The sequence below is a fragment of the Actinoplanes sp. NPDC051475 genome (assembly GCF_040689425.1).
GTDB lineage: Bacteria > Actinomycetota > Actinomycetes > Mycobacteriales > Micromonosporaceae > Actinoplanes.
In genome coordinates this window covers 169659-225771 of record NZ_JBFAZZ010000011.1, presented here as the reverse complement: position 1 = coordinate 225771, position 56113 = coordinate 169659, and the positions used below count along the sequence as shown (strand labels likewise).

Here is a 56113-nt window from a genome sequence, read left to right as displayed (position 1 = left end):
TGCCGCCGACGGCGGAGTCCTTGAGAACGACGATGTAACTTCCGGGGATCGCCTCGGCGGTCCCGGCGAGCCGGACCTGCCCGGTGGCCGGGGCGGCCGCGGCCGGGCTCGCCGTCGCGGCGGTGGTGGTGGCCAGAGCGAGCAGACCGACGGCCAGCACCTGGCTGCGTCGGGGACGTCGAATCGCCATGCTTTTCCTCTCTCGCGCCTACTGCTCCGATGAAATGAACAGTAGGCGCAAGACGTCGATAACCCTCTATATCGAATACCCCATATCAGGAATCCCGGGCCGATGGCCCTCGTCACGGCCGTGACTAGGATCTTGAAACGAGGCCGGACCGCACTTCCGTCCGCCGCTTCCTGGCAATACTCTTCGGTAACACGGCTGTAACCCCCATAGACGGCAAAGAGGCGGCGCCGATGGCTCTCGAGGTTCCCTACCGCTCGATCCCGGACATGTTCCTGCAGCGCGTGCAGGCGACTCCGAACGGCCAGGCTTTCGCCGTTCCCACCGCGGACGACACCGGGATGAGCTGGCTGACCTGGGCCCAGGTCGGCGAGCGGGCCAAGGCGATCGCGGCCGGCCTGGCGGGCCTCGGCGTCGGGCTGGAGGACCGGGTCGCGATCCTGTCCAACACCCGGCTGGAGTGGGCGCTCATCGACCTCGGCATCAACTGCGCGGGCGGCGCGACCACGACGGTCTACCCGACGACCGAGCCCGAGGACGCGGCCTACATCGTCGCCGACTCCGGCTCGAAGATCCTGATCGCCGAGAACCCGAAGCAGGCGCTGAAGCTCGCCGGCGTGGAGACCTCGGTCACCCACGTGGTGCTCATCGACGGCCTCGCGGACGCGTCCGCCCAGCCGCCCCAGCTCACCCTCGCCGAGCTCGAGCAGCGCGGCCGGGCGGCGCTGGCGGAGACGCCGGATCTCGTCGAGCGGATCGCCGCGACCATCGGCCCGGACAACCTCGCCACGCTGATCTACACCTCGGGCACCACCGGGCGCCCCAAGGGCGTGCAGCTGCTGCACGGCGGCTGGTGCTGGGAGGGCGTCGCGCAGGCGGGGCTCGGCCTGTTCGAGTCCACCGACCTGCAGTACCTGTGGCTTCCGCTGTCGCATTCGTTCGGTAAGTCGCTGCTCTGCGGAATACTGCATGTGGGCGTGCCGACGTACATCGACGGCCGGGTCGACAAGCTGGTCGACATGCTGGCCGTGGTCAGGCCGACGCTGATGTGCGCGGCGCCGCGCATCTTCGAGAAGGTCTACAACAAGACCGTCACCACCGCCCTCAGCGCGGGCGGCCTCAAGGCGAAGATCTTCGGCTGGGCGGTCGCCACCGGCCGGCAGAAGGTTGCCTTCGAGCAGGCCGGCAAGCCGATGCCCGCCGCACTCAAGGCGAAGTACGCGGTCGCCGAGAAGCTCGTCTTCAGCAAGCTCCAGGACAGGCTGGGCGGCCGGCTGCGGGTGCTGGTGTCCGGTTCGGCGCCGCTGAGCCGCGACATCGCCGAGTTCTTCGCCGCGGCCAACCTGCCGATCAGGGAGGGCTACGGCCTCACCGAGAGCAGCGCCGCCAACTTCGTCAACAGCATGGGCCAGCTCAAGATCGGTACGGTCGGCAAGCCCCTCGGCGACCTCGAGTGCCGCATCGACACCGACGGCGAGATCCTGGTGCGCGGCAAGCCGGTCATGCGCGGCTACCACAACCTGCCCCAGGAGACCGCGGAGGCGTTCACCGAGGACGGCTTCCTGCGGACGGGCGACATCGGCGAGCTGGACGCGGACGGTTTCCTGAGGATCACGGACCGCAAGAAGGACCTGGTCAAGACGTCGGGCGGCAAGTACATCGCGCCGTCGGCGATCGAGGGCATGTTCAAGGCCGTGTGCCCGTACACGTCGCAGGCGGTCGTGGTCGGCCAGGCCCGCAACTTCGTCACGATGCTGATCAGCCTCGACGAGGACGCGATCGCGGCGTGGGCGGCCGGCGGCCCGCTGGACGGCAAGTCCTACGAGGAGATCGTCGCGGCGCCCGAGACCGAGAAGCTGGTCGCGGGCTACATCGAGGAGCTCAACGGCAAACTGAACCGCTGGGAGACGGTCAAGAAATTCGCCATCCTCCCCCGCGACCTCAGCATCGAGCAGGGCGAGGTCACCCCGTCGATGAAGATCAAGCGGCGCAGCGTCGAAGCCAACTTCGCGGAGCAGATCGACAAGATGTACGCGGGCTCGCTCGCCCAGATCTGACCCTCAGCGGTGCCCGGCTTGATCGTCCGGGCACCGCTTTTCTCCGATCAGTCCGGCAGTCGTACGCGTCTCACTGCCTACCTATACCGGCTGCTGGCCGTCCATCCTGGACCGGCTGTCTCGGCCGACGCGGCGGCGAGCCCGGCCGGTGCCGGCACGGTCCGGATCCGGCTGCTGCTCGCCGAGCTCGTCCTCAACCATCTCGTGCGCGAGCATCGGCCGGGTCGCGATCCCTGAGCGGCCTCGGCTGGTACCAGGTGCGGGCCGGCGACCACGGCGAGGCGCTGGTCCTGTCCCACATCGGCGACAGCCAGTTGGCGCTCGGCCGTACCCGGGACGCCCGGAACACCTGGACCGCGGCGCTGGAGATCCTCACCGCCCTGGGCCATGCCGACGCCGAGGGGCTGAAGGTCCGGCTCGCCTGGCTCGATGGAGCCCGGGACGCGGCCGCAGATCTCCCAACGGGGCTTCGGGAGCGTGCCAAACCGGTAGATTTACACAACGTCATTGGACGGGGTGATCCGGAGGGCGTCATGTGGGGGGAGCCGACGGGCAGCCGCCCGGCTCGACGGACGGTCCTGCGGCAGCTCGCCTCGGTGCCGCTCCTGACGCTGCCGACCCTCGGGCTGGGCGCCTGCGCCCGCGACGCGGACCCGAGTGATGATCCGTTCGGGGTCCGGAGGGACGCGCCGCTCGAGGTGGTCATCTTCAACGGCGGGTACGGCGACGAGTACGCCAAGGTGCATCAGTCGATGTACCGGACGAAGTTCCCGAAGGCCGACGTCACGCACGTGCCGACCAAGGACATTCAGGGACTGGTGCAGCCGCGGCTGATGGCCGGCAATCCACCGGACGTGGTGCTGAACGACGGGGCCCGGCAGTTCCAGTTGGGCTCCCTCGTCAACGACGGGCAGCTGGCGAGCCTCGACGGGTTGATGAATGCCCGCACGATCGACGATCCAGCCGTCAAGGTCCGCGAGATGCTCCTTCCGGGGACGATGGATTCCGGCACCTTCAACGCCACGGTGTACTCCCTCAACTACGCATACACCCTGTTCGGGCTGTACTACGACGCCGCGCTCTTCCGGTCCAAGGGTTGGACGGCGCCGACGACCTGGGACGAGTTCCGCGCCCTCGCGCCGAAGATCAAGGCGGCGGGCATCGCGCCGTGGACCCATGCCGGCGATTACCCGTACTACATGGGGTGGCCGCTCGCGGACTGGATCCAGAAGGTCGGCGGCACGGCGGCCGCGATGAAGATCGACAATCTCGAGCCGGGCGCCTGGCGGCAGGAGGCCGTCACCGCGGCGCTCAGCATGGTGATCGAGATGGTGGCCAAGGGATGGGTGCTGCGCGGCAGCGAGAACCTCAGTCACCTCGAGTCCCAGCAGGCCCTGATCGACGGCAAGGCGGCCCTGATGCCCTGCGGCACGTGGCTGGAGAACGAGATGAAGGGGTCGCTGCGGCCCGGCGTGGAGTTGACCCTGCTGCCGGTCTGGAGCGTCAGCGACGGCGACGCGCTGCCCCACGGCAGCGTGCGGGCCGGCGCCGTCGGGTCGTTCGTCGTCCCGGAGAAGGCCGCCAACAAGGCCGGCGCGCTGGAGTACCTGCGGATCATGGCTTCCGCGGCCGGCGCCGCCGCCTTCGCCCGGTCCACCCTGTCGCTGGCCAGCATCCGGGGTTCGGCGGACACCGTCACAGGTTCCACCGCGCTGACCTCGGCGCGCGAGGTCCTCGGCCGGGCCGGCACCAACATCCTCCAATGGCGACTCAACGACTGGTACGTGAATCTGGACAAGCAGTGGCAGGCCGCGGTGGACGACCTCATGCGCGGACGGATCAAGCGGCCGAGCGAGTTCACCACCCGGATGGAGTGGGCCGCGGACCAGATCGCGAAAGACCCGTCGGTGACCAAGTTCAGACGCCAGAAGTAGACGAGTCGGGAGTGAAGATCTCCTCGATGGTCAGGCCGAAGACGTCGGCGATGGTGAAGGCCAGGGGCAGGCTGGGGTCGTACCGTTCGGTCTCGATGGCGTTGATGGCCTGCCGGGAGACCTGGCAGCGGTCGGCGAGGTCGGCCTGACTCCACCGGCGGGCGGCGCGCAGTTCGCGTAGTCGGTTCTTCATGGTGCGTCCTTCAGCGGTGCAGGCGGGTGCGCAGGTCGGCGAGCCCGAGCCAGAGCCCCACACCGCCGATGAGGATCAGCTGGGCGAGCTGACGCAGCTCGATGACGCCCGCCGCATCGAGCAGGGTGGCCACCTGCAGCGCCACGAGGACCGCCGCGAACGCGACGGCCATGCTCTCCAGCTGGATCCTGCGCAGGTATTCGTCCGCGCGCCGGAACGCCCGCCAGAGCACCCAGACCACGGCGAGGGAGAACACCGCGGTGGCCGCGATCCACCAGGCCTTCTGGGCGGCGGTCTGATCGGGGTTGCTGCCCAGCGCCAGGGCGACCGCGCCCAGCGTCATCACGGGAATGCCGTCGATGAGGACCGCGCGGCGGGCCGCTCGTGTCACCTGGTCGTGCCGTGTCTCTTCAGCCATGGGAAGAAGGTAAGCGATCCCTTCCAAAATGTAAAGCGTCCTTGACTCGATGGAAGGCGAACCTTACGTTCGGATCATGTCGAACGAGAGCTCAACCCTGACCCGCCGATCCCTGCTCGGTGCCGCCGCGGCGGCGGCCGTCGCTTCCGTACCGATAGCCACCGCGGCATCGGCGGCCGCGAAGGTGCGACTCACCCTGCCGGCGCCCACCGGGCGCCATCCACTCGGTACGGTCTCGTTGCACCTCGTCGACCGGGCACGCGCCGACCCCTGGCAGGAGTCCCGGGCGGCCCGTGAACTGATGGTGCAGATCTGGTACCCGGCGCGCGCCGCCCACGGCCACCCGTACGCGCCGTGGATGTCGCCGGCCGCCGTACCGCTCTTCGAGCAGGACCAAGGCATCCCGGCCGGCACGCTGGTGCTGCCGACCACGCACGCCCGCGTGGGCGCACCGGTGGACCGCGGCCGGTGCGGCAGGCCCGTCGTCCTGTATTCGCCCGGGCTGCGCAGCGACCGCAGCCTCGGCACCCTTCTGATCGAGGAACTGGTCAGCCACGGCTACGTCGTCGTGGCCGTCGACCACACCTACGACGCGGACCATGTCGAGTTTCCCGGCGGCCGGGTGGAGAGCTTCGCCGTCACCGGCGACATCGACGACACTCTGATCGCCAAGGCGCTCGCCGTGCGTACCGCGGACACCCGGTTCGTCCTGGACCAGCTCACCGAGCTCAACGCCCGACGACCCTCCCTCGCCGGCGCGTTCGACCTGTCCCGCGTCGGCATGGCCGGGCACTCCCTGGGCGGCGCCACGGCCGCCGCGGCCATCCGCGCCGACCGGCGCGTGCGGGCGGGCGTCGACCTGGACGGCAGTCTGCTGGCACCCGTCACCGCGGGCACCGACCGGCCCTTCCTGCTCTTCGGCAGCGACCCCGGCCCGGGTCCGGACGACCCGAGCTGGGATCAGTTCTGGGCAACCCAGTACGGCTGGAAACGCGAACTGGCCCTCATCGGCTCCACCCACACCTCGTTCACCGATCTGGAGACACTCCTCCCCCAGGCCGGGCCCGCCCTCGGGCTCACGCCCAGCCAGGTGACGCAGGCGATCGGCACCCTCGCCCCGCACCTCGCCATCCACGCGCAACGCGACTACGTACGGGCGTTCTTCGACCTTCATCTGCGCCACCGCGACAACCACCTGCTCCGGCGGCCCTCACCTCGCTACCCGCAGATCCGGTTCCTCCGATGAGGCGACGCCACCGGGGCGCTACCGCAGCTGGTCGCGGCGCCGGGTCAGGTAGGCGGCCTCGGCGGTGTTGCCCGCCAGCTCGATGGCTTTCCCGTACGCCGCCCGCGACTGCTCACTGCGGCCCAGGCGGCGCAACAGGTCGGCGCGGGTCGCGTGGTAGGCGTGATACGCGGCCAACCTGTCCCCGAGACGGTCGACAATGGCCAGTGCGACGTCCGGGCCGTCGAGCTCGGCGACCGCGATGGCCCGGTTGAGGGCGACCACCGGCGAGGGGTCGAGGCGGATGAGCTGGTCGTAGAGGGCGACGATCTGCGACCAGTCGGTGTCGCGTACGTTGCGGGCCGAGGTGTGGACGGCGTTGATCGCCGCAAGGATCTGGTAGCGACCCGGAGCCACCCCGGCGGCCAGGCGCTCGCGCACCAGCCCGTGCCCCTCGGCGATCAGCGCCGCGTCCCAGGCCCCCCGGTCCTGATCGCCGAGCGGGACCAGTTCGCCGCTCATCGACACCCGGGCGGTGCGGCGGGCCTCGGTGAGCAGCATCAGCGCCAGCAGCCCGGCCACCTCGCCGTCGTCCGGCACGAGCGCACGGATCAGGCGGGTGAGCCGGATCGCCTCGGCGGTGAGGTCGTGCCGCACGGGATCGGTGCCGGGCCCGGTCGCCAGGTACCCCTCGTTGAAGACGAGGAACAGGACCGCGAGTACGCCGGACATGCGCGCCGGGAGGTCCTCCGCCGACGGCACGCGATAAGGGATGCGAGCCGACTTGATCTTGGCTTTGGCGCGGGTGATCCGCTGCCCCATGGCGGCCTCCTGCACCAGGAAGGCGCTGGCGATCTCGGGCACGGTCAGGCCGCCGACCATCCGCAACGTCAGCGCCACCCGGGTCTCCGTAGCGAGCGCCGGGTGACAGCAGGTGAAGATCAGCCGGAGCCGGTCGTCGTCGATGGCGCCCAGCGGCTCGGGCGGTTCGTCGTACATCATCCGAGCCTCCCTGTGCTTGTCGTCGCGCTTGCTCTCCCTGCGGATCCGGTCGATGGCCTTACGGTTCCCGGTGGTGGTCAGCCAGGCGCCGGGATTCGGGGGTACGCCGTCAGCCGGCCACCGTTCCACGGCGACCGCGAACGCCTCGGCCGCCGCCTCCTCGGCGATGTCGAGGTCACCGAAACGCCTGGTCAGGGCGGCGACCACCCGAGCCCACTCCTGGCGATGGGCCTGGGTGATCGCTGCCCGGACGTCGGCCCCGCTCACAGGAACGGCCGCACCTCGACCTTGCGATTGCAGGCCTTCGACCCGTCGGTGGCGAGCTTGAGCGCCACGTCGAGGTCGGGCGCCTCGATGATCCAGAAGCCGGCGAGGTACTCCTTCGACTCCAGGAACGGCCCGTCGGTGATCAGGCCTTCCCCGCCCCGGTTGTCGATGACGGTGGCCGCGCCGGGCCCGGCGAGGCCGCCGGCGAAGACCCAGTGCCCGTCGGCCTGGAGCCTTTCGTTGAACACGTCGATGGCGGCCATCTCGTCCGCGTTTGCCGCGTGGGTCTCGTCGGCGATCACGGAAACCAGGTACTGCATCTCGGCTCATCTCCTGTGGTCCGGGCCGCCCCTCGTGGGCAGCCGCTCACCCCGACAACGAACACCGCCGCCCCGATCCGACACCGCCCTTCCAGAATTCTTTCTGTCACGTCCAGGCCAGTCGTGACCGGTGCTGCCAGTACCGGGCGGGCGGCTCGGCGAGGGCGGTGAGGCGGGCGAGGTGATCCGGCCCGAGGGCAAGTGTCGTCGCTGTGACGTTGGACGTGAGCTGTGCGGTGGTAGCGGCCCCCGACAGGACGACGCCGGCCCACGGCTGGTGCAACGCCACGGCGAGTGCCACGACGTCCGGCTTGGTGGCGAGCTCCCGGGCGATGGCGGTGATGGCGGCGCCCGGTCCGCGGTCGCGTCCGGCGAGCCGGCCGTTGGCGAGGGCCTCCTTGACGATGACGAGGCAGCCGGCCCGGTGCGCCTCGGCGAGGGCCTGGCCCGCCGATTGTTCGAGCAGGTTCCACGTCGCCTGCACACTGCGGAAGAGCCGCGTGCCGTCGACGCGTACGTCCAGGGCGGCCCGGATGGTCGTACCCTGCTCGGGGCCGCTGGTGGACAGCCCGACGACGACGCCGTCGGCGGCCAGGTCGGCCAGGCGGCGGTGCAGGGCCTGGTCGGTGAGGGCGGTGCTGCCCGGGGTCACGGAGTGGATCTGGTAGATGTCCAGCCGGTCGAGCAGTGCCCTGGTCTCGGCCGACTGGCGCTCGAACGTGGCGAGGCTGTGATCCTTGCGCTCGTGGAGTTCCGCGTCGACCTTCCAGCCGGCGGTGTAGGTGTAACCCCACTTGCTGCCGATGACGACGTCGTCGATGTCGGGTCTGGCGGCCAGCCACTCGGCGAGGAACTCTTCGGCCCGGCCGTAGGACCGGGCCGCATCGACGTACCGCACGCCGGCCGCGTACGCAGCGTCGAGCAGGGCGTGGGCCCGGTCACGGAGCGCCTCGACGGTCCGCTCGGCCGGAAGGTCTCCGCCGTGCCCCAGGTTGATGTACCCGGGGCGCCCGACCGCGGCCAGGCCCAGGCCCATCCGGGCGGCACCGTCGAATGGGAACGTCATGACCGGCGATGATATCCGCCCTGTGTGAGGCTTCCGGGTATGGCGACTTTCGTTCTGATTCACGGCGGCGGGGGCAGTGCCTGGGACTGGCATCTTCTGGTTCCGGAGCTGGCGCGCCGCGGCCACGACGTGGTGGTACCGGAACTGCCGATCGGGGACAGCTCGGCAGGGTTCGCCGAGTTCCGTGAGACGGTCCTCGCTGCGATCGGCGGACGCACCGACCTGGTGGTCGTCGGACACTCGTACGGCGGGTTCACCGCGCCGCTGATCGCCGACCGGCTGCCCCTGCGGCTGATCGTCCTGCTCACTCCGATGATCCCGGAGCCCGGTGAGCGGCCCCGGGACTGGTGGGGCAACACCGGTTACCGCGGCGCGGAGGGCCTCAGCGAGGTGCAGCAGTTCTACAACGGCGTGCCGGCCGAGATCGTCGCGGAGGCCGCGGGGCACAGCCGGGACCAGACCAGCGCGGAAGGGGACGAGCCGTGGCCCCTGGACGCCTGGCCGGACGTGCCGACGAAGGTGCTCATCGGCCGCGAGGACCGGTTCTTCCCGCCGGACTTCCAGCGCCGGGTCGCCGCCGACCGGCTCGGCGTCACCCCGGACGAGATCGACGGCGGCCACTCAGTGGCGCTCAGTCATCCCGGGCCACTCGCCGACCGGCTGACCGCGTACCTGCCGATGTTAGGTTTCGCGGCATGATCGAGGACGTTCGCGGTGCCTTCCGCCAGTTGCACACGACCGGCACGTTCGTGGTGCCGAACCCGTGGGACGTGCCGTCGGCGCGGCTGCTCGAACAGGTCGGCTTCCCGGCCCTGGCCACGACGAGTTCCGGGTTCGCCGCTTCGCTCGGCCGCGGAGACCAGCACGTCACCCGCGAGGAACTGGTCGCCCACGTCGCCGCCCTCACCGCCGCCGTACGGGCGCCGGTCACGGTCGACGCCGAACGGGGATACGCCGAGGACCCGGAAGGCGTCGCCGAGACCGTACGGATGCTCGCCGACGCGGGCGCGAGCGGCGTGTCGATCGAGGACTACGACCCGGGCACCGGCCGCATCACACCCGTCGGCATCGCAATCGAGCGGATCGCCGCGGCCGCGAGCGTGTGCACCGGCCATGGCATGGTGCTCACCGGACGGGCGGAGAATCACCTCTACGGGATCGGTGACCTGGACGACACGATCGCGCGCCTGACCGCGTACAGGGACGCCGGCGCGGCTTGCGTCTACGCGCCCGGGCTGACCGACCTCGGTGACATCGCCCGGGTGGTCGACGAAGTCGGTGTCGCGGTCAACGTCCTGGCGTTGCGCAACGGCCCCGCCGTGCACGAACTCGCCGGCATCGGCGTGCGCCGGGTGTCCACCGGAGGCAGCCTGGCCTGGGCGGCCTACGGCGCGCTGGTGCGCGCTGCCGAGGAGCTGCGCGACAGCGGAACCAGCACCTACCTCGACGGGGCGCTGGCCCGTCCGCTACGCGACGCAGCCTTCGGCTGACCTGACAACGCCGGCAGAGCGTGCCGGGTGGGTCACTCGTCTTCGTCGTCCTCCCAGCGAGGCTCGGACGACACCTGCCACAGGCAAATCCGGTAACGCTCGACTCCGGCCAGCGCGTCCACGATGGCATCGAAATGACCCGGACCGTCCGGAGCAGCGCCTTCCTCTCGCAGCTGCCGGGCTCGGTTGCGGCCGTAGCCACACACCCGCACCCCGTACGTGCCAGGACCATCCGGGAGCTCTAAGCCGCGCTGAAACGTCTCCTCGAGCGACTGCGGGACACTGATGAACCCTCCGGGCACCTTGAGCTGTCCGTCCCGGAGCAGATCAGCGGAATCGTCGACTGCGGGCGGCTCGTCGTACACCTCGATGTGCACTCCGATGTGGACCAGATCGGATGCCACTTCGACCATGACCGCGTTAGCCGATGTCCCTCACAACCAGCGAACCTCAAACACCACCCTCAACCGACCGGTTCGATCAGGGAGGGGCCGGTTCCCAGAGCAGGAGCTGGCGGTGGTGGCCGAAGCCGTTGCGCAGGTAGAAGTCGACCGCGCGGCGGCCGGAGTGGACGGTCACGTGCACCAGGTCCCGGGTACGGGCCTCGGCCAGGATCGCGGCCATCAGCGCGGCGCCGACACCCCGGCTGCGGTGCTCCTGGCGGACCATGACCGACTGGACGTCGCCGTACCGCCGGTCCAGCGACCCGTTGCCGGGCACCCGTTCCGCGACGAGCAGCCAGGCGGAGCCGACCACGTACCCGTCGACCTCCGCGACGAACGGCAGGTGCGTCTCCGCATGGGCGGCCACCCAGTCGGCGTACGCCTCGAGCTTGTCCGGTTCGATGTCCCGGAGCTCCGCGAGCGCCGCCACGTCCGCCACGCCGGCCCTCCGCACGATCACCCGGCGGAGTCTAGGCCGAGGACGGGAGCCGTCCCGTCCCGGCCCTTCACGTTGCCGCCCGGCGCGGAAGATGCGGCGCGTCGGGTACCGCCCGAGTCTGAGCGGTACCCGACGCGGCGGGGCGGCGTCAGTACGGCAGGTCACCGTCGGTGAAGATGTGGAGGTTCACCAGCGTCTTCGTGGCGTTGTTGTTGGTCGCGCAGACGGTGTAGCTGCCGGAACCGGCGAAGGTGCCGAGCGAGGTGCGGCCCTCGTACGCGAAGCCGGCGATGGTGCCGGTCGGGGTGCCGTACACCAGGCCGCCGTTGCGGGTGACCTTGAACTTGGCGCCGGACGCGGTGGCCTGGCCGTCGGCGCGGACCTGATAGGTGGCGATGTCGCTGGCGGTGAGGCAGTGCTGCTCTCCGGGGCGGAGCGTGCCGCCCCAGCCTTCGGCGGAGGCGAGGGCCGCGTGCGGAGTGACGGCCAGGGCGATGCCGGCGATGCCGGCGGCGAACGCCGCGCGTCCGGCGTGGCGGGCGAGGAAGCTGCGGTTCGTGGTGCGGATCATGGTGGGCTCCTTGGCGTAGCTGGGTCTTTCTGACGCCGCTGACGCTATGGCCGCCGAACTTCCACAAGACAGACCGGTCCGCGCCCGACCCCCGCCCACTTTCCGCTCACCCCGCCCACCGTGACGCGTCGGGATTTCGACAGACGGCCGGGCGGGAAAGGGACGAGACTTGGGCCATGAGCACGCGGTTCGCCGACCAGGTGGCCAGCGCCCGCCGGCGGGACTTCGTCGGCCGCGCGGCCGAACTCGCCGGGTTCGCGCGGCTGCTGGCCGGCGACGGCGGCGCGCTGGTCTGGGTCTCCGGCCCCGGCGGGGTGGGCAAGACCTCGCTGCTCCACCAGTTCGCGGACCTCGCCGGGCGCTCGGGCCGCACGGTCGTGTGGCTGGACGAGCGCGTGCCCGAGGGCGACGGCCTCGTGGTGCTGGCCGACGAGGCGGTCGAGACGGACCTGCTGGCGGCGCTGCCGGCCGACGCCGTGGTCGCCGTGGCGAGCCGGGCCGGGCCGCCGGTGCAGTATCGGATCGACCCGGGCTGGTCGAGCGTGCTGCACACGATGCCCCTGGTCAACCTCGATGAGGTGGAGAGCGCGCTGCTGCTCACCCGGCGCGGCGTGCCCGCCGCGGCGCACGCCGACGCGATGGCCTTCACCCACGGCCACCCCCTGGCCCTGGCGCTGATCGCCGACGTCCGCGCCCAGCGACGCGAGCCCGCCGCTCCGGCCGGAGGACCTGAGGTGGTGGCCACGCTGCTCGCCGCGCTCCTCGACGCGGTGCCCAGCCCGGCGCACCGCCTGGCCCTCGACGCGGTGTCGCAGGTCGCCGTGACGACCGAGCCGCTGCTCGCCGAACTGCTGGACCTGCCGGACGCGCACGAGCTGTTCGAGTGGCTGCGCGGGCTGTCGGTGATGGCGGCGAGCTCGCACGGCCTGGTCCTGCACGACCTCGCCCGCGAGGTGCTGGCCCGGGATCTGCGCTGGCGGCATCCGGAGCTGCACGCCACCATCCACCACCGGGCCGGCGGCTCCTACCGGCGCCGGTTCGCCGGCGCCGCCCCCGACGAGCAGCGCCGGATCCTGCTGGACTTCGCGTTCCTGCACCGCGACAACCCGGTGATCGGGGCGTTCCTGCAACAGCGTCCGAGCGGTGACCTGCGGGTGGTGACCGCGGGCCCGCACCGGTGGCCTGCGCTGCGCGAGATGGTACGGCGCCACGAAGGCGCCGCCGAGGCGGACCTGTTCGACCACTGGTGCCGCGACCAGCCGGAGGCCGTGCACGCGGTGGTCGACGCGGAGGACACCGCGGTGGGCCTGGCCGTGCTCCTGACCCTGCACGCGCCGGACCCGCGCGACCCGGCGGCAGCGGCGGCGTGGCGGCGTGGCGCACCCGCCGCGGGTGAAGCGGTCTCGCTGCTGCGGTTCTGGCTCGACGCCGAGGAGTACCAGCAGCCCTCCCCCGTGCAGGCGCTCATCTCGCTGCACGCGGTGCGCCACTACCTGATCACGCCGGGCCTCGGCTACTCGCTGATCTACCACGCCGATCCGGGGCTGTGGGCCCCGATGTGCGAGTACGTGGGGTTCGCCCGGGTCGAGGACGCGGACTTCGTCGTGGACGGCCGCCGGTACGCCGGGTTCGGCCACGACTGGCGTCGCATGCCGCGGATGGCCTGGCTGAGCATGCTCATCTCCCGGGAGACGTCCGGCGAGCCGGCCGCACCGGAACCGTCGACGGTGTCCGGCCCGCTGGACCGGGCCGCCTTCACCGCCGCGGTCCGCGCGGCCCTGCGGGAATGGGGCCGGCTCGACCGGCTGGCGACGAGCCCGCTGCTGTCCGCCCGACTGCTCGCGCGCGCGTCCGGCGGGCGTACGGCCGAAGCGCTGCGCGCGGTCGTCGAGGAGGCCGCGGCGACGCTGGCCGACTCGCCCCGGGACCGGTCGGCGTACCGGGCGTTGCACCACACCTATCTGCAACCGGCCGGGACGCAGCAGGCGGCGGCCGACCTGTTGCGCCTGCCGATGAGCACCTACCGCCGGCACCTGGCCGCCGGAGTGGAACGGCTGACCGAGATCCTCTGGCAGCGGGAGTCCGCCGTCGAGCCATGACCCGGCTCAGCTCGCCCATACTCCGTCCCGCATCAGCGTGCGCCCGGGTATCTCGTCGGCCTCCCGCCACGCCTGGATCCGCTGCGGCGCCAGCACCAGGAAGACATAGCCCTCCCCCGCCGTACGCGGATCCCAGTCGGCCCTGCCGGCATAGCCCTCGGCCACCCAGCCCGGCGCCGTACCGACGGCCGCGACCGACTCCAGCCGCGCATCGATCATCACGACGTCGCGGGTCCCACCCAGCCCCAGCCGCGCGATCCCGGTAGCGGTGATGGCCCGGGCGGTACGGGAATTCCGGTCGGTCGCCAGGACGATGCGTTCCCTCAGCCACGCCAGGGTCAGCGGAACCAGGTAGGGCGCTCCGCCGTCCGCGGTCGCCACCCAGCAGTCGGCCACCGGGCCCTCGAGCTTGGCGAGCGTGTCCGCCTTGCGCTGGGCCCGGGAGCGCGGACTTGATTCTCCGGTCATGCGGCGATCATCCCGCCCGGCGCCCGCCGTGGCCACCGAGAAAGCCGCGAGGATCAGGCGATGACCGCCGGGGTCCGCCAGGCAGGCCGGGTAGCGCGGTCCAGGTCGTGCCGCACTGACGCGATGCGCCGGATGGCCTCCGTCAGGTCGTCGGCCGCCAGGGTGAACGGCAGCCGCACGAAGCGTTCGAGCGTACCGTCGAGCCCGAAGCGCGGGCCGGGCGCGAGCCGCACCCCCACGTCCTCGGCGGCGCGCGACAGCGCGCTGGAGATCGGCCCGTCGAGCTCCGCCCACAACGTCACGCCGCCACGCGGAACGGTGAACCGCCACTCCGGCAGGTGCTCGTGCAGCGCCTCGATGAGGGCGTCCCGGCGGAAGGCGAGCTGGGCGCGGCGGGCGGCCACGATGGCCGGAGCGTCCTGCAGGAGGTGGACCGCGACGAGCTGTTCGAGCACGGGGCTGGCCATGTCGACCCCCACCCGCAGGGCGGCCAGGCGCTGGACGAGCGGCGCCGACGCGCGGACCCAGCCGATCCGCAGGCCACCCCAGTAGGCCTTGCTCATGCCGCCGATCGACACCACCCGGGAGTGCCGGTCGAAGACCGCCACCGGCGGGGGCATCTCGTCGCTGTCGAGCGGCAGGTCCACGAAGGATTCGTCGACGACCAGCTCCGTGCCGGTCGAGTGGGCCGCGGCGACGAGGCGCTCGCGGAGGGCGGTCGGCATGAGGTGGCCGGTCGGGTTCTGGAATTCCGGGATCACGTACGCGAGCCGCGGCCGGGTCTGCCGCAGCGCCGCCAGCAGCAGCTCTCCGTCCCAGCCGCTGCCCGCGTCGAGGCCGTGAGTGCTGATCCGAGCGCGGCGCGCGGAGAGGGCGGCGAGCGCGTTCGGGTATGTCGGGGACTCCACCAGCACCGGCGCGCCGGCCGGGACGGACAGGCGGAGCACGAGATCGAGGGCCTGCTGGGTGCCGCTGGTGATGAGGATCTGCTCGGCGCTGGTGGCCACGCCCCGCGCCGTGTAGGCCTCGGCGACGGCCTCGCGCAGCTCCATCAGGCCGGTCGGGTGGTAGCCGGCGCTGCCGAGGAAGCGCGGCAGGTCGTCGGCGGCGGCGCGGGCGGCGGGCACCAGCTCGACCGGCGCGGCCGAGGCCGCCACGCCCATGTCGATCATGTCGATGTCGTCGCCGGGGGTCCAGAGCCCGGAGCTGGCCACCCGGTGGCCGTTCGGCAGGGTGGTCCAGCTTCCGGCGCCGCGGCGGCTGGTCAGGTGGCCGGTCTCGCGCAGGCTCCGGTACGCGGCGGTGACGGTCGTCCGGCTCACGCCCAGCGCCTCGGCCAGCTCGCGCTCGGCGGGCAGGCGTACGCCCAGCGGCAGCCGCCCGTCGCTGAGCAACCCGCGGATCGCCCCGGCCAGCGCGGCGTAGTCCGGGCTGCGATGCCGGCCCGGAAGCGAGTGCCACTGACCCAGCAGGCGGGCCAATTGGCCTCCCCGCACGGACGTCGTCATGGCCACCTCCGGGAAATTGGCTCTGTCAGCCGACCGAATTGGCCTTCAGAGTGGCACTCATGAGGTTCCAGAGCAACTCCGAAACACCCGGCCGCGGTCTCCCCCGCCGCGTCGGTCAGCTCTTCGCAGGTCTCGTCCTGTACGGCGTGAGCATGGCTTTCATGGTCGAGTCCCGCCTCGGCCTCACCTCCTGGGACGTCTTCCACCAGGGTGTGTCGAAGGCCACTGGCCTGAGTTTCGGCTGGGTGGTGATCCTCGCCGGCATCCCCATCCTGCTGCTGTGGATCCCGCTGCGGCAGAAGCCCGGCTTCGGCACCATCGCCAACCTCGTGGTGATCGGCCTCGTCGTGGACGCCGCCCTGGCCGTCCTGGCGCCCGGCGACTCGATGACCATGCGCGTCACCTACCTGGTGGTCGGCATCCTGCTCAACGGCGTCGCCACGGGCATGTACCTCGGCGCCCACTTCGGGCCCGGCCCCCGCGACGGGCTGATGACCGGCATCGTCAACCGCTTCCCGCGGCTGTCCGTTCGACTGGTCCGTACCACGATCGAGGTGGCGGTCCTGGCGACCGGCTTCCTGCTCGGCGGCACGGTGGGGCTCGGCACCGTCGCGTACGCGCTGGCGATCGGGCCGCTGGTGCAGCTGTTCCTGCCGGTGTTCTCGGCGGCACCCCACGCCCGTACGGTGCGGCTGACGCCGGCTCTCAGTACCTCCTAGGTGGACCCCACGGGTGATTTGTCCCGGCGCCGGGACACAGCTCGGTGATCATCACGACACATGTGCTTTCCGGTTTGCCGGACAGACGGCATCATTGCGGCATGGGGGCTGGCGGCTGGCATTGGAACGACGCTTGGATCTTCGTGTCCGCGGTCATCGCCGAGCGCCTCGAGCGCGACCGGGCGATGCACGCCGCCCTGCCCGTGACCGGCGCCAGCCTGGCCGACGTCCTGGCCGCCGCGGACTTCCTGCACCACAGCGTCCCGAGCCGCGCGGAGCTGGAGGAGTCGGTCCGGCGCCTGGCCGGTGCGGGCCTGCTCACCGTCGACGACGACCTGGTCGAGGTGGCCCCGGCCGGCGAGCAGCTCTGGCGCACCCGCCCGTTCAGCGGCCTGTCCTCGGCGGTGGTCACCCTGCAGACCCAGCTCAACCGCGCCGCCACGCCGGGTGACGCCGATTGGGAGCTGGACGACCAGACCTACAACGCGGCCGTCCGCGAATACTCCCTGCGCCTCGCCGACGGCCGCTGACCGGGCCCGCTCAGCGGACCGGGTGGCCCGCCGCCCGCAGGCTGTCCTTCACCTCGCCGATGGTCAGGTCTCCGAAGTGGAACACGCTGGCCGCCAGCACCGCGTCCGCGCCCGCCGCCACCGCCGGCGGGAAGTGCTCCACCGAGCCGGCACCGCCGCTGGCGATCACCGGGATGTCGACGACGGCCCGCACCGCCGCGATCAGCTCCAGGTCGAAGCCCGCCTTCGTCCCGTCGGCGTCCATCGAGTTGAGCAGGATCTCGCCCGCCCCCAGTTCCGCCACCCGCCGGGCCCAGTCGACCGCGTCGAGTCCGGCGGACTTGCGCCCGCCGTGAGTGGTGACCTCCCAGCCGCTGGGGTGCTCCCGCGCCGGCCCGGACGGCACCTGCCGCACGTCGAGCGACAGCACCAGGACCTGATTGCCGAAGCGGTCGGCGATCTCCGAGATGAGGCCGGGGCGGTGGATCGCCGCCGTGTTCACGCCGACCTTGTCCGCGCCCGCGCGCAGCAGGGTGTCGACGTTGTCGACCGTGCGGACGCCGCCGCCGACGGTCAGCGGGATGAAGACCGATTCGGCGGTACGGCGTACGACGTCGAGCATGGTGCCCCGGTCGTCGGAGGAGGCGGTCACGTCGAGGAACGTCAGCTCGTCAGCGCCCGCGGCGTCGTACGCGGCGGCGAGTTCCACCGGGTCCCCGGCGTCACGCAAGTCGACGAAGTTGACGCCCTTGACCACCCGTCCGGCGTCCACGTCCAGACACGGGATCACCCGTACCGCGACCGTCATGCCGACCTCAGGGCAGTGAGAGCCTCGGCGACCGTGAACGCGCCCGCGTAGAGCGCCTTGCCCGCGATCACGCCCTCGACGCCGACCGGTTCGAGGGTCGCCAACGCCCGCAGGTCCTCCAGGGTGGACACGCCGCCGCTGGCGATCACCGGCGCCGGCGTACGCGAGCACACCTCGCGCAGCAGGTCCAGGTTCGGACCCTTCATGGTGCCGTCCTTGGTGATGTCCGTGACCACGTAGCGGGCCGCGCCCGCCTTGTCGAGCCGCTCCAGCACCTCGAAGAGGTCGCCGCCGTCGCGGGTCCAGCCCCGGGCCGAGAGGGTACGGCCACGCACGTCCAGGCCGATGGCGACGCGGTCTCCGTACTCGCCGCAGATGCGGTCGCACCACTCCGGGTCCTCCAAGGCCGCAGTGCCGATATTGACCCGAGCGGCGCCGGTGGCCAGGGCCGCGCGCAGCGACTCGTCGTCGCGGATGCCGCCGGAGAGCTCGACCTTCACGTCGAGGCGGCCGACCACCTCGGCGAGCAGCGCGGCGTTGGAGCCCCGGCCGAACGCGGCGTCGAGGTCGACCAGGTGCACCCACTCCGCGCCGTCGTTCTGCCACGCCACGGCGGCCTCGAGCGGGTCGCCGTAGCTGGTCTCGGAACCGGCGGCGCCCTGGACGAGGCGCACCGCCTGGCCGTCCGCGACGTCGACGGCGGGCAGCAGGGTGAGGGTCACGGCAGGACTCCGTTTCGGCAGGGTTAGCGGCGGCCGAGGATCACGACGACCAGGGCCGGCAGGACGAGAACGATCAACGCGATGAGGACGAACCGCAGGGCGAGCTCCGGCACCAGGAACCAGATCAGCGCGGAGGCGACCAGCGGGATCACGACGATGCCGGCGCGCTGTGCCCGGCCGCGCCGGTACAGGCGGCCGGACCCGCGACGCTGCGGGGTGAGGCGGCGGAGCAGGGCGCGGCGGGTCTGCCGGCGGGCCACCCGGCGAGCGCGGGAGGCCTTCTCCTTCTCCAGGACGGCCAGGCGCTCCGCCCGCCGCCGGGCCCTCTCCTTGCTCACCGTGCGGTGAGCCCGGCGACCCAGTTGCGCAGGAGCGCGTACCCGGCGTCCGCGGACTTCTCCGGGTGGAACTGGGCGGCCGACAGCGATCCCCGCTCCACCACGGCCGCGAAGGGCGCGTCGTGGGCGGCCGTCGTCACCGTCGCACCGGCGGACTCGAGGGCGGCCAGATCCGACGCCGCATACGAATGCACGAAGTAGAACCGGGTGTCCTCAGGCAGGCCGTCCAGCAGGACCGAGCCCTCCGGCGCCGTGACCGTGTTCCAGCCCATGTGCGGGATCCGCCGCGCGGCCAGCTTGGTCACGGCCCCGGGGAGCAGGCCCAGGCCGCGGGTCTCGACGCCGTGCTCGACACCGGTCTCGAAGAGGATCTGCATCCCGACGCAGATGCCGAGCACCGGGCGACCGGCCGCCACCCGCCCGGCGATGACCGGGCCGGCACCCAGCTTCTCGATACCCGCCATGCAGGCCGCGTAGGCGCCGACGCCCGGGACGACCAGGCCGTCCGCGGCCGCTGCGGCATCGAGGTCGTCGGTCACGGTCACGTCCACGCCGGTACGCGCGACCGCCCGCTCCGCCGACCGCAGATTGCCCGACCCGTAGTCGAGGATCACGACGCGGGTCATGTGGCGTCCCCCGGGATGAGCCACAGCACGCCACCGGCCAGCGCGAGCAGCGCCAGGACGGCGACGAGACCGATGGAGAACTTGGTGGCGCCCTGCCGGGCCAGGGAGATCACGCCGCCGACGAGGATGCCGGCGAGGGCGAGCAGCAGGATCGGCGCGACGCTCACAGCACGCCCTTCGTGGACGGCAGCGCCCCGGCGTTGCGCGGGTCGATCTCGACGGCCTCGCGCAGCGCCCGGGAGAACGCCTTGAACTGCGCCTCGACGACGTGGTGGGCGTCCGGGCGGCCGCCGTCGCGGGCGGCGCGCAGCACGCTGACGTGCAGGGTCACCTTGGCGGCGTGGCCGAACGACTCGAAGATGTGCCGGGTCATGCTCGTCGGGTAGACCGGTCCGATGTACGGCGCCAGCTCGGGCTCGTCGTGCACCACGTACGGCCGGCCGGACAGGTCCACCGCGGCCCGGCAGAGCACCTCGTCCATGGGGATGGTCGCGGAGCCGTACCGCCGGATCCCGGCCTTGTCGCCGAGCGCCCGCGCGAAGGCCTCGCCCAGCGCGATGGCCGTGTCCTCCATGGTGTGGTGCGCATCGATCTCAAGGTCGCCCTCGGTGCGCACGGTGAGGTCGAAACCGCCGTGCTTGGCGAGCTGGTTCAGCATGTGGTCGTAGAACCCGACGCCGGTGGAGAGGTCGCCCTGGCCCGTGCCGTCGAGGTCGATCTCGACGAGGACCTTGGTCTCCTTGGTGACGCGCTCGATGCGCGCGGTGCGGCTCACGACAGAATCTCCTCGGCGGCGGTCAGGAACGCGGAAGTCTCGGCTTCGGTGCCCGCGGTGACCCGCAGCCAGCCGGTCAGGCCGACGTCGCGGATCAGCACCCCGCGGTCGAGGAAGGCCTGCCAGGCGGCCTTCTGGTCGCCGCCGGTGGCGAACAGCACGAAGTTGGCGTCGCTGTCGGCCACCTCGGCACCCCGGGCGCGCAGCGTCGCCACGATCCGGTCGCGCTGCTCCTTGATCGCGTCGACCGTGGCGAGCAGCGCGTCCCGCTCGGCCAGCGCCGCGCGGGCGGCGGCCTGGGTCAGCGCCGACAGGTGGTACGGCAGGCGGACCAGCTGCACCGCGTCGACCACGGCCGGGTCCGCGGCGAGGTAGCCCAGCCGGCCGCCGGCGAAGCCGAACGCCTTGCTCATGGTGCGGGTCACGACCAGCCGCGGGTGGCCGGGGAGCAGGGCGAGGGCGCTCGGGGTGCCCGGGCGGGCGAACTCCGCATAGGCCTCGTCCACGATCACCATGCCGCGCGCCGCCTCGAGCACCGCGGTGACGACGCCGGGCTCGAGGGCGGTGCCGGTCGGGTTGTTGGGCGAGCAGAGGAAGACCAGGTCGGGGTCGTGCTCCTCGAGCTGGGCCAGCGCCGACGCCGGGGTGAGGCCGAAGTCGGGATCGCGCAGCGCGCCGACCCACCGGGTGCCGGTGCCGGCGGCGAGCAGCGGATGCATCGAGTACGACGGTCCGAACCCGAGCGCCGTACGCCCCGGGCCGGCGAACGCCTGCAACAGCTGCTGCTGGACCTCGTTGGAGCCGTTGGCCGCCCACACGTTCGCCGTGGTCAGCTCGTGCCCGAGGTAGCCGGCGAGGTCGGCGCGCAGGGCCACGGCGTCCCGGTCGGGATAGCGGTTGAGGTCGCGCAGCTCCGCCTGCACCGCCTTGCCGATCGCGTCGACGACGGCGTCCGGCACCGGGTACGAGTTCTCGTTCGTGTTGAGCCGCACCGCCACCTCGAGCTGCGGCGCACCGTACGCGGACTTGCCCCGCAGATCGTCGCGCAGGGGCAGGTCGTCGAGCGTGGTCATGAGGCGAACCGCGCCGTCACGGCCTGCCCGTGGGCCGGGAGGTCCTCGGCGTTGGCGAGCGCCACCACGTGCGGGGCGACGTCGCGCAGGGCGGCCTCGTCGTACTCCACGACGTGGATGCCGCGCAGGAACGACTGCACGGACAGCCCGGACGAGTGCCGGGCGCAGCCCGCGGTGGGCAGCACGTGGTTGGAACCGGCCGCATAGTCGCCCAGCGACACCGGCGAGTACGCCCCCACGAAGATCGCTCCGGCGTTGCGCACCCGCATCGCCCACTCGCGCGCGTCCCGCGTCTGGATCTCGAGGTGCTCGGCCGCGTACGCGTCCACGACCGCCAGCCCCTGCGCCAGGTCGTCGACCAGCACCACGCCGGACTGCGTGCCGCCCAGCGCCTCGCGTACCCGGGTCTCGTGCTTGGTGGCCGGCACCTGGACCGCGAGCTGCGCGTCGACCGCGTCGGCCAGCTCGGGCGAGTCGGTGACCAGGACGCTGGCGGCGAGCGGGTCGTGCTCGGCCTGGCTGATCAGGTCCGCGGCGACGTGCACCGGCGAGGCGGTGTCGTCGGCCAGGATGGCGATCTCGGTGGGCCCGGCCTCCGCGTCGATGCCGACCGTGCCCTGCAGCAGGCGCTTGGCCGCGGTGACCCAAATGTTGCCGGGCCCGGTGATGACGTCCACCGGCGCGCAGCGGTCGTTCTCGTCGGCGCCGTCGGAGCCGTAGCCGAGCATGGCGATCGCCTGGGCGCCGCCGGCCGCGTACACCTCGTCGACGCCGAGCAGGGCGCAGGCGGCGAGGACGCGGGCGTCGGGCAGGCCGCCGTTCTCCTGCTGGGGCGGGCTGGCCACCACCAGCGAGGCGACGCCGGCCGCCTGGGCGGGCACGACGTTCATCACCACGGTGGACGGATAGACGGCTAGGCCGCCGGGGACGTAGAGGCCGACGCGGGACACCGGCACCCACCGCTCGGTGACGCTGCCGCCGGGAACCACCTGGGTGGTCACGTCGGTGCGGCGCTGGTCGGCGTGGACCTTGCGGGCGCGCTCGATGGCCACGAGCAGGGCCGCACGCACGTCCGGGTCGAGGGACTTCTCGGCCTCCGCGATGGCCTGGGCGGGCACCCGCAGGCGCTCGATGCGGACGCCGTCGAAGCGTTCGGTGGCCTCCCGGATCGCGGTGAAACCATGCTCCCGGACCGCCGCCACGACGGGGCGGATCTTCTCGACGGCCTGGGAGACGTCGAGCTGGGCACGGGGCAGCAGACCGCGCGGGTCCCGGCGGGAGCCGCGCAGGTCGATCCGGTTCAGCACGCCGCCAAGTCTAGGCCGCGGGCCGGTCCCGCCCCGGGCGCCGTACCAGGCAGTGGGAACCACCACTATGCGGCTTTTGCCGATCGTCGGGCAAAGATCACCGTCGCGGGGCGCGCGCGGACGGCGACCATGCCGATACGCTCGCACCGTGGGCGCGATTCTCCCGGTCTTCCCGCTGGGCACGGTGCTCTTTCCCGGCCTGGTGCTGCCCCTGCACATCTTCGAGGAGCGATACCGCACCCTGGTGCGCGACCTGGTCGCCACGACCGCCGACGAGCCGCACGAGTTCGGCGTGGTGACGCTGCGCCACGGATCGGAGGTCCTGTCCGGCGAGGGCGACGACGAGCGACCCGACGGGCCGCCGGTCGCCGCGGAACAGCTCTACGACGTCGGCTGCACCGCGGAGCTGCGGCAGGTCACCGAGCTGCCGGACGGCCGCTTCGACATCGTCACGGTCGGGCGGCGGCGGTTCCGGGTGCTGAGCATCGCCGCGGACACCCATCCGTATCTGACCGCCGAGGTCGAGTGGCTGCCCGACGAGGAGCCGGACGAGCAGACGGCGCGGGTGCTGGCCCCTCGGGTGCTGGCGGCCTTCCGCACCTACCTGGACCTGCTGCGGCCCGACTCGGAGGTGCTCGACCAGGTGCCGGACGACCCGACCGTGCTGTCCCACCTGGTCGCGGCGACGGCGCAGCTGACCATCGACGAGCGGCAGGAACTCCTGGCCGCGCCGGACACCGCCGTCCGGCTGCGCGCCGAGCTGCGGCTGCTCAACCGCGAGGCGGGTCTGCTGGCCAAGGTGCGGGCGGTGCCGGTGCCGCTGTCGGATCTGGCGCGCCCGGTGAGCCCGAACTGATCGGCCCCTCCGCACCGGGGTGCGGGCCGGCGTAGGAATCGTCCGGGTCGAGGCGCGGACCGGGGTAGGAACCGTCCGCGCCGAGGTCGTGGCCGTAGCCCGGTTTCGCGCCCGGCCGGTCCAGCTCGGGATCGTTGGACCAGCCGGCGAGCAGCGTCGTGACGATCACGGCGGCGAAGGCGGCGACCAGCAGCGCGCCGTGGGCGTGCAGGTCCGGCGGCCGGCTGAAGGTCTCGCCCGCGGCCGAGCTGTGCTGCCAGTCCCGCCACTCGCCGAGCCCGATCATCCGCCCGGTCATCCACATCGTCAGTGCCGACGCCAAACCGCCGAGGGTCACCCCCAGCAGCACCGCCGGGCCGCGGTCACGGCGCAGCACCAGCCAGGCGACGATCGCGGCGAGCAGGCCGAAGGCGAATCCGATGATGGTGAACCAGCCGTCGGCCGCGATGTACTCCTCCGGCGACGGGTCGCTGACCACGATGCCGTTCTGCCCCGCGTTGATCACCGGCACCGACGGCGACAGCCAGGCCCACAGCAGGCCGAGCGGTCCACCGGCCACGGCCATCGCCACGATGATCATCGCGGCGGCGGCCACGCTACGGCGCAACGGCCGCGGCGGCCGCGGCGGCTCCCAGCCGGAAGCCTCCGGCGGCCCGTACGGGAAAACGGGTTCCTGACCGGTCACCATCAGGCGACCGCCGAGGGGCCGAGGATCATCTTGAGGTCGGCGCGCAGCGCGGGGGTCGGCGCGACCTTGAACCCGCCCAGGCGCATGACCGTCTTGCGGCTGCCGTTGAGCAGGTGGACGTGCACCTCGCTGTCGCCGGGATGGCTGACCAGAATCTCCTTGAGCTCGGAGACGAGCGGCGGGGTGCACCGGGTGATCGGCATGGTCAGCGTGATCGGCTTCGAGTCCGGGTTGTGGCTCACGTCCGGCATCGACATGTCCATCGCCATGATGCGCGGGGTGTCGTCGCGGCGGTCGACCCGCCCCTTGACCACCACGATCGCGTCCTCGGCGATGTACTGGCCGATCACCTCGTACGTGTTGGGGAAGAACAGCGTCTCCACGCCGCCGGCGAGGTCCTCCAGGGTGGCCGACGCCCAGGCCCGGCCCTGCTTGGTGATCCGCCGCTGGACGCCGGTGAGGATGCCGGCGAGGGTGACCACCTGGCCGTCGGGGACCGAGCCCTCCTCGTTGAGTGCGGCGATCGTGGTGTCGGCGGCGTTCGCGAGCATCTGCTCCAGGCCCGCGAGCGGGTGGTCGGAGACGTAGAGGCCGAGCATCTCGCGCTCGAAGGCGAGCTTGTCGCGCTTGTCCCACTCGCCGTCGGTGATCGTCGGCATCGCCACCGTCGCCGAGCTGCCGCCGGCCTCGTCGCCGAACGCGCCGAACAGGTCGAACTGGCCCGCGGCCTCGTTGCGCTTGACGTCCGCGTACGCGTCGATCGCCTCGGCGTGCACCGCGAGCAGGCCCTTGCGGCTGTGCCCCATCGAGTCGAAGGCGCCGGCCTTGATCAGGGATTCCACCGTCTTCTTGTTGCAGGCGACCGCGTCGACCTTGGACAGGAAGTCGTAGAAGTCCTGATACTTGCTCTTCTCCTCGCGGCAGCGGACGACCGCCTCCACCACGTTGTGCCCGACGTTGCGGATCGCGGCGAGACCGAACCGGATGTCCCGGCCGACCGGGGTGAACGGGCCGGCGGACTCGTTCACGTCCGGCGGCAGGACCTGGATGCCCATGCGCCGGCACTCGGCCAGGTACATCGCCATCTTGTCCTTGTCGTCGCCGACGCTCGTGAGCAGCCCGGCCATGTACTCCGCCGGGTAGTGCGCCTTGAGATACGCCGTCCAGTAGGACACCAGGCCGTACGCGGCCGAGTGCGCCTTGTTGAACGCGTACCCGGCGAAGGGCACGAGGACGTCCCACACCGCCTGGATGGCCTCGTCGCTGTAGCCGCGCTCGCGGCAGCCGTCCCGGAAGGGGATGAACTCCTTGTCGAGGATCTCCTTCTTCTTCTTACCCATCGCCCGGCGCAGCAGGTCGGCCTGGCCGAGGCTGTAGCCGGCGAGGATCTGCGCGGCGCGCTGCACCTGCTCCTGATAGACGATCAGGCCGTACGTCGGCTCCAGGATCTCCCGCAGCGGCTCTTCCAGCTGCGGGTGGATCGGGGTGATCTCCTGGAGCTTGTTCTTGCGCAGCGCGTAGTTGGTGTGCGACTCGACGCCCATCGGGCCGGGCCGGTAGAGCGCCAGGACCGCCGAGATGTCCTCGAAGTTGTCCGGTTTCATGAGCCGCAGCAGCGACCGCATCGGGCCGCCGTCGAGCTGGAAGACGCCCAGCGTGTCACCGCGGGTGAGCAGCTCGTATGCGGCCTTGTCGTCCAGCGGCAGGCCCAGCAGGTCCAGTTCTTTGCCGTGGTTGAGCTCGATGTTCTTCACGGCGTCGTCGATGATCGTCAGGTTGCGCAGGCCGAGGAAGTCCATCTTCAGCAGCCCGAGCGTCTCGCAGGTCGGGTAGTCGAACTGCGTGATGATCACGCCGTCGGTGGCGCGGCGCATCAGCGGGATGTGGTCGATGATCGGCTCGGCGCTCATGATCACGCCGGCGGCGTGCACGCCGGTCTGCCGGATCAGGCCCTCGATGCCGCGCGCGGTGTCGATCACCTTCTTGACGTCCGGGTCCTGCTCGTACAGGGTCCGGACCTCGCCGGCCTCGCCGTACCGCTTGTGCTCCTTGTCGAAGATGCCGGAGAGCGGGATGCCCTTGCCCATCACGTCCGGCGGCAGGGCCTTGGTGATCCGGTCACCCACCGCGAACGGGTAGCCGAGCACCCGGGCCGAGTCCTTGATCGCGGCCTTCGCCTTGATCGTGCCGAACGTCGCGATCTGCGCGACCTTGTCCTCGCCCCACTTGTCGGTGACGTAGCGGATGACCTCGCCGCGTCGGCGCTCGTCGAAGTCGATGTCGACATCGGGCATGGAGACCCGCTCGGGGTTGAGGAACCGCTCGAAGATCAGGCCGTGCGGCAGCGGGTCCAGGTCGGTGATCCCCATCGCGTACGCCACCAGCGACCCGGCCGCCGAGCCACGGCCCGGTCCGACCGCGATGCCGTTGTTCTTGGACCACTGGATGAAGTCGGCGACCACGAGGAAGTAGGACGGGAAGCCCATCTGGATGATGATGCCGAGCTCGTACTCCGCCTGCTTGATGTGCGTCTCGGGGATGCCGCCGGGGAAGCGCCGCTTGAGGCCCTCGAACGCCTCGTGCCGGAACCAGGACTCCTCGGTGTGCCCCTCCGGCACCGGGAAGCGGGGCATCAGGTTCTTGAAGGAGAACATGCCCTGGGTGTCGACCTTCTCGGCGACCAGCAGGGTGTTGCGGCAGCCCTCGAGCCAGGCATCGGAGGAGTCGACCGCGCGCATCTGGTCGGCGGACTTGATGAAGTAGCCGCCGCCGTCGAAGCGGAACCGGTTGGGGTCGGCGATGTTGCTGCCGGTCTGCACGCACAGCAGCACGTCGTGCGCCTCGGCCTGGGCCTCGTGGGTGTAATGCGAGTCGTTGGTGACCAGCGGCGGGATGCCGAGCCGGCGGCTGATGTCGAGCAGGCCGTCGCGGACCCGATTCTCGATCTCGAGGCCGTGGTCCATGATCTCGAGGAAGTAGTTGTCCTTGCCGAAGATCTCCTGGTACTGCGCGGCGACCTTGTACGCCTCGTCGTACTGCCCCAGGCGCAGCCGGGTCTGCACGGCGCCGGACGGGCAGCCCGTCGTCGCCATGATGCCCTCGGCGTGCTCGGCGATGATGTCCATGTCCATCCGCGGCCACTTGACGTAGTGGCCCTCCATGGACGCCCGGCTGCTCAGCCGGAACAGGTTCTTCAGCCCCTGGGCGTCGCGCGCCCACATCGTCTTGTGGGTGATCGCACCGTTACCGGAGATGTCGTCCGACTTCTGCTCCGGGCGGCCCCACTTGACGCGGGCCTTGTGCAGCCGCGACTCGGGAGCCACGTACGCCTCGATGCCGATCACCGGGGTGACGCCGGCCGCGGTCGCCTGCTGGTAGAAGTCGTACGCCCCGTGCATGTTGCCGTGGTCGGTGATCGCCACCGCCGGCATGCCGAGCCGGTTGGCCTCGGCGAACAGGTCCTTCAGCCGGGCCGCTCCGTCGAGCATCGAATACTCGGTGTGCACGTGGAGGTGCACGAACGAGTCAGACACCCAGGGCCCCCTTACTCCCGCGGCGGATCCGGCCTTGCGAGCCTAGTCCTTCGGCCGCGGTGCACCGCACGCGCGACACCGGCTATTCGACGAATGGCTCGATCATCACAGCGGCGGCGCGCAGCCACGCCTGCCTGGTCTCCGGCTGGAGCACCGAATACTCGATCGATGACCCGACCTCGAGCGCCGGATCGTACGGGACGACGGCCACCGCACGGGTCCGGGTGGCGAAGTGCTTGGCGAGGTCGTCGAGCAGCGGCAGCTTGCCGGGCGACGGGCAGGAGATCAGCGTCACGGCGTTGGCGACGAGATCCTCCATGCCGGTCTCGTTGAGCACGTCCAGCATCCAGTCGGCGGTAAACGCGGCGTCCTCGCGCGGGACGGTCGTGATGACCAGCTGGTCGACGCTGCGCATGACCGTCTGCCAGTTGACGCTCTCGACGTTGTTGCCGGTGTCCACACAGATCACGTCATGGGTACGCCGCAGCAGGTCCATCACCCGGCGCACCGTGCTCTGATCCAGCCGCTGGGCGAAGCGCGGATTCTCCTCGCCGGCCAGCACGTCGTACGACCCGTCGGAGGCGTGCCGCAGGTAGCCGTCGAAATACTGCATCAGGTCGTTTCCGTGCATGTTCTCGATCTCGAGCAGGTCGCCGACCAGGTGCCGGATCGTACGGGCGTGCCGGGCGCTGCCGGCCCGCAGGCCGAGGGTGCCGCGCAGCTCGTTGTCGTCCCAGGCCAGCACGCCGCGGCCGCGGACGCTGCCGATGGTGGCCGCGGCCAGCACGGTGGCGGTGGTCTTGTGCACACCGCCCTTGGGGTTGGCGAAGGCGAGCACCCGTGGCTTGCCCAGCTTGCGGCGCAGGATCCCGGCGGCCCGGTCCTCCGGCTCGGGCCGGGTCTGGCGCCACTCGATGCGGGCCGGGGCCGGCGAGGTCGGCGCCGGGGCGCCGGGCGGGGCCTGCGGGGGCACCGCCGGGGCCGGCAGCGGCGGCGGGAGCGTCACCGGCGGGGGGAGCGGGGCCGGCGGCGAGAGCGGGGCCGGCGGCGCGGCGGCGAGCGGGGCGGCCGGCGGGGGCAGCACGGAAGCCGAGCCGACCGAGGCCGCGCCCCGGCTGGGCGGGATCGTCGGGTCGTGGGTGACCCGGCCGATCGAGGTCGGCACCGCGCGGGTGGCGGGATTGAAGAAGCTGTGCGGCTCGGCGTCGGGACGGGCTTGGAAGCCCTCGCCGATCCGCGACTGGCGGCGCGCCTCGAGCGGGTTGACCGGGCGCGGCGGGTCGGGCGGCCGGGGATCCGCCGGGCGCTCCGCCGGCGGCCCGAGCGACTCGCTGGCGCCCAGCCGTTCGCCGAGGGTGGCGCGGCCGGGACGCCGGTCGAGCGGGTTGACCGGTGGCAGTCGCGACGGCTCGGGCTGGCCGTAGCCGTTCGCGGGCGGCTGCTCGCGCTGGCGCGGATCGAGCGGGTTGTACGGCCGGCCGACGGGACGGCTGGGCAGCGGTGTCGCGCCCGCCGCACGGCGGGGTTCGGCCTCCCGTTCGTGCTGCTCGGCCTCGTGGTCGTGGGCCTCGTCGGCCGCGCGGGACGCGTGCCGGGCACGGTCGAGCAGCGCCCGCCATCGCGGGGCTGGTTCCGCAGGCCGGCCCCAGCCGGTCTCGGTCCCGTCCACGGCTCGTCCTCCCAGCGCCTACTCGATCTCGGCGAGCGTCGTCGTCCTGCAACAGGCTACGGACGCCAACCCTATTCGGGCCACACCTGGCAACCGTAAATGCGCGCTCAGTTGATCACCCAGTGGCACAACGCTCACGTACGTGCATCCACTCGTCCATACGGCTCGGGAAGCTGTTCTGGTCGAGGCTGACGGGAAAATTAACGCCCGGGGGCGCCCCGGGATGCTCCCGCGACCGAGGACGGCACGTCAGGGCGGGGAGACAAGGGCGAGGCAGAGGGTACGGCAGCGCTCTCCTCCGGTGCCGTGGCAGAGGATCCGGGCTCCCGAGCAGACCCGGCGGATGAGGCCGACGTCACACCAGCCCCGGATGAGGGTAGTGGGGCGGAGTCCGCGGGGGCAACAGTGACGGGCTGCGATGGCACAGGCGACACGGAGGTGTCGTCGTCCGGGACGGTCGTGGTCTGTTCGGGCAGAACCGGCCGGAACTCCGTCCGGTCCAGCCGCCGCACCTCCGGGGCCGGGTCGACGACGCGAACCTCGGCGCGCCCGGCGATCCGCTCCAGCACCGCCGGGTCGGCCCGGACCACCGCAGCGAAGACGCAGGCGCAGTGCGCCCGGAAGGCGGCGGCCTCCGCGGCGGCGGTCTGCGCGGCGGTGTCGTACGCCCGCCGCAGCCGGATCTCGTTGACCCCGTCGCCCTCGAGTTCGGCGCTGAGTTTGCGGTAGTCGGCCTGCTCCTGGTCCCGGGCGAGCGCGGCGTTCAGCATCCCGCCGACCACGTCCTGCGGCATCCGGTAGACCGGGATCCGCACCACCGGGGTCCGCACGTTCGGCAGCGGGGCCCTCGCGTACACCTCGGCCACCGCCGCGCCTTCCAGTGGCGCGGCCAGCTTGTCGGGCGCGTAGTACGCGGCCAGGCTCACCAGCGCCCAGGTCTGCCCGGCCGTCGGGGTCCCCGAGGCCGGCAGCAGCGCGGCGAGCTCGTTCTGGCTGGAGCGCAGATAGCCGGAGACGGACTGGCCCTCGACCACGCCGACCCGCACCACGTCACCGGCCGGGCTCTGCCCGTCGGGGCCGCGGTCGGTGATCAGCACGACGGTGACCAGCAACGCCACGACCGACGCCAGGGTCAGCCCGGTCAGCAGCAGCCGGAGCGGCCCCGAGCCGGCGCGCAGCAGGGTGCGCGCCGCCGGTGGCATCATCCGGTCCCCGGGCCTCATGGGAGACTCCCTCTCCGGCGGCTGTGGTCAGGTCGCGTCGCGGAGTACGTCCAGTGCGTACCCCAAGTCGTCAGGGTAGTCGCTGACGAACCGGACCTCGTCCTGTGTCCGGGGGTGCACGAAGCCGAGTTCGCGGGCGTGCAGCCACTGGCGGCCCAGCTGGAGGCGGGCGGCGAGGGTCGGGTCGGCGCCGTACGTCAGGTCGCCCACGCAGGGGTGCCGCATGGCCGAGAAGTGCACCCGGATCTGGTGGGTGCGCCCCGTCTCGAGCTTCACGTCGATCAGGCTGGCCGACCGGAACGCCTCGAGCGTGTCGTAGTGGGTGACGCTCGGCTTGCCGCCGGACATGACCGCGTACTTGTAGTCGGCGGTGGGGTGGCGGTCGATCGGCGCGTCGATGGTGCCGCGCAGCGGGTCGAGGTGGCCCTGGACCACCGCGTGGTAGCGCTTGTCCACCTCGCGCTCCTTGAACGCGCGCTTGAGCACGCTGTAGGCGATCTCGCTCTTGGCGACCACCATGAGCCCGGTCGTGCCGACATCGAGGCGGTGCACGACGCCCTGGCGCTCCGCGGCGCCGCTGGTGGCGACGTTCTGGCCCATCGCGGCCAGGCCGCCGATGACGGTCGGGCCGGTCCAGCCGGGGCTCGGGTGCGCCGCCACCCCGACCGGCTTGTCGACCACGACGATGTCGTCGTCGCTGTGGATGATCTTCATGCCGTGCACCGGCTCCGCCACGACCGCCGGCGCGGAGACCGGCGCGGGCAGCGTGACCTCGAGCCAGGCGCCCGCGCTGACCTTGTCGGACTTGGGCCGCGGAACCCCGTCGACCAGGGCGTCCCCGGCCTCCACGAGGGTCGCGGCCGCCGTGCGGGACAGGCCGAAGAGACGCGACACGGCCTGGTCGAGACGCATCCCGTCCAACCCGTCCGGTACGGGCAGAGAACGCGCCGTCATGCTGCTGATTTCTCCCTGGTCTTGGCCCTCGAACCGTCGCGCTGACGCCCGGTGAGCTCGAGAAGGACGGCCAGCACCACCCCGACGCTCAGGCAGCTGTCGGCGACGTTGAAGACCGCGAAGTACTCCCCGTACGGCCCGAAGAGGCTGATCATGTCCACGACGTGCCCCTGGAACACCCCAGGGGCGCGGAACAGCCGGTCGCCGAGGTTGCCGAGCGCGCCGCCGAGCACCAGGCCGAGCGCGACCGCCCACGGCACCGAACGCAGCCGCATGGTCATCCAGCCGATCCAGCCGATCACGGCCAGCGTGACGAGCGGGAACACCCACGTGAATCCGCTGCCCAGGCTGAAGGCGGCCCCGCTGTTGCGCAGCAGGGAGAGATAGACCAGGCCGCCCAGGATGCGGACCGGCTCACCCTCGGTCAGCCCGTTGGTGGAGAGCTCCTTGGTGAGCTGGTCGAGCAGGACGGCGAGCAGCGCGGTGACCGCGAGGACCACCACCGCGGCACGCGCGAACCCCGGCCGGGCCGGACGTCCGACGCCGGTCTCCGGGATGCCGCCCGCTGCCTCGTCGGCGTTCAGCGTCGTTCCTCCAACTGCTTGCAGGCCACACACCGGGTCGCGACCGGGAACGCCGCCAGCCGCTCGACCGGGATGGCGTTGCCGCATCGCTCGCACCAACCGTAGTTGCCCTCGCCGAGGCGCTCGAGGGCACGCTCCACCTGGGTGATGCGCTCCAGCAGGTTGTTCGCCAGCGTGATCTCCTGCTCGCGCTCGAACGTCTTCGTGCCGGTGTCCGCCTGGTCGTCGCCCGCGGAGTCGGCGAGCCGCTCACGCTGCAGCTCGGTGATCTCGGTGAGCGACTGGTCGTACTCCGCCTGCAGCTCGTCCCGGCGTCCGGTCAGCGCGACGCGGATCTTCTCGGACTCCGCCGCGCTGCGGGACCGCTCGGGCGCAGCCTTCTCGGTTGCCTTGGCCATCGTCGCTCCCCTGAGCCGCGCCCGGCGCGGCGAAATCGGCGTGTCGGTCAGCAGGTCGCGGCCGCCCACCGCGCCTGCCCATCGTCTGGTCACGCCCCCGCGCGACCGGTGCACAACCCCCAAGTGCACAAACGGCGCGGCCCATTCGCCGCGCACCCCGGAGGCTCGCAAGGATACGTAACGTGAGGAGCAGCGACAACACGGCGCACCCGTACGCCCGTCGGATACCCGACTGGGGGCAGGTCAGCGCTGGTCGACGCCGTCCTCGCCGAACCAGCGCGCCAGCCGTCCGCGGCGGCTCACCGCCCGCATCCGGCGCTCGGCGACGTCGCGGACGTCCGCGGTGGCGACGATCAGGAGGCTGTCCCCCGTACGCAATCGGGTGTCGGGTCCTGGCACGAAGCCGGCACCGTCCCGGACGACCAGCGTGACGCTGGCCCCGACCGGCAGGCGCAACTCGTCGATGTGCACCCCGGCGAGCCGCGACCCCGGCGCCACGTCGATCTGAAGCAGGTCGGCCCGCATCCCTTCCAGCGGCGCCGTCTCCACGTGGATCTCGACCGCCTCGGCGGGCGCGGTGATCCCCAGCCGGCGCGCGGCCGGCGCCAGCGTCCCCGCCTGCACCAGCGTGAAGATGATCACGAGGACGAAGACCGCGTCGAAGAGCCGGTCCGAGCCCGGCGTGGCGCTCGACAGGGGAATCGTCGCCAGCACGATGGGTACGGCGCCCCGCAGCCCGGCCCAGGAGAGGAACGCCTGCCCCCGCCAGCCCAGCCGGCGTGACCGCCGCGCGGCGAGGGCCGACACCCACACCGACAGCGGCCGGGCGAAAAGCACCAGGGCACCGCCGACGACCAGCGCGGGCACCAGCGCGGCGGGCAGCGCGTCGGGCGAGACGAGCAGTCCGAGCAGCACGAACAGGCCGATCTGCGCCAGCCAGGCGAGCCCGTCGGCGAACCCCAGAATGGCCCGCCGGTGCGGCAGCCGGGCATTGCCCAGCACCACACCGGCCGCATAGACGGCGAGGAAACCGGAGGCATGACTGACGGCGCCGGCCGCGTACGCGAGCACGGTCAGCCCCACGGCGGCGATCGGGTACAGCCCGGCGGACGGCAACGCGGCATGCCGCAGCAGCCACCGGCCCACCAACCCCACGGTGACCCCGATCGCGGCGCCGGCGGCCAGCTCGTACGCGACGACCAGCAGCTCGTACCACCACGGGTGGGCGAACCCGGCGGTGGACAGCAGCACGACGAGCAGCACGACCGGGGCGTCGTTCATGCCGGACTCCGCCTCGAGCGTCGCCACGAGCCGCGGCGGGAGCCGGAGCCGCCGCAGCGTCGCGAAGACCGCCGCGGCGTCGGTCGAGGACAGCACCGCCCCGTAGAGCAGGGCCAGCCGCCAGTCGAGCCCGAGCAGGAAATGCACGACGGCGCCGACGACCGCGATGCTGACCGCCACCCCCAGCGTGGCGAGAATCGCGGACAACCCCAGCACGGGCCGCAGGGTGCTCCAGCGCGCGGTCAGCCCGCCCTCAGCGATGATCATGATCAGAGCGCAGAATCCGAGGGTACGGGTGAGCTCGGCATCGTCGAACCGGATCCCGAGCCCGGACTCCCCCAGCGCCATGCCGATGAGCAGATAGACCAGGAGACTGGGCAGCCCCAGACGGGTGGACACCCGGACCGCGGCGACGGCGACGAGCAGGACGGCCGCCCCGACGAGCAGCGCGACGTCCAGTCCGCTTGTCACGGGGACCCGTCTCGGAGCTCCGCGAGCCGGCCCGCGACGTCACCGGCGACGTCTCCGGCCACGGCAAAGACCTTGTCCCGGCTGGTCGCGCCGATCTTGAGCGTCACGGCGGCGGGACGTACGCCCAGCGCCGCGGCGAGCGCCCGCCGCACCGCCTCGGTGGCCTTGCCGTCGACGGCGGGAGCCCCGACGGCGATGACGAGGGCGGGGCCGTGCGGCCCGTCGTAGCGGCCACCGACCCGGTCACGGCCGGCACCGGGCCGGACCCGCACAGCGACGGAGCACTCGGCCGACGCACCCTCGGGCCGGGGATGGCCCGCCGCGGCGGACTCGACCCGACCCGCGGAGCCGGCCCGGCTTGCGGAGCCGGGCCGGTCGGAGGGCATGCGCCGGTTGGCCATGCCCCATTGTGCCGATCTTCGTTCCCTCGCCGAAGCGGGGTCGGCCGACAGCGGACAGTGGACGGCCGCACTCGACGCCCTCAGCGGCCGCCGGGTCATGTCAACGCATGTCCAGCGGCCGCCGGGGCGTCAGCGCACGCTCGCCGCGACCAGGTGGTCGACCGGGCGGCACAGGCCGCACGGGCCGAAGCCCAGCTCGACAGCCTCGGCCACCGGCAAAGCCTCGGTCTGGCGGCCGCTCAGGTGCGCACAGCCGGCCAGGTGGTAACGCGGCCGTCCGTCCACGACCACGACCTCGGCGTCCATCCGCGCCACGCGGACCGCATCGGAGGGCCGGACCTTCTGCGGCAGCGGCTCGTCGTCGGGATCGTCGGGATCCGCTTCGTCGAACTCCCCGGCGGCACCGGCCCGCGACCCGCCGGCCTCGGCTGATTCCGCCCCGGCCACAGCTTCCGCACGCCACGGTTCGTCCTCGCGAGCCGGACCATCCTCACCACCGGCACGCTGCCAAGGCTCCTCGCGAGCCGGACCATCCTCACCGTCCGCTCGCTGCCACGACTCCTCGCGATCCGACGCGGCATCGCTGCGCGCACGGCGCCACGATTCGTCCTCGGCCGCGCGCGCTCCGCCGATCATCGACGACGCCTGGTCGTAGTCGCCGACGTCGGCGCGGTCGCCAGCAGCCCGGTCGGCAGCAGCCCGGTCGGCAGCAGCCCGGTCGGCGGCAGCCCAGTCGGGACCAGCAGCCCGGTCCGCCGCACCCCAGTCGGGAGCAGCGGCTTGATCAGCGGCCCAGCCAGGAGCAGCAGCCTGATCAGCCGCGGCCCAGTCGGGAGCGGCGGTCCGGTCGGCAGCAGCCCAGCCGGGAGCAACAGCCTGGTCGGCAGCCGCCCAGTCGGGAGCAGCCGGGTCCGCGGCAGCGCGCTCGCTGTCCACGCGATCGGCGGCAGCGCGACGGCCGGTGGCGGTGCGGTCCGCGTCCGTGCCCGAGTACGGGGCGCGGTCCGCACCGGCGCCGACGTCGCCGGGTGCCGGCGTGGCGGCCGGGCCGGTGTCCGGCTCGACCCGCTGGGTCACCTCGGGGCCCGGACCGCCCGCCGCCCGGGACGTGCCGGTGAGGCCCGCCTCGGTGTCGCGCTGACCCGCGGCATACGCGGCGGCGCGGTCCGGTTCGCTGTGGGTGGAAGGTTCGCTGTGGGTGAAAGGTTCGCTGTCGGAGGGAACGGAACCGCCCGGCGCCGCCCCGGAATCCGCGGCCCGGTCGGTGCCGTCACCCTCCGCGGAACCAGTGAGAGTGTCACCCGAGCCGGCGAAGGAGTCGCCACCGGCCGGGCTTCGGCTGTCCCGCGACGTGCCGGCGAAGGCCTCGCGGATGATGCGGTCGGGATCCGGTTCGTCGTCCGGGAGGGAGCGGAAGGTGCGGTCCGCGGGACCCGCACCCCGGCGGGCGGCGCCGGCGCCGGCGTGGGCCGGGGCTTCGGCGTACGCCGTGTCGGTGGTGGGGTGGGTGTCGTCGGTGAGGAGGGGTTCACCGACGGTGCGACGGCCCGCGCCGGCCTGGCGGGCGCCGACGACGAGGGCCACCGCGGCCAGCAGGCTGGCGACGATGGAGCTGATGAGCAGGGTGCTCGAGCCGCCGGCGAGGCCGAGGACGAGCAGCGTCACAGCGACGAGGATGAGCAGCAGACTAACGACAATCATGGCTCATCCCCGCCGCGTGGACACGTCCGAGAGGGGTGACGCGAGGGCTCAGCGGCCTGTCTCGATCGAGGTGGCGCGGCTGCCGCCGTACGAGCCGGCGAGGCCCGCCGCGGCGAGGCCGCCCGAACCGCCGACCGCGCGGTTGGCGTCGGCGCGGGTCATCTCGGCCTCGAGGCCCTGACCGCGGCCGTCGAGGTCGCGCAGCTGGCTCTCGAGGTACGCCTTCAGTCGCGTGCGGTACTCCCGCTCGAACTGCTTGAGCTCCTCGATGTGCTTCTGCAGCGCGGTCCGCTTGGCGTCCAGGCCGCCCATGGCCTCCTGGTGCCGCTGGCGCGCGTCCCGTTCGAGGGCGTCCGCCTTGGCGCGGGCCTCGCGGGTGACCTCCTCCGCCTTGGAGCGGGCGTCGGAGAGAAGCTTGTCGGCCTCGCGGCGCGCGTCTGACACGTGGTCGTCGGCGGTGCGCTGGGCCATCATCAGGACGCGCAGCGCCTGCTGCTCGCCGTCGCCGCTGCCGGACGCCGACGCGCCGGCGCCGACCGGGCCCTGGGCACGGACCTGCTCGAGCTCGGCCTGCATCTGCCGGGCCGCCTGCTCCGCCGCGGTCTTGTCCCGCTGGACGCGGTCAAGCTGCGCCTTCATGTCGTTGAGCTCAGCCGCGAGGCGAGGGTCGGCGCTCGGACCGGCCGGTGCGCCACCCCGTCCGCCGCGCTCCACCTGGGCACGAAGCTCGTTGTTCTCCTCGATCAGACGGGCGAGTTCACGCTCGACCTCGTCCAGGAAGGCGTCGACCTCCTCCTCGTCGTACCCCCGCTTGCCGATCGGGGGCTTCTTGAAGGCGACGTTGTGCACGTCCGCCGGGGTCAGCGGCATCGAAACTCCTCGGGTCAGTTGCGGCCGCGTGGGGCGCAGCCGATCAGGGCGCCCGCGGTCAGGCGAACGCGATGATCAGACGCGCTAACACGAAGTTCAAAAGCACGAACAGGATAACCAGCAGGACCAGGGACGCCAGGTCCAAGCTCACGGTACCAATTCGAAGCGGTGGGATCACACGCCTCAACGCCTTGAGGGGTGGATCAGTGACGCTCCACACGGATTCCAGTGCAGCCGACGCACCACGTCCCGGCTGCCATCGGCGCCCGTACTGCAGCACCGCACCCAGCACGAACCGGGCCAGCAGGGTAAGGAAGAACACGTAGACCAACAGATAGATGATCTGAAACACGATCGACAGCACGTCCGGCGCGTCCCTCGTTAGGGGTCAACTCTGGGTGAAGAAGCCGCCCTCAGCGATCTTGGCCTTGTCCTCCGCGGTGACCTGGACATTGGCCGGCGAGAGCAGGAAAACCCGGTTGGTCACGCGCTCGATCGTACCGCGAAGGCCGAAGGCCAGCCCGGCGGCGAAGTCCACGAGCCTGCGGGCGTCCCCCTCGTCCATCTCGGTGAGGTTGATGATCACCGGTACGCCGTCGCGGAAGTGCTCGCCGATCGTGCGGGCCTCACGGTACGTAGTCGGGTGCAGCGTCGTGATCTGGTAGCGCTGCTCTTCCTCGACCGGGCGCTGGTGCACCTGCGTCTGCGGCGCGAGCGCCAGATTGTCGCGGGTGGAGTACGAGGGCTCGGCCACCGGCGCCGGCGGACGAGTGATCGAGCGCACACTGCCGCGCTCGGCCCGCTCGTGCTCCTCGCGGTCGAGCGCCGCGGCGGCCCGCTCCAGGCGGCCGCTGCCCCGCTCGGACGCACGCGCCCGGGGCAGCGACGGCGCCTCGTCGACGTCGTCCTCGTCGTCGGCGTACTCGTCGGCGTAGCGGTACCCGGAGTTGTGATCCCGGTCGCGGTCGCGGTCACGCTCCCGCTCGCGGTATCCGCTGTCGCGGTAACCGCGCTCGTCGTACTGGTCTTCCTCCTCGACCAAGCCCAGCCACACGCCGGCCTTGCGCAGCGCGCTCATGCGATCACCAGACCCTGCTCGGCGCCGAACCGCTTGTCCATGCCCCCACCTCCGTCCGTGTGCGACCCGCGTCCCCTGGCGCGCCGCTCCCCCCTTGCACGGATTCCGTGATCTTCAAACCTTCGGACCCCGGCGCCCGCTGACGACGCTGCGTCGTCGGGCGCGGCGGCTGTGGGCCTGACCTGCCCGGCACGTCGCGCTTAAACAACACGTATGTAGTTTGCTGCCCGCCGCAAGGCTACCGCAGCGGGTTTCGCATCCCGAGTAAAGAAGTCCCGATCCGTACGTGTGTCGCCCCGTGCCGTACGGCCTGCTCAAGGTCGCCGCTCATGCCCGCGGACAGCACCGTCGCGTCCGGATGGTCGGCCCGGACCCGGGCGGCGGTGCCGGCCAGTGCCGCGAAGGCTCGGTCCGGCTCCCAGCCGCGCGGTGCGACGGCCATCAGCCCCCGCAGCCTCAGCGTCCCGGAGGACGCCACCGCGTCGGCGATGCGCTGCAGATCGTGCTCGGGATCGGACGGCGGCGTGCCACCGGCCGGGTCGACCGCTCCGCCCCGGGCCGGGTCACCGTCGATGCTGACCTGGATCAGGACGTCCAGCGGCGTGTCGCGGTACTTGCCGGCGGCGGCGTCCAGAGCGGACGCCAGCCGCACCGAGTCGACCGACTCGACCACGTCGGCGTAGCGCACCACCGACCTGGCCTTGTTGCGCTGCAACTGCCCGACGAAGTGCCACCGGACGGCGGCCCCGGCCTCGGCGACCCGGGCCGCCTTGGTCGCGGCCTCCTGGTCCTTGTTCTCCCCGACGTCGCTGACGCCGAGCCCGGCCAGCAGCACGACGTCCTCCGCCGGGTACGTCTTGGTGACCGCGACCAGCGCCACGCCGCCCTCGTCGCGGCCGGCCGCCGAGCAGGCGCGGGCGATCCGCTCGCGCACCTCGGCAAGCGAGGCGGCCAGCTCGGCGCGCCGCGCCTGGTCGGTCAAGGACGTCAGGAGCCGTTCTTGAGGAAGTCCGGTACGTCGACGTCGTCGAAGAGCACCCGGCGCGGCGGCGGGGTGGCCGTGGCAGGCGTGGACACCGCCGGGCTCACCGGCGCGGCCACGCTGGGCGCCACGACGGGCGGCGCGGCCGGCTGGGGAACCTTGCTGCGGACGCCCGGCTCGGACGGCTTGTACGAGGGGGTTCCCCCGTCGAAGCCGGCCGCGATCACGGTGACCCGGACCTCATCGCCCAGCGCGTCGTCGATGACCGCGCCGAAGATGATGTTGGCGTCCGGGTGCGCCGCGTCGGTGACCAGCTGCGCCGCGTCGTTGATCTCGAACAGGCCCAGGTCCGAGCCGCCGGCGATGGAGAGCAGTACGCCGCGGGCGCCGTCCATGCTCTGCTCGAGCAGCGGGCTGGAGATCGCCTTCTCGGCCGCCTCGACCGCGCGGTTGTCGCCGCGGGCGCTGCCGATGCCCATGAGCGCGCTGCCGGCGCCGCTCATGACGCTCTTGACGTCGGCGAAGTCCAGGTTGATCAGACCCGGCGTGGTGATCAGATCGGTGATGCCCTGCACGCCGGAGAGCAGCACCTGGTCGGCCTGGCGGAACGCGTCCATCATGCTGATGCCGCGGTCGCCGAGCGCGAGCAGCCGGTCGTTCGGGATCACGATGAGCGTGTCGCACTGGTTGCGCAGCTCGTCGATGCCGGACTCGGCCTGCACCTGGCGGCGCTTGCCCTCGAACGAGAACGGGCGCGTCACGACGCCGATGGTCAGCGCGCCCAGCTTGCGGGCGATGTTCGCGACCACGGGCGCGCCGCCCGTACCGGTGCCGCCGCCCTCGCCGCAGGTCACGAAGACCATGTCGGCCCCCTTGAGGACCTCCTCGATCTCGTCGCGGTGGTCCTCGGCGGCGTTCTTGCCGACCTCGGGCTGCGCACCGGCGCCGAGCCCGCGGGTCAGTTCGCGGCCGACGTCGAGCTTGACGTCGGCGTCGGACATCAGCAGCGCCTGGGCATCGGTGTTGATCGCGATGAACTCGACTCCCTTGAGCCCTACCTCGATCATGCGGTTCACGGCGTTCACGCCGCCGCCACCGATGCCGACGACCTTGATGACCGCCAGATAGTTGTGCGGAGGTGTCATCGGGCTCAGCCTTCCCTTCCAGGGTTGGCGGACGTCGAGGCCCCAGCGGTCCGGCCAAGAACCGCCATCGACGTCCGCTCCGTACAAGGGAGGGCGAGGAGAACCCTCACCCTCTACTAGAGGCTTAGAGCTATGTCAACTACTGAACCTCTCGGGGAAACGTAAGCGGACGTGTCGCCCGATCCAAGGACCAACGCGGCGTGTCGGCGTCCGCTGATGAGGCGACTATCCGACTCAGCCGTAACCTCGAACCTAATAAGCCGTTTGGCGTGTCTTGTCCGATTAACGGACGGTCAGCGGATGGTGACGACCGTCGGCGCGCTCACGTCGATCGTGTCGCCCTTGCGAGCCAGCAGGGCCGTCGCCACCTGAGCCTTCTTCTCGCTCTCGGTGTCGTCGCCCCAGATGATCGTCCGGCGCCTGCGCAGCCCCAGGCTGACCTGTGCCGGCGCCGGCACCGAGATGGACACCAGCTGCTCGCGCAGTTCGGCGGTGAGCGACGAGAGCACCACGAGCGCCGACCGGGTGTTGACGTCCTCCGGCCCGGGCGCGGCGAGCTTCGCCACGGGCAGGCCGGACGGCCGCTCCGGGACCGCCCGGAAGGCGACGCCCTCCGCGTCGATGAGCGAGAACTCCTTGCCCACGGGTACGGCGGCGACGGGCCTGCGCTCCACGACCTGCACCTCGACGGTGCCCGGCCAGCTGCGGGACACGACCGCCCGCTCGACGGCCGGCAGGGCCTGCACCCGGTCGCGGATCGCGTCCAGGTCGACGCGGGCGAGCGGCTCGCTCATGCGCACCGCCGCCGCCTGCTCCACCTGCACCGGCGTCAGCGTGTCGGTGCCGACCACCCGGACCCCGCTGACTCCCAGCACGGAGGTGCCGTACACGGTCCAGACCAGCGCTCCCACGACGACCAGCACGCCGAGGCCGACCGCCCAGGGCAGCGCCGCCCGGAGCCGGCGCTGCCGGGCCCGGGCCATGAACCGCCGCACCGAGGGCGGCACGGCGTCCGTGTCCGCGCGTACCAGCCGCCAGTTGCGCCCGCCCCCGTCGCTCATCGCAGGCTCAGCTCTCCGCCAGCGCGGCCAGCAGCTCGTCGCCCATGAGCGAGATCGGCGGGGCGCCCATGGTCACCACCACGTCGCCGGGCCGGCTGCGGCGCACCACCTCGGCGGGCACGTCCTCCCACGACGGCACGAAGATCTTGCGGTCGGCCGGCAGGTCGACGGCCGCGGTGAGCGCGACGCCGCCCTCACCCGGGCCGCGGGTCTCGCCCGGGCCGAAGACCTCCATGACGATCACCTCGTCGGCGATCGCCAGCCCCTCGGCGAGCTCGGCCTGCAGATCCCGGGTCCGGTAGACCCGGTACGGCTGGAACACCACGACGAGCCGCCCGTCGCCGGCGACCTCCCGCAGCGTGCGCAGCGCGGCCTTGACCGAGGTGGGGTGGTACGCGTACTCGTCGTAGACCCGGACCCCCGCCACCGTGCCCTTGCGCTCGAACCGCCGCCGGACGCCGGGGAACGAGCCCAGCGCCTCGGTGATCTTGTCCAGCGGCAGCCCCAGCCGCAGCGCGGTCAGCACCGCGGCGGCGCTGTTCAGCCCCATGTGCCGGCCGGGCAGCGCGAGCGTGATCTCGCCCAGCGGCTTGCCGTCGAGGGTGGCCTGGTAGCGCACGCCCTGCACGGAGGAGACCACGCCGGTCAGCCGGAGGTCGGCGCCCTCGCTCTCGCCGTACGTGTAAACGGTCTTGCCCTTGGCGCGCAGCGCGGTGAGGAGGTCCTGCACGCCCTCGTCGTCGGCGCAGGTGACCACGAACCCGTCCGGGTCGGCGAGCTCGGCGAACTCCAGGAAGCCCGCCTTCAGCCCCTCGAGGTCGCCCCAGTTGTTGAGGTGGTCGCCCTCGATGTTGGTGATGATCGCGACGTGCGGGCGGTAGATGAGGAACGACTTGTCGCTCTCGTCGGCCTCCGCCACGAAGTACGAGCCGGAGCCGTGGTGGCCGTTGGAGCCGGCCGCCGAGATCTCGCCGCCGATGACGAAGGACGGGTCCTCCCCGGCGTGCTGGAGGATCACAGTCATGATCGACGTCGTGGTGGTCTTGCCGTGGGTGCCGGCGACCGCGATCGTGCGGCGCCCGGTCATCGCCGCGGCCAGCGCCTCCGAGCGGTGCAGCACCCGCAGCCCGCGCCGGCGCGCCTCGACGATCTCCACGTGGTCCTGCGGGATCGCGGTGGAGTAGACGACCGTGTCGACGCCGTCGAGGTTGGACGGCTCGTGCGACATGTGCACCGTGCCACCGAGCGCCCGCAGCGCGGCCAGGGCCGGCCACTCGCGCAGCTCGCTGCCGGAGACCGGTACGCCGCGGGTCAGCAGCAGGCGGGCCAGGCCGCCCATGCCGACACCGCCGATGCCGATGAGGTGGACCGTGCCGAGGTCCTCGGCGGTCAACCCGCCGGCCGGCTTCAGCTCCGCCGTGTTCACGCGGTCACTCCCCTACTCGCAGAAAGGTTCATCGGCGGGCGACCGCCTCGCACACGAAGTCCAGCAGTGCCTCATCGCCGTCGCGGCGGCCGTACGCGCCCGCCGCCCGGCCCATCGCGCCGAGCCGCTGGGGGTCACGGGCGAGCGGGATGACCGTACGCTCGATCCACTCCGCGGTCAGCTCGGCGTTGTCCACCAGCAGGCCGCCGCCGGACTCGACGACCGGCAGCGCGTTGCGCTTCTGTTCCTGGTTGCTGTGCGGGTACGGCACGTAGATGGCCGGCAACCCGATCGCGGTGGTCTCGGCGACCGTGATCGCCCCGCCGCGGCAGAGCATCAGGTCGGCGGCCGCGTAGCCGAGCTGCATGTCCGAAAGGTACGGCACCACGACGTACGGCGCCGGCAGGTCGCTGGGCACCTCGAACGGGTCGTTGCGCCCGCCCTGCACGTGCAGCACCTGGATGCCGGCGTGGGTGATCTTCTTGGCCGCCTCCGCCACCGCCAGGTTGATGGTGCGGGCGCCCGACGAGCCGCCGGAGACGAACAGCACCGGCAGGTCGGGGCGCAGGCCGAAGTGCTCCAGCGCCTGCGGGCGCAGGGCGGCGCGGTCCATCCGGGCGATCGCCGTACGCAGCGGCACGCCCACCACCCTGGCGTCGCGCAGCGACTCGGCGGCCCGCGGCTGGCTGGGGAAGCCCACGGCGACGTTCTTGGTGAACCTCATGCCCATCCGGTTGGCCACACCCGGGGGCACGTTGACCTCGTGGATGACGATGGGCAGCTCGCGCCGCCACGCCGCCAGGTACGCCGGCACCGACACGTACCCGCCGAAGCCGACCACGACGTCGGCCTGAACCTCGTCGATGATCTTCCCGGCGGCGTGCGCGGACTTGTACATGCGGTCCGGGGTGCGCAGGAGATTGAGGTTGATCGCGCGCGGGAGCTGGAACGCCGGGATCACCCGCAGGTCGTAGCCGGCGGGCGGGATGAGGTCGTTCTCCATCCCCTTCGGGCTGCCCAGCGTGGTGATGCGCACCTCGGGGAAGTGGCGGCGCAGCGCATCGGCGAAGGCGAGCAGCGGATAGATGTGACCGCCGGTGCCTCCTCCGGCGAGCACGACCGACCGCAGCGGACCCATCACCGTCTCCTAACACCCCCCTTGGCCTCGGGTGCCCGGTTGGCAGGGCGCGACGGACCCGGCCGCCGCTGCGGGGGGAGCGGCGGCAGCGGGGCCCACACTAGTCGCACCCACCGAGCGGGCGGACGGGCGTGCAGGGCTCGCGCGGCGTCGGGCTCCGCCCTGGCGAAGGAGGCGAGGATGCCGACGCCGGCCATCGTCACGACCAGGGCGCTGCCACCGGCGGAGATCAGTGGCAGCGGCACACCGGTCAGCGGCAGCAAGCCGATCACGCCGCCCATGTTGATGACCGCCTGCGCGACGAGCCAGGTGGTGATGCCGGTCGCGGCCAGACGCCGGAACGGGTCGTCGACGCGGCGGGCGATCCGGAAACCGGTGTACGCGAGCACGCCGAAAAGCACGGCGATCACCATGCATCCGACCACGCCCAGTTCCTCGGCGACCACCGCGTAAATGAAGTCGTTGTCGGCAGCCGGCAGCCAGTTCCACTTCAGGGCGCCCTTGCCGAGGCCCACACCGAACCAGCCACCCTCGTAGATTGCCGAGCGGGCCTGCAGAATCTGGTAGCAGAGGTCGGCGGCGCAGTCCGTCGGCGGCTTCAGCCAGGTGGTGATGCGCAGGAGCCGGTAGTTCGGCTCGCCCTGAGCACCCGAGCCGGCGCCGCGGGAGGCCGCCGCGATCAGCAGGCCGACGCCCGAGAGCCCCAGCACGCCGAGGGCGGCGAAGACCCGGGTCCGCACCCCGGCGGCCCAGAGGAGGCCGACGATCAGTGCCAGCACCACCAGCATGGTGCCGAGGTCGTTGTAGCCGACCAGGACGAACAGGAGGCCGACGATCGGGAACATGGGCATGGACAGCTGCCGCCAGTATCCGAGGTCGGCGCCCTTGCGGGCGATGATGTCCGCGCCCCACAGAGCGACGCCGATCTTGACGAATTCGGACGGTTGGAGGCCGACCGGGCCGATGTAGAGCCAGAGCAGGTTGGCGCGCAGCGGCCCGAGCGACACGCTGCCGTCCGGCGCGACGTGCAGGATGCCGATGGCGCCCAAGGCCTGGAGCAGGTCGAGGATTCCCAGCAGCACGACGGCCCCGCCCAGGATGTAGACGCCGAAGAACCGCAGGGTGCTCGCGGGCAGCCGCTGGCACACCCAGAAGCCGACCAGGCCCAGGACCGCGAAGACGAGCTGGTTGCGTACGGCACCGAAGGCGCTGCCGTCCTCCGCGTACGCCTTGACGCTGGTCGCGGAGAACACCATGGTCAGGCCGATCAGCAGCAGCAGGCCCGAGCTGGCGATCAGCAGGTAGTACGAGGACAGCGGCCGTGCGAGCATGCCGTGCACCGCGGGCAGCAGCTGCTGGCTCAGCGTCTTGGGCCGCACCGGTGGCGGCGCGGGCTGCACGGTCGCCGCCGGCGACACGGTGACCGTGGTCCGGGCCTCAGGCTTGTCCTCCCCCATGCCCACCATCATGGTGGGGCGACACGCCACGCCCGGGTTCCGCCGTGGCGTGTCGCGGGAGATCTATCCCATGACTCGCAGGAAGTCGCTGTAGAAGAGGCCCAGGCCGATGGCGACGCAGATGCCCGCGACGATCCAGAAGCGGACCACGATGTTGACCTCGCTCCAGCCCGCCAGCTCGAAATGGTGCTGCAGCGGCGACATGCGGAACACCCGCTTGCCGGTGGTCTTGAACGAGATGATCTGGATGACGACCGACATCGTGATGATGACGAACAGGCCGCCGATGATGATCGACAGCAGGGTCGTACGGGTTGCCATCGCCAGGCCGCCGATCAGGCCGCCGAGGCCCAGCGCGCCGGTGTCGCCCATGAAGATCCGTGCCGGGGACGTGTTCCACCACAGGAAGCCGACACAGGCGCCCGCGGCCGCGGCCGCGATCAGCGCGATCTCGAGGGGGTCGCGGGCCTCGTAGCAGTACCGGCCCGTGTACGCGGTGTCGCCGCACCAGTGGCGGTACTGCCAGAAGCCGATCAGCGCGTACGCCCCCAGCACCAGGATCGAGGCGCCCGTGGCCAGGCCGTCGAGGCCGTCGGTGAGGTTCACGCCGTTCGACATCGACATGATGACGAAGACGAACACGATGACCGAGCCGACCTTGCCGACGTCGAGGAAGCTGATGTCGCGGATGAACGAGATGTGCTCGCTCGCCACGGTCTGCCCGTTGGTGCTCTGCACGTAGAGCGCCGCGACACCGAGGCCGCCGCCGACCACCAGCTGCCCGAGCAGCTTGCCCTTGGCGCTGAGGCCGCCGGAGTGCCGCTTGCGCACCTTGAGGAAGTCGTCCAGGAAGCCGACCGCGCCGCAGAAGACGAACAGCCCGAGCAGCACCAGGGCCGTCATCGTGGGCTGGACCTGGGCGATCTGCCCCGGGGGCAGGGTGGTCAGCGCGACGTGGCCGGCCACGTACGCCAGCACCGTCGCGACGATGAACGCGACACCGCCCATCGTGGGCGTGCCCTTCTTGCCCTGGTGCGAGGCCGGGCCGACCGCGCGGATCGGCTGGCCGGCCTTCAGCGCGGTGAACACGCGGATGGCCACCGGGGTGCCGAACAGCGAGATGATGAACGCGACCGCGGCCGCGACGATGACTGCCCTCACGGGCTTACCTCCTCGGCGGCCGCATCCGCGCGCAGCGCATCGGCCACCTCCCACGTGCGGTAGCGCGAACCCTTGACCAGCACCACGTCGCCCGGGCGCAGATCCCCGGTCACCGCGGCGATGGCGGCCGCCTGGTCGGCGGCGGCGATCGGCTCACCCTTCCATTCCGGTATGGACGCAGCACCGTCCAGCACCGGCGCGGCCTGCGCGACGGCCACCAGCCGGTCCACGCCCAGCTCGGCGGCGAGGCGGCCGACGTCCTGGTGCCCGGACGTCTCGTACTCCCCCAGCTCGGCCATGTAGCCCAGCACGGCGATCGTGCGCCGCCCCTCCCCCAGGGCCGCCAGCGCGCGCAGGGCGGCGGCGGTCGAGGACGGGTTGGCGTTGTACGAGTCGTCGATGACCGTCACCCCGTCCGGGCGGTCGAAGACGTCCATCCGGCGGCTGGAGACGATTCCCACCTCGCCCAGCGCGGCGGCGACATCGGCGACGGGCATCCCCGCCTCGAGCGCGACGGCCGCGGCGGCGAGCGTGTTGCCGACCTGGTGGCGGCCGGTCACGGCGAGGCGTACCGGAGCACTGCCCGCCGGGGTGACCAGCGTGTAGGCCGCGCGTCCCCGCTCGTCCAGAGTCACGTCGGTGGCCCGCACCCCGGCCTGCGCCGACTCGCCCACCCGGACCACCCGGGCCTGCGTGCGCGAGGCCATCGCGGCGACCAGCGGATCGTCGGCGTTCAGCACCGCCAGCCCCTCGGCCGGCAGGCTCTCCACCAGCTCACCCTTGGCCCGCGCGGTGCCCTCGACCGACCCGAACTCGCCGATGTGGGCGGCGCCGATGTTGAGCACCACCCCGATCCGCGGCGCGGCGATGCCGGTCAGGTGCGCGATGTGCCCGATGCCCCGGGCGCCCATCTCCAGCACCAGGAACCGCGTCCCGGTGGTCGCCTTCAGCACCGTGTACGGGAACCCGAGCTCGTTGTTGAGCGACCCGGCCGGCGCCACCGTGGGGCCGAGCCGGGCGAGCAGCTGCCCGATGTAGTCCTTGGTGGTGGTCTTGCCGGACGAGCCGGTCAGCCCCACGACGGTCAGCTCCGGGAGCCGGCCGACCGCCACGTGGGCCAGCTTCGCCAGCGCCTCCAGCGGCTCGGCGACCACGATGCCCGGCTGCCCGGTGTCGCGGGAGCCGAGCACCGCGGCGGCCCCGGCCTCGACGGCGGTGGCGGCGTAATCGTGCCCGTCGACCTTCTCGCCCGCGAACGCGACGAACAGGCCGCCGGGCAGCAGGGCGCGGGAGTCGTACTCGACCGGGCCGGTGACGGTCGCGGCCGGGTCGGCGTTGACGAGACGCCCTCCGGTCACCGCGGCGATCTCATCCAGCGTCATGCGGATCAAGCTGCACCGCCGGGGCGCGCGGCCAGCGCGGCGGCGAGCTCGATCCGGTCGTCGAACGGCAGCACCTCGCCGTTCACCTCCTGGCCTCGCTCGTGTCCCTTGCCGAGGACGGCCACGACGTCGCCGGGACCGGCCAGCCGTACCGCCTCGTCGATGGCGGCCCGGCGGCCCGCCACCTCGATGATCTTCGCCGGCGCGCCGGCCTCCTCCGCGCCCTGCCGGACCGCGGCGCGCACGCCGGCCGGGTCCTCGGTGCGCGGATTGTCGTCGGTGACCACGACGAGGTCGGCGCCGCGAGCGGCGGCCGCACCCATCAGCGGACGCTTGCCCTTGTCCCGGTCGCCACCGGCGCCGATGACGCAGACCAGGTGGCCGCCGCGGGTGGTGGCCAGCTCGCGCAGCGCGGCCAGCGCAGCCACGATCGCGTCCGGCTTGTGCGCGTAGTCCACGACGCCGAACACCTCACCCGGGGACTCGACCCGCTCCAGCCGGCCGGGCACGCCCGGGCAGGCGGCGATGCCGTCGGCCGCGACCTGCGGGTCGATGCCGGCCGCGACCAGCGACGCGAGGGCGAGCAGCGCGTTGGCGACGTTGTGCCGCCCGGGCAGCGCGACCCCGGCCCGGACGTCGCCGCCGGGGCCGTGCGCGGTGAAGCGCTGGCCGAAGGCGTCGCCGCTGACGCCGGACGCCGACCAGGTCGCGGCGGCGTCCCCGGCCGCGGAATAGCTGATGGTGGCCGGCTTGAACAGCGGCTTCAGCGCCGGGTCGTCGGCGTTCAGCACCTCGGACCGGCAGCGGCCGTCGAACAGCTTCGCCTTGGCCGCGAAGTAGTCGTCGGCGTCGGCGTGGAAGTCGAGGTGGTCGAGCCCGAAGTTGGTGTAACCGCCGACGGCGAACCGGACGCCGCCGACGCGGCCCATGGCCAGCGCGTGGCTGGACACCTCCATCACCACCGCGGTCACCCCGCGCTCGACCGCGGCAGCGAGGATCGCGTGCAGGTCGGTGGCCTCCGGCGTCGTACGCGCGCTGCCGACCACGAGGTCGCCCAGGCGGGTCTCCACCGTGCCGATCAGCCCGGTGGTCAGTCCCGCCGCCCGCAGCCCCGACTCGACGAGGTAGGCCGTGCTGGTCTTGCCGGCGGTGCCGGTCAGGCCGATCACGGTGAGCCGCGCGGTCGGGTCGCCGTAGACGGCCGAGGACACCACGCCGAGCACCGCGCGCGGGTCGGGCACCACCAGCACCGGCAGCCCGGCGGCGGACGCGGCGTCCCGTCCGGCCGGGTCGGTCAGCACGCCGGCGGCGCCCGCCTCGGCGGCGGCACCGACGAACTCGGCGCCGTGCCGGCGGGCGCCGGGCAGCGCAGCGTACAGATCGCCGGGACGGACCTCACCGCTGGCGTGGGTCACGCCGGTGACCTCGGCGTCGGCGCCGGCGACCTCGGCGCCGACCAGCGCCGCGAGGCCGGTCAGCCGCGACGGCTGGACGGTCTGGGGACGGGGAATGCCGGACACGGCGTCAGACCCTACCCGGTGTCGCGGACCTGGCTGCGCACGCCATCCGCGTGGCTCAGTCCTTCCACGCGAAGATCGGCGGCTTGGTACCGGACGGTGGCACGCGGTAGTGCAGCAGCGCCGAGCTCATCATCTTGGCGAACGCCGGCGCGGCCACCTCGCCGCCGGTGCCGTTGGGGACGTCCGCGAAGACGCCGATGACGAAGCGCGGCTTCTCGGCGGGCGCCATGCCGATGAACGATCCCGCGTTGTGGCTGGTGTACTGCCCGTCGACCAGCATCTTGCCGGTGCCCGTCTTGCCGGACACCCGGTAGCCGTCGACCTTGGCCTTGGTGCCGGTGGCCCCCTTGGCGTCGACGACGGCCTCCATCATCTCGCGCAGGTCCCGCGCCACCCGGGTGTCGAGCACCCGGTGCGTCTCCGGCGGCGCGGTCGCCGTCACCGTGCCGTCGCGGCCGGAGATCGTTCCCTTGATCAGGTGCGGCTGGACGTACATGCCGTCGTTGGCGATCGCTCCGTACCCGGCCACCATCTGCAGCAGGGTCGCGTCCACGCTGTGGCCGATCGGCACCGAGCCGTACGCGGACCCGCTCCACTCGTCCGGCGCCAGCAGCCGCCCGGACGCCTCACCGGGCATGCCCTCGTTGGTGGGGCGGCCGAGGCCGAACTTCTGCTGGTACTCGTACAGCTTCTCCTTGCCGAGCTTCTGCCCGATGCGGATCGTGCCGACGTTCGACGAGTACGCCAGAACCTGGGGAATCGTGAGCTTCGTACCGTTCGGGAAGGAGTGGTGGTCGACGAAGGGCTCTCCGCCCAGCCGCAGCGCCCGGCCGACGACGACCTCGGAGTCCTTGGTGATGGCCCCCTCCTGCAGGGCCGCCCCGATGGTGAACGCCTTGTGCGTCGAGCCCGGGTCCGAGATGACGCTGGACGGCGCGTCCTCGCGCTCGGTGGGCTTGAAGTCGAACGGCTTCTGCGCGTTGTAGGTCGGATAGCTCGCCTGCGCCAGCACCTCGCCGGTCTGCACGTCGAGGACGACCGCGCCGGCGACGGTGGCGTTGACCTTCTCCATCTGCTGGCTGAGGTAGCGCTGCACCTCGAACTGCAGGTCGCGGTCGATGGTGAGCTGGACCGAGGAGCCCGGGGCGGCCGGCGTCTCGCGGTGGTAGCCGCCGGGGATCTCCTTGGCCAGGTCGCCGCGGCCGATCTCGTACACCTTCTCGCCGTTGGTGCCGCGCAGCAGCTCGTCGTAGCGGGCCTCGATGCCCTCCAGCCCGGTGTGGTCCTCGCCGGTGAAGCCGATCAGATTGGCGGCCAGGTCGGCACCGGGCACGTCCCGGCGCTCGTCACGCCGGGACCCGACGCCGGCCAGGTTCAGCTTCTTGATCTTGTCCGCGACGGCGATGTCGACGCCGCGGGCCAGGAACTCGAAGCGGGACTCGCCGCCGCCGGGACGCTTCTTCTTCGCCATCAGCTGGATCAGCTTGGACTGCGGCACGCCGAGCAGCGGGGACAGCTGGGCGGCCGTCTTCGCCGGGTCCTTGACCAGCTCGGGGTCGGCATAGATGTACCGGGCCTCGACGCTGTGCGCGAGCACGGCCCCGGAGCGGTCCAGGATGCTCCCGCGCGAGGCGGGCAGCACGACGTCGGCCAGCCGGTTCTTCTGCTGCTCCATCAGGCTCTGCGTCGCGGCCGGCGACTCCATGACCTGGAGCACGACGAGCCGCACGCCGATCATCACGAACAGCGACAGGGCCAGCACGGTGCCCAGGCGCAGCCGCTTGGTGCTGTTGGCCAGCTTCGGCGGCTCGGCCGGAACCACCGCCGTGAGTCGGCGGCTGCCGGGGCGCGGCGGCGCGGCGCCGGGCCGGGCACCCGCTGACCGCCGGGGACCGGGCGGGGCGGCGACACGGCGGTCGCGCCCGGGCCGGCCCGCCTCGGTACGCCCGGCACCGGCGCGGCGTGGATCGGCGATCGACCGGGTACGTCCGGCCCCCGCGGTCGCGCGTGTCGCCTCACCGCGCGCGCCCTGGCTCCGCCCACGGTCCTGCGCCGCCCTGCCACGGTCCGGTGCCGCCCGGCCACGGTCCTGTCCGGCCCGGCCGGTTCGCGGCTGGCGGTCCCGGGTTCCTTGATCACGGTCGCCGCGGTCCCGGCGCGAGCGGCCCTTGGGTTCCTCGTGGCCGTCGCCTGTCGCACCGCGGCGCTGCGGCGGCAGCTCGTCGTCGGTGTCACGGCGGCGTTCCCGCACCGGCCGGCCGCCGTCGAGAACCTGCAGCGGCGGCCGGATCGGGTCGACGTTCCGCCCGGTCCGCGGCGACCGGGTGCGCTGGTCGCCCTCGCGCACGGTCCGCCCGCGCGGCGTGTACGCCCGCGCGGCGCCGATGCCCCCGAAGCCGCGGTCACGCTCGTCGCCCGCGGTCGTCTGCTCCTGGGAAGAAGCGCCGCGCCGGGGCTGCTGGCCCCGGCGCGGCGTCTCGTCCGAACGCGGCGTCACCGCGCTACTGCCCGGTGACGGGAGACGTGCCCTGACCCGGCACGCCCGCCGGGGCAGCCGCACCCGGCACACCTGCCGGGGTGGCCGCACCCGATCCGGTGGCGGCGTCCCCGGTCACGTCCTGCGTCGTCGCGTCCTGGGTGGACTTCGCCCGCTCGACGGCCCTAGCCGTGGCGGCCGGGTCCTGGGCGGTCACGGCCGGCTCACCGCGGCCCGGCTTCGGCACCCCGATGATCTTGCCGTCGGGCAGCCGGATGTACGCCGGCGAGTCCGCCTTGACCAGGCCCTGCCGGCGCGCTGCCGCATCCAGGCTGCCGGGCATGTTGTTGGCGGCGATCTCGTTCTCCAGCGCCTGCTGGCGCGCGTCCAGATCGGCCTGCTGCTGCTGCAGCGTGTCGAGCTCGAACGAGTTCTCCGCCGTCCTGGTGTTGATGAGCAGGATGCCCAGCACCCCGGCCACCACGACGGCGACCACCAGCGCGATGAACGGCGCCCGCGGCGCGTTGATCGGCGCGGGCGGCGCGACCCGCAGGCGCGGCGTCGCGACGGTGTCCCGCTGCTGCTCAGCGTTGAGCTTCAGGGCGGTGGTGCCCTCGATCGGGAACTGGCGCGCCCCCCGCGCCGTTCCCTTCGTGCCGGCCGGCGTGCGCCGGCCCTTGTCCGCCCGATCCGCGGTCCGGCCCCCCGACCGCGGCGCGGTGGTCATGCGCTCGCTCAATGCCCCTCCCCCTCCTGGTGTTCCCCCGGGCGTCGCCGCCCTCGTCCCCCGTGCGCGGACATCCGGGGCCGTTCGCGGGCGGCCCCCTGTCCCTGGTCCTGCTCGTCGATCCGTTCCGCCGCGCGCAGCTTCACCGAAGCCGCACGCGGGTTCTCCGCCACCTCCGCCGCCGTGGGCGGCTCGGACCCCCTGGTCAGCAGCCGCATTGTCGGACCGGTTCCGGGCAGTTCGACCGGCAGATCGATCGGCCCGGTGCTGCGTGCCCTGGCGGCCAGGGCGCGCTTGACGATCCTGTCTTCCAATGACTGATACGACATCACTACAAGGCGCCCTTTCGGGGCCAGGAAGTCCAATGCAGCCGGAACCGCGGCTTCGAGGGCGGCGAGTTCCGCGTTTACCTCAATACGTAGTGCCTGAAACGTTCTTTTGGCGGGATTGCCACCCGTTCGCCGCGCGGCGGCCGGGATGGCGTCCCGGACCAGCTCCGCGAGCCTGGCCGTGGACACGATCCGCGCCTTCGCCCGCTCCCGGACGAGCGCCGAGACGATCCGCTGCGCGAACTTCTCCTCGCCGTACACCCGCAGGATGCGGACCAGCTCGCCCGGCTCGTAGCCGTTGACGACCTCCTCGGCGGTGATCCCCCGCGACTGGTCCATCCGCATGTCCAGCGGTGCGTCCTTGGCGTACGCGAAGCCCCGGTCCGCCTCGTCGAGCTGCAACGAGGACACGCCCAGGTCGAACAGCCCACCGTGGAACGCGGCGAAGCCGAGCTCGGCGAGGACCGCCGGAAGTTCGTCGTACACGGCGTGGATCAGGTGGATGCGGTCGGTGAAGCGCTGGAGCCGGTGCCGGGAGTGCGCGAGTGCCTCCGGGTCCCGGTCGAGTCCGATCAGGACCGCGTCCGGGTGCCGCTCCAGCACGGCCTCGGCGTGCCCGCCCAGGCCCAGCGTGAAGTCGACGTGCACCGCACCGGGACGGTCGAGCGCGGGGGCGAGCAGCTCGAGGCAGCGCTCGAGCAGCACCGGCACGTGCGTGCCGCGAAGCTCCCCCATGTCGACCCCCATCGCCCTGCTCTCTTTCGCGCGCCGTCCGGCCGCTTGTTCGCGATCGGCGTCCGGTCGTCTTCCGTACCGCCAGATCCCCATCCGCTCGTGCCCGTTGCCATCGGGCGCGCCCCACCGGACACACGCCTGGCGCCGGGGAAGAGGCGCCAGGAGCGGGAGCGGCTGGAGATCTCGCAGTACGGCGGCAGCGACGTCCGGACCGCCTCGGCGGCCGGCAGGTAGCACGCCTACAGTCCGCCGGGCAGCACCCCCTCCTCGATGTCGGCGAAGTCGTCCTCGCTCGCCGAGAGGTACTGCTCCCAGGACTGCTTGTCCCAGATCTCCACCCGGGTGCTCGCCCCGATCACCACGAGCTCGCGGTCGAGTGCCGCGTACTCCCGCAGGTGGCCCGGGATGGTGACCCGGCCCTGCTTGTCGGGGATCTCGTCGTGCGCGCTGGCGAAGAACACCCGGCCGTAGGCCCGGGCTGCCTTGTTGGTGACCGGCTGGTCACGCAGCTGCCCGGCGATCCGCTGGAACTCCGGCATCGGGAACACGTACAGGCAACGCTCCTGCCCCTTGGTGATCACGACACCTCCCGCCAGCTCGTCCCGGAACTTCGCCGGGAGGATCAGCCGGCCCTTGTCGTCCAGGCGCGGGGTGTGAGTGCCGAGGAACATCGGCGCAACCCCCCTGCCCTTTTGGCGGTTTCGCGGTCCGCCTGTTCACTCGGGCCGGCAGGTCCGCTCCGGCCCTGCCACTGCGCTCCACTCTACTCCACTTCCCTCCACCCGCAACCGGAATCGACGCGTCCATGAACCGTTTTCGCGGATGAATGCGCACGTCAGACGCGGTGGGTCGGAGTGGAGGGGTTGGCGCCCCCATTCAAGGTCCACTTTCCGACAAGCCGCCCAGGCGGGCACGAAACTCCGCCGAAAAAGGGCATACCCGAGCGCTCGGGTCGACCTTGGGGAGGGAAGTGGAGGGAGAAGTGGAGGACATGACAGTGGGGCGCGACCCGAACCGGGTCGCGCCCCACTGAACTGTCGTGTGCCGCCGTACTGCTTATTGCATTGTCGTCAGACCATGCGCCGGACGACGTAGTTGCTGCCGTAGATCTTCTGCTTCTGCACCCGGGCACCGGTGTGCGGGGAGGCCCACATGTAACCGCCGCCCGCGTAGATGGCGGCGTGGGTGCCGTAGGACCCGGACCGGAAGACGAGGAGATCGCCGGCCTGCTTGCTGCCCTTGCTGACGCCCTTGCCGTAGTGCTGCTGCGAGTTCGCCTTGTGCGGCAGCTTCTTGCCCGCCGCCTTCTTGTAGACGTACAAGGTGTAACCCGAGCAGTCGAAGCGCTTGGGGCCGGCCGCGCCGTACTTGTAGAGCGCGCCCTTGTGCCTCTTGGCCTCGGCGAGGATCTTCGCGCCGCTGGTCCTGACCGTGATCTTGACCGGCTTGCTGGCGCTGGGCACCATGCCCCGCGAACCGCCGTAGTACGTACGGAACCAGACGGTCTTGCCGGGCTGGGTGTTGAAGACGACGGTCCCGGTCGTCACGTGCTTGTTCTGCCAGGTCTTCCACTTGCCGTTGATCTTGGACTGCAGGCGGACCCAACCATGGACCACCTTCTTGCCGGTCCGCGGATTCATCAGCTTGGTGGTGACCCGGACCTTGGAACCCCAGGACACCGTCCGCTTGTTGTACGAAGCGGTGACCTTCGGCTTCACCTTCGCGGCAGCGGCCGCCGTGATCGGGGCGGCGGATGCTGCCGGCGTCGCGACCAATTGGCCGGCGCAGAGGCAGAGACCCAGGGACAGTGCGACGGTTCCGGTGCCGACGGACATGCGGCGGCCCCGGCTCGAACTGCGTTCGTGCACGGTAGAGATATCCCTCCGGCACGCCTGCGAGGTTAGCTGTCGGGTTCGGGCGGGAAGGATGCCCGGCCGCCGGTGGCGGCTTCACCCCGAGGTCCCCCGGGTCCTGCGACCCGATGGACCGGAAATGGGTCCCCCGTCCCTGCCCCCGTATGCCTTTATGGTCGTTCACTTGCTTCGTGGTCGCACCGTACGGACCGGGGCAGGGCTCGGCGTGATCCGTGCAGTGCGAGCGGTGGGCGGTCGCTCACCGGCCCACCCTGCCTACCCGATTTCTCGATCCACCGTGGGGCGGCCCCTCGTGACTCTTCGTATTTGGCACAGTGGACAGTGTCCGATTTGTGATCCACCTGTGACAAATGCCGCCACGCTACGCGCAGTAATGCTTACGGACAGCTGAAGGTTACGGGTGAAACAGAACACACAAAAAGCCGCGGG

The 56113-nt window shown here is 72.1% G+C and carries 55 protein-coding genes, 1 pseudogene and 1 riboswitch (1 of these 57 running past the window's edge); of the genes and pseudogenes, 10 read left to right on the top strand and 46 right to left on the bottom strand.

Annotated elements, in window-relative coordinates:
• Window positions 1-190, bottom strand: partial view of a S8 family peptidase gene (locus AB0368_RS23440; protein WP_366156064.1) — the 5' portion only. 1028 nt of this gene lie to the left of the window's left edge; the window shows 190 of its 1218 coding nt (coding positions 1-190); it begins with the start codon at window positions 188-190; its stop codon lies beyond the left edge, outside the window.
• Between the two features lie 230 nt (window positions 191-420).
• Here AB0368_RS23440 and AB0368_RS23435 point away from each other — a divergent pair, with 230 nt between their 5' ends.
• Genes AB0368_RS23435 through ngcE form a run of 3 tightly spaced genes read left to right on the top strand, consistent with a single transcriptional unit; the run spans window position 421 to window position 4178 of the window.
• Window positions 421-2244, top strand: coding sequence for a long-chain fatty acid--CoA ligase (locus tag AB0368_RS23435; RefSeq protein ID WP_366156063.1), 1824 nt, complete (start codon window positions 421-423; stop codon window positions 2242-2244).
• A gap of 18 nt (window positions 2245-2262) precedes the next feature.
• A complete protein-coding gene (locus AB0368_RS23430) occupies window positions 2263-2481 on the top strand; it encodes a hypothetical protein (protein WP_366156062.1) in 219 nt (72 codons plus the stop codon).
• A 20-nt stretch (window positions 2482-2501) separates the two neighbouring features.
• Entirely contained in the window at window positions 2502-4178 is a 1677-nt protein-coding gene (ngcE, locus tag AB0368_RS23425; protein ID WP_366156061.1) for an N-acetylglucosamine/diacetylchitobiose ABC transporter substrate-binding protein, read from the top strand.
• On the opposite strand, the gene AB0368_RS23420 is transcribed toward ngcE, so the two are convergent.
• Both AB0368_RS23420 and AB0368_RS23415 read right to left on the bottom strand, forming a co-directional pair.
• Complete coding sequence (locus AB0368_RS23420) at window positions 4162-4371, bottom strand: helix-turn-helix transcriptional regulator (protein ID WP_366156060.1); 210 nt, start codon at window positions 4369-4371, stop codon at window positions 4162-4164. The two genes, ngcE and AB0368_RS23420, sit on opposite strands and share 17 nt — an antisense overlap.
• Before the next feature lie 10 nt (window positions 4372-4381).
• Window positions 4382-4789, bottom strand: a complete 408-nt coding sequence (locus tag AB0368_RS23415) for a hypothetical protein (protein WP_366156059.1) — start codon at window positions 4787-4789, stop codon at window positions 4382-4384.
• A 76-nt stretch (window positions 4790-4865) separates the two neighbouring features.
• On the opposite strand from AB0368_RS23415, the gene AB0368_RS23410 reads away from it, so the two are divergent.
• The gene (locus AB0368_RS23410) at window positions 4866-6035 is read left to right on the top strand and encodes a hydrolase (protein ID WP_366156058.1); all 1170 of its coding nucleotides are present in this window, start codon (window positions 4866-4868) and stop codon (window positions 6033-6035) included.
• A gap of 18 nt (window positions 6036-6053) precedes the next feature.
• On the opposite strand, the gene AB0368_RS23405 is transcribed toward AB0368_RS23410, so the two are convergent.
• From AB0368_RS23405 to AB0368_RS23395, 3 genes are all read right to left on the bottom strand, one after another.
• Window positions 6054-7283, bottom strand: a complete 1230-nt coding sequence (locus tag AB0368_RS23405) for an RNA polymerase sigma factor (protein WP_366156057.1) — start codon at window positions 7281-7283, stop codon at window positions 6054-6056.
• Window positions 7280-7603, bottom strand: coding sequence for a YciI family protein (locus tag AB0368_RS23400; RefSeq protein WP_366156056.1), 324 nt, complete (start codon window positions 7601-7603; stop codon window positions 7280-7282). The genes AB0368_RS23405 and AB0368_RS23400 overlap by 4 nt, the downstream gene beginning before the upstream one ends.
• A gap of 106 nt (window positions 7604-7709) precedes the next feature.
• Window positions 7710-8669 carry an aldo/keto reductase gene (locus AB0368_RS23395; protein WP_366156055.1) on the bottom strand — a complete coding sequence of 320 codons (960 nt, stop codon included), beginning with the start codon at window positions 8667-8669 and terminating at the stop codon, window positions 7710-7712.
• Window positions 8670-8708: 39 nt separating this feature from the next.
• Between AB0368_RS23395 and AB0368_RS23390 the strand changes: the two genes are divergently transcribed.
• Window positions 8709-9368 carry an alpha/beta fold hydrolase gene (locus AB0368_RS23390; RefSeq protein WP_366156054.1) on the top strand — a complete coding sequence of 220 codons (660 nt, stop codon included), beginning with the start codon at window positions 8709-8711 and terminating at the stop codon, window positions 9366-9368.
• Window positions 9365-10159, top strand: a complete 795-nt coding sequence (locus AB0368_RS23385; RefSeq protein ID WP_366156053.1) for an isocitrate lyase/phosphoenolpyruvate mutase family protein — start codon at window positions 9365-9367, stop codon at window positions 10157-10159. Before AB0368_RS23390 ends, AB0368_RS23385 begins: the two co-directional genes overlap by 4 nt.
• A 32-nt stretch (window positions 10160-10191) precedes the next feature.
• Here AB0368_RS23385 and AB0368_RS23380 read toward each other — a convergent pair whose 3' ends face one another.
• From AB0368_RS23380 to AB0368_RS23370, 3 genes are all read right to left on the bottom strand, one after another.
• Window positions 10192-10536: a hypothetical protein gene (locus tag AB0368_RS23380; RefSeq protein WP_366156052.1), complete on the bottom strand. Its 345-nt coding sequence runs from the start codon at window positions 10534-10536 to the stop codon at window positions 10192-10194.
• Window positions 10537-10639: 103 nt separating this feature from the next.
• Window positions 10640-11062, bottom strand: a complete 423-nt coding sequence (locus tag AB0368_RS23375; RefSeq protein WP_366156051.1) for a GNAT family N-acetyltransferase — start codon at window positions 11060-11062, stop codon at window positions 10640-10642.
• Window positions 11063-11189: 127 nt separating this feature from the next.
• On the bottom strand, window positions 11190-11612 hold the full coding sequence (locus tag AB0368_RS23370; RefSeq protein WP_366156050.1) for a hypothetical protein: 423 nt from the start codon (window positions 11610-11612) through the stop codon (window positions 11190-11192).
• 176 nt (window positions 11613-11788) lie between these two features.
• Here AB0368_RS23370 and AB0368_RS23365 point away from each other — a divergent pair, with 176 nt between their 5' ends.
• Window positions 11789-13711 (top strand): ATP-binding protein, encoded by a 1923-nt coding sequence (locus AB0368_RS23365; RefSeq protein ID WP_366156049.1) that lies wholly within the window; start codon window positions 11789-11791, stop codon window positions 13709-13711.
• A gap of 6 nt (window positions 13712-13717) precedes the next feature.
• Here AB0368_RS23365 and AB0368_RS23360 read toward each other — a convergent pair whose 3' ends face one another.
• The gene (locus AB0368_RS23360) at window positions 13718-14179 is read right to left on the bottom strand and encodes a pyridoxamine 5'-phosphate oxidase family protein (RefSeq protein ID WP_366156048.1); all 462 of its coding nucleotides are present in this window, start codon (window positions 14177-14179) and stop codon (window positions 13718-13720) included.
• 53 nt (window positions 14180-14232) lie between these two features.
• Entirely contained in the window at window positions 14233-15687 is a 1455-nt protein-coding gene (locus tag AB0368_RS23355) for a PLP-dependent aminotransferase family protein (RefSeq protein ID WP_366156047.1), read from the bottom strand.
• A gap of 59 nt (window positions 15688-15746) precedes the next feature.
• Here AB0368_RS23355 and AB0368_RS23350 point away from each other — a divergent pair, with 59 nt between their 5' ends.
• Window positions 15747-16406: a hypothetical protein gene (locus tag AB0368_RS23350; protein ID WP_366156046.1), complete on the top strand. Its 660-nt coding sequence runs from the start codon at window positions 15747-15749 to the stop codon at window positions 16404-16406.
• 101 nt (window positions 16407-16507) lie between these two features.
• The gene (locus tag AB0368_RS23345) at window positions 16508-16936 is read left to right on the top strand and encodes a hypothetical protein (protein ID WP_366156045.1); all 429 of its coding nucleotides are present in this window, start codon (window positions 16508-16510) and stop codon (window positions 16934-16936) included.
• A gap of 10 nt (window positions 16937-16946) precedes the next feature.
• On the opposite strand, the gene hisF is transcribed toward AB0368_RS23345, so the two are convergent.
• Genes hisF through hisD form a run of 8 tightly spaced genes read right to left on the bottom strand, consistent with a single transcriptional unit; the run spans window position 16947 to window position 22564 of the window.
• Window positions 16947-17723 (bottom strand): imidazole glycerol phosphate synthase subunit HisF, encoded by a 777-nt coding sequence (gene hisF, locus AB0368_RS23340; RefSeq protein ID WP_366156044.1) that lies wholly within the window; start codon window positions 17721-17723, stop codon window positions 16947-16949.
• A complete protein-coding gene (gene priA, locus AB0368_RS23335; RefSeq protein WP_366156043.1) occupies window positions 17720-18445 on the bottom strand; it encodes a bifunctional 1-(5-phosphoribosyl)-5-((5-phosphoribosylamino)methylideneamino)imidazole-4-carboxamide isomerase/phosphoribosylanthranilate isomerase PriA in 726 nt (241 codons plus the stop codon). The genes hisF and priA overlap by 4 nt, the downstream gene beginning before the upstream one ends.
• Before the next feature lie 23 nt (window positions 18446-18468).
• Window positions 18469-18783 (bottom strand): hypothetical protein, encoded by a 315-nt coding sequence (locus tag AB0368_RS23330; RefSeq protein WP_366156042.1) that lies wholly within the window; start codon window positions 18781-18783, stop codon window positions 18469-18471.
• The gene (hisH, locus tag AB0368_RS23325; protein ID WP_366156041.1) at window positions 18780-19409 is read right to left on the bottom strand and encodes an imidazole glycerol phosphate synthase subunit HisH; all 630 of its coding nucleotides are present in this window, start codon (window positions 19407-19409) and stop codon (window positions 18780-18782) included. Before hisH ends, AB0368_RS23330 begins: the two co-directional genes overlap by 4 nt.
• Window positions 19406-19576 (bottom strand): hypothetical protein, encoded by a 171-nt coding sequence (locus AB0368_RS23320; RefSeq protein WP_366156040.1) that lies wholly within the window; start codon window positions 19574-19576, stop codon window positions 19406-19408. The genes hisH and AB0368_RS23320 overlap by 4 nt, the downstream gene beginning before the upstream one ends.
• Window positions 19573-20184 carry an imidazoleglycerol-phosphate dehydratase HisB gene (gene hisB / locus AB0368_RS23315; RefSeq protein WP_366156039.1) on the bottom strand — a complete coding sequence of 204 codons (612 nt, stop codon included), beginning with the start codon at window positions 20182-20184 and terminating at the stop codon, window positions 19573-19575. The genes AB0368_RS23320 and hisB overlap by 4 nt, the downstream gene beginning before the upstream one ends.
• The gene (locus AB0368_RS23310; RefSeq protein WP_366156038.1) at window positions 20181-21257 is read right to left on the bottom strand and encodes a histidinol-phosphate transaminase; all 1077 of its coding nucleotides are present in this window, start codon (window positions 21255-21257) and stop codon (window positions 20181-20183) included. Before AB0368_RS23310 ends, hisB begins: the two co-directional genes overlap by 4 nt.
• Window positions 21254-22564, bottom strand: a complete 1311-nt coding sequence (gene hisD, locus AB0368_RS23305) for a histidinol dehydrogenase (protein ID WP_366156037.1) — start codon at window positions 22562-22564, stop codon at window positions 21254-21256. Before hisD ends, AB0368_RS23310 begins: the two co-directional genes overlap by 4 nt.
• A gap of 148 nt (window positions 22565-22712) precedes the next feature.
• Between hisD and AB0368_RS23300 the strand changes: the two genes are divergently transcribed.
• Complete coding sequence (locus AB0368_RS23300) at window positions 22713-23420, top strand: LON peptidase substrate-binding domain-containing protein (protein WP_366156036.1); 708 nt, start codon at window positions 22713-22715, stop codon at window positions 23418-23420.
• On the opposite strand, the gene AB0368_RS23295 is transcribed toward AB0368_RS23300, so the two are convergent.
• The 27 genes and pseudogenes from AB0368_RS23295 to AB0368_RS23165 form a co-directional block, all read right to left on the bottom strand.
• Window positions 23335-24108: a hypothetical protein gene (locus AB0368_RS23295; protein ID WP_366156035.1), complete on the bottom strand. Its 774-nt coding sequence runs from the start codon at window positions 24106-24108 to the stop codon at window positions 23335-23337. The two genes, AB0368_RS23300 and AB0368_RS23295, sit on opposite strands and share 86 nt — an antisense overlap.
• Entirely contained in the window at window positions 24108-27641 is a 3534-nt protein-coding gene (dnaE, locus tag AB0368_RS23290) for a DNA polymerase III subunit alpha (protein ID WP_366156034.1), read from the bottom strand. Before dnaE ends, AB0368_RS23295 begins: the two co-directional genes overlap by 1 nt.
• A gap of 82 nt (window positions 27642-27723) precedes the next feature.
• Window positions 27724-29310, bottom strand: coding sequence for an ATPase (locus AB0368_RS23285; RefSeq protein WP_366156033.1), 1587 nt, complete (start codon window positions 29308-29310; stop codon window positions 27724-27726).
• A gap of 200 nt (window positions 29311-29510) precedes the next feature.
• Complete coding sequence (locus AB0368_RS23280) at window positions 29511-30533, bottom strand: hypothetical protein (protein ID WP_366156032.1); 1023 nt, start codon at window positions 30531-30533, stop codon at window positions 29511-29513.
• Between the two features lie 27 nt (window positions 30534-30560).
• The gene (locus AB0368_RS23275) at window positions 30561-31487 is read right to left on the bottom strand and encodes an RluA family pseudouridine synthase (RefSeq protein ID WP_366156031.1); all 927 of its coding nucleotides are present in this window, start codon (window positions 31485-31487) and stop codon (window positions 30561-30563) included.
• A complete protein-coding gene (gene lspA / locus AB0368_RS23270; protein ID WP_366156153.1) occupies window positions 31484-32044 on the bottom strand; it encodes a signal peptidase II in 561 nt (186 codons plus the stop codon). The genes AB0368_RS23275 and lspA overlap by 4 nt, the downstream gene beginning before the upstream one ends.
• 23 nt (window positions 32045-32067) lie before the next feature.
• Window positions 32068-32469, bottom strand: coding sequence for a TraR/DksA family transcriptional regulator (locus tag AB0368_RS23265; protein WP_366156030.1), 402 nt, complete (start codon window positions 32467-32469; stop codon window positions 32068-32070).
• A 243-nt stretch (window positions 32470-32712) separates the two neighbouring features.
• Window positions 32713-34221, bottom strand: coding sequence for a potassium/proton antiporter (locus AB0368_RS23260; protein WP_366156029.1), 1509 nt, complete (start codon window positions 34219-34221; stop codon window positions 32713-32715).
• On the bottom strand, window positions 34218-34493 hold the full coding sequence (locus tag AB0368_RS23255; RefSeq protein WP_366156152.1) for a DUF167 domain-containing protein: 276 nt from the start codon (window positions 34491-34493) through the stop codon (window positions 34218-34220). Before AB0368_RS23255 ends, AB0368_RS23260 begins: the two co-directional genes overlap by 4 nt.
• Before the next feature lie 258 nt (window positions 34494-34751).
• Entirely contained in the window at window positions 34752-36323 is a 1572-nt protein-coding gene (locus AB0368_RS23250) for a hypothetical protein (RefSeq protein WP_366156160.1), read from the bottom strand.
• 48 nt (window positions 36324-36371) lie between these two features.
• Window positions 36372-37193, bottom strand: coding sequence for a DivIVA domain-containing protein (locus AB0368_RS23245; RefSeq protein WP_366156028.1), 822 nt, complete (start codon window positions 37191-37193; stop codon window positions 36372-36374).
• A 58-nt stretch (window positions 37194-37251) separates the two neighbouring features.
• Window positions 37252-37557 (bottom strand): YggT family protein, encoded by a 306-nt coding sequence (locus tag AB0368_RS23240; RefSeq protein WP_366156027.1) that lies wholly within the window; start codon window positions 37555-37557, stop codon window positions 37252-37254.
• Window positions 37558-37581: 24 nt separating this feature from the next.
• Window positions 37582-38271: a cell division protein SepF gene (gene sepF / locus AB0368_RS23235; RefSeq protein WP_366156026.1), complete on the bottom strand. Its 690-nt coding sequence runs from the start codon at window positions 38269-38271 to the stop codon at window positions 37582-37584.
• A gap of 238 nt (window positions 38272-38509) precedes the next feature.
• Window positions 38510-39253, bottom strand: a complete 744-nt coding sequence (locus tag AB0368_RS23230; protein ID WP_366156025.1) for a YggS family pyridoxal phosphate-dependent enzyme — start codon at window positions 39251-39253, stop codon at window positions 38510-38512.
• Between the two features lie 5 nt (window positions 39254-39258).
• Window positions 39259-40398, bottom strand: a complete 1140-nt coding sequence (gene ftsZ, locus AB0368_RS23225; protein WP_366156024.1) for a cell division protein FtsZ — start codon at window positions 40396-40398, stop codon at window positions 39259-39261.
• A 293-nt stretch (window positions 40399-40691) separates the two neighbouring features.
• Entirely contained in the window at window positions 40692-41459 is a 768-nt protein-coding gene (locus AB0368_RS23220; protein WP_366156023.1) for an FtsQ-type POTRA domain-containing protein, read from the bottom strand.
• 7 nt (window positions 41460-41466) lie between these two features.
• A complete protein-coding gene (gene murC / locus AB0368_RS23215; protein ID WP_366156022.1) occupies window positions 41467-42885 on the bottom strand; it encodes a UDP-N-acetylmuramate--L-alanine ligase in 1419 nt (472 codons plus the stop codon).
• 28 nt (window positions 42886-42913) lie between these two features.
• Entirely contained in the window at window positions 42914-44023 is a 1110-nt protein-coding gene (gene murG / locus AB0368_RS23210) for an undecaprenyldiphospho-muramoylpentapeptide beta-N-acetylglucosaminyltransferase (RefSeq protein ID WP_366156021.1), read from the bottom strand.
• Window positions 44023-45480, bottom strand: coding sequence for a putative peptidoglycan glycosyltransferase FtsW (locus AB0368_RS23205; protein ID WP_366156020.1), 1458 nt, complete (start codon window positions 45478-45480; stop codon window positions 44023-44025). The genes murG and AB0368_RS23205 overlap by 1 nt, the downstream gene beginning before the upstream one ends.
• A gap of 63 nt (window positions 45481-45543) precedes the next feature.
• Window positions 45544-46641, bottom strand: a complete 1098-nt coding sequence (mraY, locus tag AB0368_RS23200) for a phospho-N-acetylmuramoyl-pentapeptide-transferase (protein WP_366156019.1) — start codon at window positions 46639-46641, stop codon at window positions 45544-45546.
• Window positions 46638-48032, bottom strand: coding sequence for a UDP-N-acetylmuramoyl-tripeptide--D-alanyl-D-alanine ligase (gene murF, locus AB0368_RS23195; protein ID WP_366156018.1), 1395 nt, complete (start codon window positions 48030-48032; stop codon window positions 46638-46640). Before murF ends, mraY begins: the two co-directional genes overlap by 4 nt.
• The gene (locus tag AB0368_RS23190) at window positions 48029-49543 is read right to left on the bottom strand and encodes a UDP-N-acetylmuramoyl-L-alanyl-D-glutamate--2,6-diaminopimelate ligase (RefSeq protein ID WP_366156017.1); all 1515 of its coding nucleotides are present in this window, start codon (window positions 49541-49543) and stop codon (window positions 48029-48031) included. The genes murF and AB0368_RS23190 overlap by 4 nt, the downstream gene beginning before the upstream one ends.
• Before the next feature lie 55 nt (window positions 49544-49598).
• Window positions 49599-51761, bottom strand: a complete 2163-nt coding sequence (locus tag AB0368_RS23185) for a penicillin-binding transpeptidase domain-containing protein (protein ID WP_366156151.1) — start codon at window positions 51759-51761, stop codon at window positions 49599-49601.
• Between the two features lie 481 nt (window positions 51762-52242).
• Window positions 52243-52746: pseudogene (locus tag AB0368_RS23180) on the bottom strand (hypothetical protein); the annotation flags it as partial.
• An 8-nt stretch (window positions 52747-52754) separates the two neighbouring features.
• Window positions 52755-53822 carry a 16S rRNA (cytosine(1402)-N(4))-methyltransferase RsmH gene (gene rsmH / locus AB0368_RS23175; protein WP_366156016.1) on the bottom strand — a complete coding sequence of 356 codons (1068 nt, stop codon included), beginning with the start codon at window positions 53820-53822 and terminating at the stop codon, window positions 52755-52757.
• A gap of 227 nt (window positions 53823-54049) precedes the next feature.
• Window positions 54050-54481 (bottom strand): division/cell wall cluster transcriptional repressor MraZ, encoded by a 432-nt coding sequence (gene mraZ / locus AB0368_RS23170; protein ID WP_366156015.1) that lies wholly within the window; start codon window positions 54479-54481, stop codon window positions 54050-54052.
• 399 nt (window positions 54482-54880) lie between these two features.
• Window positions 54881-55678 (bottom strand): NlpC/P60 family protein, encoded by a 798-nt coding sequence (locus AB0368_RS23165; protein ID WP_366156014.1) that lies wholly within the window; start codon window positions 55676-55678, stop codon window positions 54881-54883.
• 6 nt (window positions 55679-55684) lie between these two features.
• Window positions 55685-55852, bottom strand: a riboswitch (cyclic di-AMP (ydaO/yuaA leader).
• Window positions 55853-56113: the final 261 nt, after the last annotated feature.

Bases quoted from the DNA above. Each gene is read 5' to 3' on its own strand.
- AB0368_RS23250 (WP_366156160.1), bottom strand. From the start codon at position 36,323: ATGATTGTCGTTAGTCTGCTGCTCATCCTCGTCGCTGTGACGCTGCTC.
- sepF (WP_366156026.1), bottom strand. From the start codon at position 38,271: ATGAGCGCGCTGCGCAAGGCCGGCGTGTGGCTGGGCTTGGTCGAGGAG.
- AB0368_RS23205 (WP_366156020.1), bottom strand. From the start codon at position 45,480: ATGGGGGAGGACAAGCCTGAGGCCCGGACCACGGTCACCGTGTCGCCG.
- AB0368_RS23415 (WP_366156059.1), bottom strand. From the start codon at position 4,789: ATGGCTGAAGAGACACGGCACGACCAGGTGACACGAGCGGCCCGCCGC.
- AB0368_RS23365 (WP_366156049.1), top strand. From the start codon at position 11,789: ATGAGCACGCGGTTCGCCGACCAGGTGGCCAGCGCCCGCCGGCGGGAC.
- AB0368_RS23435 (WP_366156063.1), top strand. From the start codon at position 421: ATGGCTCTCGAGGTTCCCTACCGCTCGATCCCGGACATGTTCCTGCAG.
- AB0368_RS23420 (WP_366156060.1), bottom strand. From the start codon at position 4,371: ATGAAGAACCGACTACGCGAACTGCGCGCCGCCCGCCGGTGGAGTCAG.
- AB0368_RS23410 (WP_366156058.1), top strand. From the start codon at position 4,866: ATGTCGAACGAGAGCTCAACCCTGACCCGCCGATCCCTGCTCGGTGCC.
- AB0368_RS23395 (WP_366156055.1), bottom strand. From the start codon at position 8,669: ATGACGTTCCCATTCGACGGTGCCGCCCGGATGGGCCTGGGCCTGGCC.
- AB0368_RS23220 (WP_366156023.1), bottom strand. From the start codon at position 41,459: ATGAGCGACGGGGGCGGGCGCAACTGGCGGCTGGTACGCGCGGACACG.
- AB0368_RS23265 (WP_366156030.1), bottom strand. From the start codon at position 32,469: ATGGCCAAGGCAACCGAGAAGGCTGCGCCCGAGCGGTCCCGCAGCGCG.
- AB0368_RS23345 (WP_366156045.1), top strand. From the start codon at position 16,508: ATGGGGGCTGGCGGCTGGCATTGGAACGACGCTTGGATCTTCGTGTCC.
- AB0368_RS23360 (WP_366156048.1), bottom strand. From the start codon at position 14,179: ATGACCGGAGAATCAAGTCCGCGCTCCCGGGCCCAGCGCAAGGCGGAC.
- AB0368_RS23370 (WP_366156050.1), bottom strand. From the start codon at position 11,612: ATGATCCGCACCACGAACCGCAGCTTCCTCGCCCGCCACGCCGGACGC.
- hisH (WP_366156041.1), bottom strand. From the start codon at position 19,409: ATGACCCGCGTCGTGATCCTCGACTACGGGTCGGGCAATCTGCGGTCG.
- murG (WP_366156021.1), bottom strand. From the start codon at position 44,023: ATGGGTCCGCTGCGGTCGGTCGTGCTCGCCGGAGGAGGCACCGGCGGT.
- AB0368_RS23355 (WP_366156047.1), bottom strand. From the start codon at position 15,687: ATGACGACGTCCGTGCGGGGAGGCCAATTGGCCCGCCTGCTGGGTCAG.
- AB0368_RS23400 (WP_366156056.1), bottom strand. From the start codon at position 7,603: ATGCAGTACCTGGTTTCCGTGATCGCCGACGAGACCCACGCGGCAAAC.
- hisF (WP_366156044.1), bottom strand. From the start codon at position 17,723: ATGACGGTCGCGGTACGGGTGATCCCGTGTCTGGACGTGGACGCCGGA.
- AB0368_RS23275 (WP_366156031.1), bottom strand. From the start codon at position 31,487: ATGACGGCGCGTTCTCTGCCCGTACCGGACGGGTTGGACGGGATGCGT.
- AB0368_RS23350 (WP_366156046.1), top strand. From the start codon at position 15,747: ATGAGGTTCCAGAGCAACTCCGAAACACCCGGCCGCGGTCTCCCCCGC.
- AB0368_RS23280 (WP_366156032.1), bottom strand. From the start codon at position 30,533: ATGAGGCCCGGGGACCGGATGATGCCACCGGCGGCGCGCACCCTGCTG.
- AB0368_RS23295 (WP_366156035.1), bottom strand. From the start codon at position 24,108: ATGGTGACCGGTCAGGAACCCGTTTTCCCGTACGGGCCGCCGGAGGCT.
- AB0368_RS23245 (WP_366156028.1), bottom strand. From the start codon at position 37,193: ATGCCGCTGACCCCGGCGGACGTGCACAACGTCGCCTTCAAGAAGCCC.
- rsmH (WP_366156016.1), bottom strand. From the start codon at position 53,822: ATGGGGGTCGACATGGGGGAGCTTCGCGGCACGCACGTGCCGGTGCTG.
- mraZ (WP_366156015.1), bottom strand. From the start codon at position 54,481: ATGTTCCTCGGCACTCACACCCCGCGCCTGGACGACAAGGGCCGGCTG.
- ftsZ (WP_366156024.1), bottom strand. From the start codon at position 40,398: ATGACACCTCCGCACAACTATCTGGCGGTCATCAAGGTCGTCGGCATC.
- AB0368_RS23390 (WP_366156054.1), top strand. From the start codon at position 8,709: ATGGCGACTTTCGTTCTGATTCACGGCGGCGGGGGCAGTGCCTGGGAC.
- AB0368_RS23385 (WP_366156053.1), top strand. From the start codon at position 9,365: ATGATCGAGGACGTTCGCGGTGCCTTCCGCCAGTTGCACACGACCGGC.
- AB0368_RS23310 (WP_366156038.1), bottom strand. From the start codon at position 21,257: ATGACCACGCTCGACGACCTGCCCCTGCGCGACGATCTGCGGGGCAAG.